This window comes from Streptosporangium sp. H13245 (genome assembly GCF_055690525.1).
The window spans coordinates 1-57,671 of sequence record NZ_JBSZKT010000015.1; the positions used below are offsets into that span (position 1 = coordinate 1).

General features: G+C 71.1%; 48 protein-coding genes (1 of these 48 running past the window's edge). 22 read left to right on the forward strand and 26 right to left on the reverse strand.

The window, feature by feature from the left end; genetic code table 11:
• Positions 1 to 112: 112 nt before the first annotated feature.
• Together rpoD and dnaG are read right to left on the reverse strand one after the other, a co-directional pair.
• A complete protein-coding gene (gene rpoD / locus ACW9TB_RS22015; RefSeq protein ID WP_472750051.1) occupies positions 113 to 1,249 on the reverse strand; it encodes an RNA polymerase sigma factor RpoD in 1,137 nt (378 codons plus the stop codon).
• Between the two features lie 152 nt (positions 1,250 to 1,401).
• Complete coding sequence (gene dnaG / locus ACW9TB_RS22020; RefSeq protein ID WP_472749923.1) at positions 1,402 to 3,252, reverse strand: DNA primase; 1,851 nt, start codon at positions 3,250 to 3,252, stop codon at positions 1,402 to 1,404.
• A gap of 235 nt (positions 3,253 to 3,487) precedes the next feature.
• Here dnaG and ACW9TB_RS22025 point away from each other — a divergent pair, with 235 nt between their 5' ends.
• Positions 3,488 to 4,345: a M23 family metallopeptidase gene (locus ACW9TB_RS22025; protein ID WP_472749924.1), complete on the forward strand. Its 858-nt coding sequence runs from the start codon at positions 3,488 to 3,490 to the stop codon at positions 4,343 to 4,345.
• A 228-nt stretch (positions 4,346 to 4,573) separates the two neighbouring features.
• On the opposite strand, the gene ACW9TB_RS22030 is transcribed toward ACW9TB_RS22025, so the two are convergent.
• The 6 genes from ACW9TB_RS22030 to ACW9TB_RS22055 all read right to left on the reverse strand — a co-directional run bounded on the left by ACW9TB_RS22030 (position 4,574) and on the right by ACW9TB_RS22055 (position 12,836).
• Positions 4,574 to 5,806, reverse strand: a complete 1,233-nt coding sequence (locus ACW9TB_RS22030) for a deoxyguanosinetriphosphate triphosphohydrolase (protein ID WP_472749925.1) — start codon at positions 5,804 to 5,806, stop codon at positions 4,574 to 4,576.
• A 377-nt stretch (positions 5,807 to 6,183) separates the two neighbouring features.
• Entirely contained in the window at positions 6,184 to 8,826 is a 2,643-nt protein-coding gene (gene ppdK / locus ACW9TB_RS22035) for a pyruvate, phosphate dikinase (RefSeq protein ID WP_472749926.1), read from the reverse strand.
• A 417-nt stretch (positions 8,827 to 9,243) separates the two neighbouring features.
• Positions 9,244 to 9,912 (reverse strand): response regulator transcription factor, encoded by a 669-nt coding sequence (locus ACW9TB_RS22040; RefSeq protein WP_472749927.1) that lies wholly within the window; start codon positions 9,910 to 9,912, stop codon positions 9,244 to 9,246.
• A gap of 142 nt (positions 9,913 to 10,054) precedes the next feature.
• Positions 10,055 to 10,843 carry an ArsR/SmtB family transcription factor gene (locus tag ACW9TB_RS22045; protein ID WP_472749928.1) on the reverse strand — a complete coding sequence of 263 codons (789 nt, stop codon included), beginning with the start codon at positions 10,841 to 10,843 and terminating at the stop codon, positions 10,055 to 10,057.
• 185 nt (positions 10,844 to 11,028) lie between these two features.
• Complete coding sequence (locus ACW9TB_RS22050; RefSeq protein WP_472749929.1) at positions 11,029 to 12,414, reverse strand: glycine--tRNA ligase; 1,386 nt, start codon at positions 12,412 to 12,414, stop codon at positions 11,029 to 11,031.
• 143 nt (positions 12,415 to 12,557) lie between these two features.
• Complete coding sequence (locus tag ACW9TB_RS22055; RefSeq protein WP_350977776.1) at positions 12,558 to 12,836, reverse strand: antibiotic biosynthesis monooxygenase family protein; 279 nt, start codon at positions 12,834 to 12,836, stop codon at positions 12,558 to 12,560.
• A 112-nt stretch (positions 12,837 to 12,948) separates the two neighbouring features.
• On the opposite strand from ACW9TB_RS22055, the gene ACW9TB_RS22060 reads away from it, so the two are divergent.
• Positions 12,949 to 13,338, forward strand: a complete 390-nt coding sequence (locus ACW9TB_RS22060) for a DUF6703 family protein (protein WP_472749930.1) — start codon at positions 12,949 to 12,951, stop codon at positions 13,336 to 13,338.
• 15 nt (positions 13,339 to 13,353) lie between these two features.
• Here the strand turns inward: ACW9TB_RS22060 and ACW9TB_RS22065 are convergent, their stop codons facing one another.
• The 6 genes from ACW9TB_RS22065 to sucC form a co-directional block, all read right to left on the reverse strand.
• A complete protein-coding gene (locus ACW9TB_RS22065; protein ID WP_472749931.1) occupies positions 13,354 to 14,898 on the reverse strand; it encodes an aldehyde dehydrogenase family protein in 1,545 nt (514 codons plus the stop codon).
• A gap of 11 nt (positions 14,899 to 14,909) precedes the next feature.
• Positions 14,910 to 16,640, reverse strand: a complete 1,731-nt coding sequence (gene gcl / locus ACW9TB_RS22070) for a glyoxylate carboligase (RefSeq protein ID WP_472749932.1) — start codon at positions 16,638 to 16,640, stop codon at positions 14,910 to 14,912.
• Entirely contained in the window at positions 16,637 to 17,506 is an 870-nt protein-coding gene (locus ACW9TB_RS22075; protein WP_472749933.1) for a 2-hydroxy-3-oxopropionate reductase, read from the reverse strand. Before ACW9TB_RS22075 ends, gcl begins: the two co-directional genes overlap by 4 nt.
• A 141-nt stretch (positions 17,507 to 17,647) precedes the next feature.
• The gene (locus ACW9TB_RS22080) at positions 17,648 to 18,433 is read right to left on the reverse strand and encodes a hydroxypyruvate isomerase family protein (protein ID WP_472749934.1); all 786 of its coding nucleotides are present in this window, start codon (positions 18,431 to 18,433) and stop codon (positions 17,648 to 17,650) included.
• Complete coding sequence (gene sucD, locus ACW9TB_RS22085) at positions 18,430 to 19,371, reverse strand: succinate--CoA ligase subunit alpha (protein WP_472749935.1); 942 nt, start codon at positions 19,369 to 19,371, stop codon at positions 18,430 to 18,432. Before sucD ends, ACW9TB_RS22080 begins: the two co-directional genes overlap by 4 nt.
• Before the next feature lie 79 nt (positions 19,372 to 19,450).
• On the reverse strand, positions 19,451 to 20,614 hold the full coding sequence (gene sucC, locus ACW9TB_RS22090) for an ADP-forming succinate--CoA ligase subunit beta (RefSeq protein WP_472749936.1): 1,164 nt from the start codon (positions 20,612 to 20,614) through the stop codon (positions 19,451 to 19,453).
• Between the two features lie 99 nt (positions 20,615 to 20,713).
• Here sucC and ACW9TB_RS22095 point away from each other — a divergent pair, with 99 nt between their 5' ends.
• Positions 20,714 to 22,009: an MFS transporter gene (locus tag ACW9TB_RS22095; protein WP_472749937.1), complete on the forward strand. Its 1,296-nt coding sequence runs from the start codon at positions 20,714 to 20,716 to the stop codon at positions 22,007 to 22,009.
• Between the two features lie 127 nt (positions 22,010 to 22,136).
• Positions 22,137 to 22,886 (forward strand): GntR family transcriptional regulator, encoded by a 750-nt coding sequence (locus tag ACW9TB_RS22100; RefSeq protein WP_472749938.1) that lies wholly within the window; start codon positions 22,137 to 22,139, stop codon positions 22,884 to 22,886.
• A gap of 804 nt (positions 22,887 to 23,690) precedes the next feature.
• Here the strand turns inward: ACW9TB_RS22100 and ACW9TB_RS22105 are convergent.
• From ACW9TB_RS22105 to ACW9TB_RS22135, 7 genes are all read right to left on the reverse strand, one after another.
• Positions 23,691 to 24,776 carry a TerC family protein gene (locus tag ACW9TB_RS22105; protein ID WP_472749939.1) on the reverse strand — a complete coding sequence of 362 codons (1,086 nt, stop codon included), beginning with the start codon at positions 24,774 to 24,776 and terminating at the stop codon, positions 23,691 to 23,693.
• Positions 24,773 to 25,288: a hypothetical protein gene (locus tag ACW9TB_RS22110; protein ID WP_472749940.1), complete on the reverse strand. Its 516-nt coding sequence runs from the start codon at positions 25,286 to 25,288 to the stop codon at positions 24,773 to 24,775. Before ACW9TB_RS22110 ends, ACW9TB_RS22105 begins: the two co-directional genes overlap by 4 nt.
• 10 nt (positions 25,289 to 25,298) lie before the next feature.
• Positions 25,299 to 26,705: an Nramp family divalent metal transporter gene (locus tag ACW9TB_RS22115; protein WP_472749941.1), complete on the reverse strand. Its 1,407-nt coding sequence runs from the start codon at positions 26,703 to 26,705 to the stop codon at positions 25,299 to 25,301.
• 170 nt (positions 26,706 to 26,875) lie between these two features.
• Positions 26,876 to 29,011, reverse strand: coding sequence for an acetate--CoA ligase family protein (locus ACW9TB_RS22120; protein WP_472749942.1), 2,136 nt, complete (start codon positions 29,009 to 29,011; stop codon positions 26,876 to 26,878).
• On the reverse strand, positions 29,011 to 30,234 hold the full coding sequence (gene frc / locus ACW9TB_RS22125; protein WP_472749943.1) for a formyl-CoA transferase: 1,224 nt from the start codon (positions 30,232 to 30,234) through the stop codon (positions 29,011 to 29,013). Before frc ends, ACW9TB_RS22120 begins: the two co-directional genes overlap by 1 nt.
• 10 nt (positions 30,235 to 30,244) lie before the next feature.
• Positions 30,245 to 31,936, reverse strand: a complete 1,692-nt coding sequence (locus ACW9TB_RS22130; protein ID WP_472749944.1) for a thiamine pyrophosphate-binding protein — start codon at positions 31,934 to 31,936, stop codon at positions 30,245 to 30,247.
• 78 nt (positions 31,937 to 32,014) lie between these two features.
• Positions 32,015 to 33,418, reverse strand: a complete 1,404-nt coding sequence (locus ACW9TB_RS22135; RefSeq protein WP_472749945.1) for a molybdopterin-binding protein — start codon at positions 33,416 to 33,418, stop codon at positions 32,015 to 32,017.
• A gap of 72 nt (positions 33,419 to 33,490) precedes the next feature.
• Here ACW9TB_RS22135 and ACW9TB_RS22140 point away from each other — a divergent pair, with 72 nt between their 5' ends.
• From ACW9TB_RS22140 to ACW9TB_RS22190, 11 genes are all read left to right on the forward strand, one after another.
• Positions 33,491 to 34,480, forward strand: coding sequence for a 2-dehydropantoate 2-reductase (locus ACW9TB_RS22140; protein ID WP_472749946.1), 990 nt, complete (start codon positions 33,491 to 33,493; stop codon positions 34,478 to 34,480).
• A 46-nt stretch (positions 34,481 to 34,526) separates the two neighbouring features.
• On the forward strand, positions 34,527 to 36,461 hold the full coding sequence (locus ACW9TB_RS22145) for a molybdopterin oxidoreductase family protein (protein WP_472749947.1): 1,935 nt from the start codon (positions 34,527 to 34,529) through the stop codon (positions 36,459 to 36,461).
• A gap of 7 nt (positions 36,462 to 36,468) precedes the next feature.
• Positions 36,469 to 38,388: an NAD(P)H-dependent oxidoreductase subunit E gene (locus ACW9TB_RS22150; protein WP_472749948.1), complete on the forward strand. Its 1,920-nt coding sequence runs from the start codon at positions 36,469 to 36,471 to the stop codon at positions 38,386 to 38,388.
• Positions 38,385 to 39,308, forward strand: a complete 924-nt coding sequence (locus ACW9TB_RS22155) for a 2Fe-2S iron-sulfur cluster-binding protein (RefSeq protein ID WP_472749949.1) — start codon at positions 38,385 to 38,387, stop codon at positions 39,306 to 39,308. Before ACW9TB_RS22150 ends, ACW9TB_RS22155 begins: the two co-directional genes overlap by 4 nt.
• Positions 39,301 to 40,134 carry a formate dehydrogenase accessory sulfurtransferase FdhD gene (gene fdhD / locus ACW9TB_RS22160; protein ID WP_472749950.1) on the forward strand — a complete coding sequence of 278 codons (834 nt, stop codon included), beginning with the start codon at positions 39,301 to 39,303 and terminating at the stop codon, positions 40,132 to 40,134. The genes ACW9TB_RS22155 and fdhD overlap by 8 nt, the downstream gene beginning before the upstream one ends.
• 735 nt (positions 40,135 to 40,869) lie before the next feature.
• Positions 40,870 to 41,850: a metal ABC transporter substrate-binding protein gene (locus ACW9TB_RS22165; RefSeq protein WP_472749951.1), complete on the forward strand. Its 981-nt coding sequence runs from the start codon at positions 40,870 to 40,872 to the stop codon at positions 41,848 to 41,850.
• 36 nt (positions 41,851 to 41,886) lie between these two features.
• Positions 41,887 to 42,639, forward strand: a complete 753-nt coding sequence (locus ACW9TB_RS22170; protein ID WP_472750052.1) for a metal ABC transporter ATP-binding protein — start codon at positions 41,887 to 41,889, stop codon at positions 42,637 to 42,639.
• Positions 42,636 to 43,469: a metal ABC transporter permease gene (locus ACW9TB_RS22175; protein WP_472749952.1), complete on the forward strand. Its 834-nt coding sequence runs from the start codon at positions 42,636 to 42,638 to the stop codon at positions 43,467 to 43,469. The genes ACW9TB_RS22170 and ACW9TB_RS22175 overlap by 4 nt, the downstream gene beginning before the upstream one ends.
• Positions 43,466 to 43,873: a Fur family transcriptional regulator gene (locus ACW9TB_RS22180; RefSeq protein ID WP_472749953.1), complete on the forward strand. Its 408-nt coding sequence runs from the start codon at positions 43,466 to 43,468 to the stop codon at positions 43,871 to 43,873. Before ACW9TB_RS22175 ends, ACW9TB_RS22180 begins: the two co-directional genes overlap by 4 nt.
• Positions 43,874 to 44,088: 215 nt before the next feature.
• A complete protein-coding gene (locus ACW9TB_RS22185) occupies positions 44,089 to 44,637 on the forward strand; it encodes a CGNR zinc finger domain-containing protein (protein WP_472749954.1) in 549 nt (182 codons plus the stop codon).
• Between the two features lie 84 nt (positions 44,638 to 44,721).
• Positions 44,722 to 45,216, forward strand: a complete 495-nt coding sequence (locus tag ACW9TB_RS22190) for a beta-class carbonic anhydrase (protein ID WP_472749955.1) — start codon at positions 44,722 to 44,724, stop codon at positions 45,214 to 45,216.
• Between the two features lie 244 nt (positions 45,217 to 45,460).
• Here ACW9TB_RS22190 and ACW9TB_RS22195 read toward each other — a convergent pair whose 3' ends face one another.
• Genes ACW9TB_RS22195 through recO form a run of 3 tightly spaced genes read right to left on the reverse strand, consistent with a single transcriptional unit; the run spans position 45,461 to position 47,802 of the window.
• Entirely contained in the window at positions 45,461 to 46,216 is a 756-nt protein-coding gene (locus tag ACW9TB_RS22195; protein WP_472749956.1) for a crotonase/enoyl-CoA hydratase family protein, read from the reverse strand.
• A 43-nt stretch (positions 46,217 to 46,259) separates the two neighbouring features.
• A complete protein-coding gene (locus ACW9TB_RS22200) occupies positions 46,260 to 47,069 on the reverse strand; it encodes an isoprenyl transferase (RefSeq protein WP_472749957.1) in 810 nt (269 codons plus the stop codon).
• Complete coding sequence (gene recO, locus ACW9TB_RS22205; RefSeq protein ID WP_472749958.1) at positions 47,008 to 47,802, reverse strand: DNA repair protein RecO; 795 nt, start codon at positions 47,800 to 47,802, stop codon at positions 47,008 to 47,010. The genes ACW9TB_RS22200 and recO overlap by 62 nt, the downstream gene beginning before the upstream one ends.
• Before the next feature lie 172 nt (positions 47,803 to 47,974).
• On the opposite strand from recO, the gene ACW9TB_RS22210 reads away from it, so the two are divergent.
• The 5 genes from ACW9TB_RS22210 (at position 47,975) to rocD (ending at position 53,089) form a co-directional block, all read left to right on the forward strand.
• Positions 47,975 to 49,549 carry a CDP-alcohol phosphatidyltransferase family protein gene (locus tag ACW9TB_RS22210; RefSeq protein ID WP_472749959.1) on the forward strand — a complete coding sequence of 525 codons (1,575 nt, stop codon included), beginning with the start codon at positions 47,975 to 47,977 and terminating at the stop codon, positions 49,547 to 49,549.
• On the forward strand, positions 49,546 to 50,256 hold the full coding sequence (locus ACW9TB_RS22215; RefSeq protein ID WP_472749960.1) for a DUF5941 domain-containing protein: 711 nt from the start codon (positions 49,546 to 49,548) through the stop codon (positions 50,254 to 50,256). The genes ACW9TB_RS22210 and ACW9TB_RS22215 overlap by 4 nt, the downstream gene beginning before the upstream one ends.
• A 147-nt stretch (positions 50,257 to 50,403) precedes the next feature.
• Complete coding sequence (locus ACW9TB_RS22220; RefSeq protein WP_472749961.1) at positions 50,404 to 50,901, forward strand: Lrp/AsnC family transcriptional regulator; 498 nt, start codon at positions 50,404 to 50,406, stop codon at positions 50,899 to 50,901.
• 135 nt (positions 50,902 to 51,036) lie between these two features.
• The gene (ddaH, locus tag ACW9TB_RS22225) at positions 51,037 to 51,837 is read left to right on the forward strand and encodes a dimethylargininase (RefSeq protein ID WP_472749962.1); all 801 of its coding nucleotides are present in this window, start codon (positions 51,037 to 51,039) and stop codon (positions 51,835 to 51,837) included.
• Between the two features lie 40 nt (positions 51,838 to 51,877).
• Positions 51,878 to 53,089, forward strand: a complete 1,212-nt coding sequence (gene rocD, locus ACW9TB_RS22230; protein ID WP_472749963.1) for an ornithine--oxo-acid transaminase — start codon at positions 51,878 to 51,880, stop codon at positions 53,087 to 53,089.
• Positions 53,090 to 53,230: 141 nt separating this feature from the next.
• Here rocD and ACW9TB_RS22235 read toward each other — a convergent pair whose 3' ends face one another.
• Complete coding sequence (locus ACW9TB_RS22235; RefSeq protein WP_472749964.1) at positions 53,231 to 54,808, reverse strand: alkaline phosphatase D family protein; 1,578 nt, start codon at positions 54,806 to 54,808, stop codon at positions 53,231 to 53,233.
• Positions 54,809 to 55,061: 253 nt separating this feature from the next.
• On the opposite strand from ACW9TB_RS22235, the gene ACW9TB_RS22240 reads away from it, so the two are divergent.
• Positions 55,062 to 56,351, forward strand: coding sequence for a Glu/Leu/Phe/Val family dehydrogenase (locus ACW9TB_RS22240; protein WP_472749965.1), 1,290 nt, complete (start codon positions 55,062 to 55,064; stop codon positions 56,349 to 56,351).
• 94 nt (positions 56,352 to 56,445) lie between these two features.
• Here the strand turns inward: ACW9TB_RS22240 and ACW9TB_RS22245 are convergent, their stop codons facing one another.
• Positions 56,446 to 56,922 (reverse strand): MarR family winged helix-turn-helix transcriptional regulator, encoded by a 477-nt coding sequence (locus tag ACW9TB_RS22245; protein WP_472749966.1) that lies wholly within the window; start codon positions 56,920 to 56,922, stop codon positions 56,446 to 56,448.
• A gap of 86 nt (positions 56,923 to 57,008) precedes the next feature.
• Here ACW9TB_RS22245 and ACW9TB_RS22250 point away from each other — a divergent pair, with 86 nt between their 5' ends.
• Positions 57,009 to 57,671, forward strand: the 5' portion of a protein-coding gene (locus ACW9TB_RS22250; RefSeq protein WP_472749967.1) for a substrate-binding domain-containing protein. Its footprint extends 426 nt past the window's final position; 663 of the gene's 1,089 nt are visible here — the first part of the coding sequence; the start codon lies at positions 57,009 to 57,011; its stop codon lies off the right edge, out of view.

The following is a 57,671-nucleotide window of genomic DNA, read 5'->3' on the forward strand; positions in this document are numbered from 1 at the left end:
GCCCGGCTGGACGCCGCCAGAGCCCATGTTCGGCTGGGCGATACCCGAGAGGCGACAAGCATTTTGATGTCGCTGCACAGCCAAGTTCCCGGGGCCCGCGCCGTGTGGCTCCTCAGTCGAGGTAGTCGCGAAGCATCTGCGCCCTCGTCGGGTGCCGGAGCTTGGCGAGGGTCTTTGACTCGATCTGCCGGATGCGCTCGCGCGTCACGCCGAACTCCCTGCCGACCTCCTCCAGGGTCCGGGGATGCCCGTCCGCGAGCCCGAAGCGCAGCTGGATGATGCGCTGCTCACGATCGGAGAGGGTGGCGAGGATGTCGTCGAGCTGGTCCTGCAGCATGATGAAGGCCGCCGCCTCCATCGGCACGACCGCGTCGGCGTCCTCGATGAAGTCTCCGAGGTCGGAGTCCTCCTCGCCGATCGGCGACTGGAGTGAGACCGGCTCCTGGGCGATCCGCTGGATCTCGATCACCCGGTCGATCGGCAGGTCCATCTCCATCGCGATCTCCTCGGGCGCGGGCTCGCGGCCGAGGTCCTGGTGAAGCTGGCGCTGGACCCGCACCAGCTTGTTGATCGTCTCGACCATGTGCACCGGAATCCGAATGGTGCGCGCCTGGTCCGCGATGGCCCTGGTGATCGCCTGGCGAATCCACCAGGTGGCATATGTGGAGAACTTGTAGCCCTTGGTGTAGTCGAATTTCTCGACCGCCCGGATGAGCCCGAGGTTGCCCTCCTGGATGAGATCCAGGAACAGCATCCCGCGTCCCACATATCTTTTGGCGATTGACACGACCAGCCGCAGATTGGCCTCGATCAGCCGCTGCTTGGCCCGTGTGCCCTGCCAGGCGAGCTCCTTGAACTCCGGGAAGACCATGCGCGAGACGACGCTGGCCAGTTTGTCCTCGGCGAACAGGCCCGCCTCGATGGACTTGGCGAGCTCCACCTCCTCCTCGGCCGTGAGCAGGGGCACGCGACCGATCTCCCGCAGGTATATGCGGACAAGATCGCTGGTCGGGGCCCTCTTCCCGACATCCTCCTCATCGGGCCGGGCGGGCTCCTCGTCGCCCTGCGGCTCAAGGACCTCCACTCCGTGCTCGGCGAGCATGCGGACGACGCGTTCGAGCGCGTCGGACGGCAGCTCGGACTTGTCGAGAGCGGCGGCCACGTCATCGACTGTGACGCTTCCGCGCTCTCTTCCCTTCGTAACGAGGTCGGCCACCTGGTCTACCGATGGCGGCCCACTTGGCAGCACCGATGCACCCACGGGAGACAGTCTGCTGTATTGGGTCCCCTAAATGGCAGACCTATTTTTGTCACCGGAGGTAAGGCCCCGATCATTATCGGATCGAGACCTTATTCGGGTTTGGTGTAATCAGCCCGCGGATATTAATGCCATTTACGCCGTCAGCTCCCGGCCGCGCGATCCCTGAGAACGCGCCGCTGGTGTTCCAGCGCGACCAGCTCCCCGAACAGCCGGTTGTACTCCTGCTGCTCGTCGACCGGGTTCGTCCGCTCCATCCTCGACTTGAGCCGTTCGATGGCCCGCGCCACCGAGACGAGCTCCAGGGCCGCCAGCATCGCCGAGGCGTAGCGCTCCTCGCTCGCCAGGTCGGCCCGGAGCTCCTCGACGGCGAACCGGGTGACGACCCCGCGCAGGGAGTCCTCGGCCCCGCGGAGCAGCAGGTCGACCCACTCGCGCCCGCCCTGCCCCGCCGTGGCGGTGCCGCCGGAGTCGACGATCAGCCGGTAGAGGGCCGTGTGCTCGGCGAGCGTGAACGCCTCCGCCCCCAGCGCCTCGAAGCCCGGGCCGAGCAGCGCGGGACGCTGCACGGCGAGCCGCAGCACCTCCGCCTCGGTCCGGACGCCGGGGTCGGTGAGGTCGGCGACCTTGCGGGGCCCCGCGGGACGCTGGGCGCGCGGCTGGGCCGCCGCGGAGACCTCGGTGATCCGGTCGAGGACGAACTGCTCGTTGTTGAAGCCCAGCCACCGGTCGAGGTCGACGGCGTACAGGCGGCGCAGGGAGGTGTCCTTGATTCCGGCCACGATCGGGGCGGCGGCGTCGAGGGCGGAGAGGCGTCCCTCGTTCGTGCTCGCGTCGTAACGGGAGATCACGCTGCGGATGGCGAACGCGAACAGCGGCTCCCGCCCGGCGATCAGGTCGCGCACGGCCGCCTCGCCGTTCTTGATGCGCAGGTCGCACGGGTCGAGGCCGTCGGCCTGCACCGCGACGAAGGTCTGGGTGACGAACTTCTGCTCGTCGGCGAACGCGCGCAGCGCCGCCTTCTGGCCCGCCGCGTCGCCGTCGAAGGTGAAGATCACCTCGCCGCGCGACCCCGACTGGTCGAGCAGCAGCCGCCGGAGCACCCTGATGTGCTCCTCGCCGAACGCGGTGCCGCAGGTGGCCACCGCCGTCGGCACGCCCGACAGGTGACAGGCCATCACGTCGGTGTACCCCTCGACGATCACGGCCTGGGAGCGCTTGGAGATCTCGCGCTTGGCCAGGTCGACGCCGTAGAGGACCTCGCTTTTCTTGTAGAGGGGGCTTTCCGGGGTGTTCAGGTATTTCGGCCCGTCCTCGGCGTCGTTCAATTTCCGTGCGCCGAAACCGATGACGTCGCCGGTTATGTCGCGGATGGGCCAGACCAGCCGTCCCCTGAAGCGGTCGATCGGGCCGCGCCGCCCCTCCTTGGCCAGCCCGCCCTTGATCAGCTCCGCGGTGGTGAAGCCCCGGGCCATCAGGTGGCGCGAGAGGGCCTCCCACTCGGCGGGGGCGTACCCCACTCCGAAGCGCTCGGCGTCGACCCGCTCGAACCCGCGCTCCGACAGGAACCTGCGCCCGATCGCGGCGTCGGGGGCGGACAGCTTCGAGACGTAGAACTCCGCCGCCGCCCGGTGCGCCTCGATCAGGCGGATGCGCTCGCCCTGCTCGCGGCCGGGAACGTAACCGCCCTGCTCGTAGCGGAGCTGGATGCCCGCCCGGTTGGCCAGCCGCTCGACCGCCTCGCCGAACGACAGATGCTCCAGGCGCCGGACGAAGGTGATGACGTCACCGCCCTCGGCGCAGCCGAAGCAGTACCAGTACCCCCGGGTGGGGGTCACGTTGAAGGACGGGCTCTTCTCCTCGTGGAAGGGGCAGAGCCCCTTCATGTTGCCGCCGCCGGCGTTGCGGAGCTGGATGTGCTCGCCCACGATGTCGGCTATCGGTGAGCGCTCCCGTACGAGCGCGATGTCCTCATCACTGATCCGGCCTGCCACGCCGCGAGTCTAGTCCGGCCCTCCGACAGGTCGGGGCGACGAGTCCGACCGCCCCCGTCCCGATCTTCCGGCAGGCCCGGGTGCTACCACCGGGACGGGAGGGACAGGAGGAACGATGACTTTCCCGAAGTGGTCGTGACCAACCAGGACGTCGGTTACAAAGGTAAAGGCGGATTCTCGATAATGTACGCGGGTGGAAATCATGCGATCGGGGCACATAGCACGATTGGCCGCCGTGACCGGCACGGTACTCGTCACCGGAGCCTGCGCGTCGCCGGGCGGGGTGGCGGGCATCGGCACGGCGGCCCCGACCCCCGGAGCGGAGTCCGCGGCCGGGTCTCCGGCCTCGTCGGTGACCGCGACCATGCCGGAGGCGACCCCGACCCCCGCCCCCCGGACGGCGGTCGACCGCCCCAAGGCCGACCCCCCGGTGCAGATCCCACCGCCGAAGGTCTCCGAGCACACCTACGTCTTCCCGGTGAAGGGCTGCTCGGTCAGCTACGAGAGCAGGCTCCTGGTACTGCCCAAGACCACGATCTGGGCGGGCAAGGGCTGCTCGTTCGTCTCGCCGGTGAACGGCGTGGTCGACGAGGTCAACACCAAGAACCGGTGGAAGCCCTCCACCGACCGCGGCGCCGACCGTGAGGGCCGGTTCGTCACGGTCATCGGCGACGACGGCGTCCGCTACCTCGGCGGCCACCTGGACAAGATCACTCTGGGGATCAGGCCGGGACTGCGCGTGAGCGCCGGTCAGGTGCTGGGCCAGATCGGCAACTCGGGCAACGCCCGCTCGACCGCGAGCAACCTCTACTTCGCGATCTCCTGGAAGACCTCCCCCTCGATGTGGTGGGTACGCCGGGGCATGGTCAAGCCCTGGAACTACCTGGACGCCTGGCTGAAGGGCAACCCCACACTCTCCCCCAGGCAGGAGATGCAGGCCGTGATGAACCAGACCGGGGCGGCTCCCCGGTGCTTCACCCTGTGCGCGTCGAAACCGCAGCCGACGCCGACGAGGAAGCCCACCAGGAAGCCGGAGCCGCCGCAGGAGCCGGTGCAGGTCCCGCTGAACGGCGGCCTGCCCCCGGGAACGTGACACGACGCCCTCGTCCACGTCAGCGGCCGGAGAAGGCACCGGCTGGAGACGGCAGTGGGTGGAGACGGCAGTGGGTGGAACGGCACCGGCTGGAGACGGCAGCGGAGGCGGCACCTGACACGGCGCCGCCTCGTCCGCGCCCTCGTCCGCGTCGCGCCCGCCGGGAACGGCACCGGGCCCGTGACACGGCCCGGTCAGTGACCTAGTCGAGACAACCAGGTGGCTCGGTCAGCGGCCCGCCAGGGTGCGGTGCCAGGCGACCGCCGAGGTGTCGGTGAGCGAGGCGATCTGGTCGACGACCACGCGGAGCCGTCCGGCGTCACCGGCGGCCCTGGTGAAGGCGGGCCTGAACGCGGGCTCCAGGGTCCCCGGGGCGCCCAGCATGATGTGGTGGGCCAGGTCGTGGATCAGCTCGCGCTGTTTGACCTGGTTGGCGTTGTGCGCGTCGCTGGTCATCACGTAGTGGGCCGTGACCCCCTTGAGCAGCGCGCACTCCAGCCGGGTGGCCCTGGGCACGATCAGGTCGGCGCTGTAGCGCCCGGCCGCGGGGCCGTACACCTCGCGGGTGGCGACCTCGGCGGACTTGCAGAAGTGGCCGATGAGCGAGCTGGTCAGCCCCTTGATCGCGGCGAGGTCGGCGAGTGAGCGGTCGAAGTGGCGGGGCCAGAGCGGCTGGGTGATCAGGCGGCAGAAGAGGTCCTCCAGCTCGCCGGGCTCGGCGTCGGGGGCGTACCACTCGCGGGTGGTCTCGCAGACCTCGCGGCGCTCCGCCGGGTCGCGCATCGCCTCCAGCACCACGCTGCCGGAGTGGAGGGCGTCCTCCAGGTCGTGCACGGAGTAGGCGACGTCGTCGGCCCAGTCCATGATCTGGGCCTCGAAGCTGACCTGCCCCTCCGGCGCGCCCTCCCTGATCCACTCGAAGACCTGCCTGTCGTCGTCGTAGACGCAGTACTTGGCACTTCTCTCGCGGGTCCACGGGTATTTGACCGCGGCGTCCAGGGAGGCGCGGGTGAGGTTGAGCCCGGCGCTGCGGCCGTCCTCGGTGACGACCTTGGCCTCCAGCCGGGTCAGCAGGCGCAGGCTCTGCGCGTTGCCCTCGAAGCCGCCGCACCCGGCGGCGAGCTCGTTGAGCGCCGTCTCCCCGTTGTGGCCGAACGGCGGGTGGCCGAGGTCGTGGGCCAGGCAGGCGGTCTCCACCAGGTCGGGGTTGCGGCCGAGGGTCTCCCCCATCTCGCGGCCGATCTGCGCGCACTCCAGGGAGTGGGTCAGCCGGGTGCGGGGGATGTGCTGGCCGCTGCCGAAGGTCTCTCCCGGGCCGACGACCTGGGTCTTGGCGGCGAGCCGCCGGAGCCCGGCGCTGTGCAGCACCCGCGCCCGGTCGCGCTCGAACGGGCTTCTGCCCGGGTTACCGGGTGGTTCCGGCACCCACCTGACCTGATCGTGCTCGTCATAGCCATGCATAAGTGCCCTGATTTTATCCGCGAAAGGACCCTGCCATGCCGAACAGCGAGAAAACACCTGGTTATCGGGCATGTGCCGCCGTTCCTCACCCGTTCGCGCGAGCACGGCGCGCACGCGGGACCGCGGACACGGCACGCACGCGGAGCTGCGGTCACGGCACGCACGCGGGGCCGCGGACACCGTCCGCGCGGCCTGTCGGAAGCGCGGGCGCGGCGCGTACGCGAGTCGGGTCCCGTCCGCGCGGCCCGTCGAGGGCACGAGCGTGTACCGGGCCCGCGGTCGCCCCGGTGAGGGTGGGGCGGGCCGCGGGACCGGCTCCGCGGGGCGTCGCCCTCCGGTGGTGCCGGAGGACGACGCGCCCGCGAAGTCAGCGAGGGTCAGCGGGTGTCGGAGCCGCCGCACACCAGGGTGGCGCGGGCGGCCTCCAGGCGGGCGACCGGGATGCGGAACGGCGAGCAGGACACGTAGTCGAGACCGGCCTGGTGGCAGAAGTGGATCGAGTCCGGGTCGCCGCCGTGCTCGCCGCAGATGCCCAGCTTCAGGTCGGGACGGGTCGCGCGGCCCCGCTCGACGGCGATCTCGACGAGCCTGCCGACGCCGTCGCGGTCCAGGGTCTCGAACGGGGAGACACCGAACACGCCCAGCTCCAGATACTTGGAGAAGAAGGCGGCCTCGACGTCGTCCCGGGAGAAGCCCCAGGTCATCTGGGTGAGGTCGTTGGTGCCGAAGGAGAAGAACTGGGCGGCCTCGGCGATCTGCCCGGCGGTCAGCGCCGCGCGGGGCACCTCGATCATCGTGCCGATCAGCGCGTCGACGCCGGTCTCCCGGAGGATCCGCCGCGCCTCGTCCTTGACGTGCTCCAGCTCCTGTACGGCGGCCACGAGCGGGATCATGATCTCCGGCTGGCTGCCGGGCACGGCCTTGGCCGCCGCCGCGATCGCGCGGACCTGCATGGCGAACACGCCGGGGATGACCAGGCCGAGCCGCACGCCGCGCAGGCCCAGCATCGGGTTCTCCTCGTGCAGCCGCTTGAGCGCGACCAGGAGCTTGCGGTCCTTCTCCTCCACCGCGTCACCGGCGAGGGCGACCCGTACCGACAGTTCGGTGTAGTCGGGCAGGAACTCGTGCAGCGGCGGGTCGATCAGGCGGATCGTGACGGGCATACCCTCCATCGCCTGGAAGATCTTCGTGAAGTCCGCCCGCTGCAGCGGCTCCAGCGCGGCCAGCGCCCGCTCGCGCTCCTCCTCGGAGGTGGCCAGCACCAGGTCCTCGACCAGGGCGCGGCGGTCGCCGAGGAACATGTGTTCGGTACGGCACAGCCCGATGCCCTGGGCGCCGAACCTGCGCGCCCTGGCGGAGTCCTCGCCGGTGTCGGCGTTGGCGCGCACGGCCATCCGGCGTACCTCGTCGGCGTGGGACATGATCCGGTGCACGGCGCGGACGAGCTCGTCGTCGCGGTCGCCCGCGCCCTCGAAGTACTCCACGACCGGGGAGGGGACCACGGGCACCTCACCGAGGTAGACGGCCCCGCTGGTGCCGTCGATGGAGATGACCTCGCCCTCGGAGACCACGAGGCCGGAGGCCGTGGTGAACGCGCGGTCCCTGGCGGAGACCTCCAGCTCCTCGGCGCCGCAGACACAGGTCTTGCCCATGCCCCTGGCGACCACGGCGGCGTGCGAGGTCTTGCCGCCGCGGCTCGTCAGCACGCCCTGGGCGGCGATCATCCCGGCCAGGTCGTCGGGGTTGGTCTCGCGGCGGACCAGGATGACGGCCTCTCCGCTCTCGGCGAGCTCGACGGCCCTGGCCGTGGAGAAGACGGCCTTGCCGACGGCCGCGCCCGGCGAGGCGTTCATCCCCTTGGCGATCACCTTGCTGCCGGAGTCGTCGGCGAAGCGGGGGAACATGAGCTGGGCGAGCTGGTCGCCGGTCACCCGGGTCACGGCCTCGTCCAGGTCGATCACGCCCTGGTCGACGAGCTGCACGGCGATGCGGAACGCGGCGCCCGGGGTCCGCTTGCCCACGCGGGTCTGGAGCATCCACAGCTTGCCGCGTTCGACGGTGAACTCGATGTCGCACAGGTCGCGGTAGTGGTCCTCCAGCGTCTTCATCGTCCGCATGAGCTCGTCGTAGACGGGCTTGTCGATGCCCTCCAGCTCCTGCAGCCGCATGGTGTTGCGGATGCCCGCGACCACGTCCTCGCCCTGGGCGTTCTGCAGGTAGTCGCCGTACACGCCCTGCTGGCCGCTGCCGGGGTCGCGGGTGAAGGCCACCCCGGTGCCGGAGTCCATGCCGCAGTTGCCGAAGACCATCGAGCAGACGCTGACCGCGGTGCCCAGGTCGGCCGGGATGCGCTCCTGGCGGCGGTACAGGACCGCGCGCGGGGCGTTCCACGACGCGAACACCGCCTCCACCGCCATGCGCATCTGCTGGTGGGGGTCGGCGGGGAAGTCCTCGCCGGTCTTGGCGTGCACGATCTCCTTGTACGTCGCGACGAGGCGTTTGAAGTCGGCCGCCTCCAGCTCCAGGTCGTCGCGGCCGTCCTTGAGCTCCTCCAGGGCCTCGTCGAAGAGCTCGCCGTCGATGTCCTGGACGGTCTTGCCGAACATCTGGATGAGGCGCCGGTAGGAGTCCCAGGCGAAGCGCTCGTTGCCGCCCGCCTGCTTGGCCAGCCCGTGGACCGAGTCGTCGTTGAGCCCGATGTTGAGAACGGTCTCCATCATGCCGGGCATGGAGAACGCGGCCCCGGAGCGCACGCTCACCAGGAGCGGGTCGTCGGCCTGCCCCAGCCTGCGGCCCATCGCGCCCTCCAGCGCGGCCAGGTGCTCGGCGACCTCCTCCTGCATCCCCTCGGGAAGGGTCCCGTCGGCGAGGAAGCTCCGGCACGCCTCGGTGGTGATGGTGAAGCCGGGGGGCACCGGCAGCCCGAGGTTGGTCATCTCGGCGAGGTTCGCCCCCTTACCGCCGAGCAACTCCCTGAGATCTTTGTTGCCCTCGGTGAAGTCGTAAACGTACTTCGGCACGGTTGCTCCTTCTGCGACTTCAAAACGACGTCTGGTCCCGCCTCTCTCCGGACTCTACCGACGAACAAGGCAACGAAACGGCACCCATCAGGTGACACAGCATTGTTGCAGGTCAGAGCATGTAAACCGGTCTAATCCAATTCAAATCCAGCCCAAATACGCGAGGATATAGATCACTACGGGAATTGGTTTACACCAATTGGTATAAACCAATTTTCCCCGCATTCAAACCCGTTCACTGCCGGTTCAGCGGCCCGCCGGGCCCGCTTCGGCGAGGGAGTTCGGGGCCGGGAACCTCCCCGTCCGCGGGGCCCTTTCCGGACGGCGCGGGGCCACTCCTCCGCGCTCCTGGCCATGACGACGTACGGCGGACCGGAAGCGGATCGTCCGGACGGATCGTCTGGGCGGAGGAGACCCCTACGCGTCCTCTCGCAGCCGGTAGCCCTTGCTGACCACGGTCTCGATCACGGTGTCGGCGCCGAGCTTGCGCCGCAGGTTTCCCACCGTCACCCGCACGGTGTTGGTGAACGGGTCGGTGTGCTCGTCCCAGACGTGTTCCAGAAGCTCCTCGGCGGAGACGACGTGCCCGGGGCGGGTCATCAGGTAGTGCAGGACACCGAACTCCTTGGGGGTGAGTCCCAGCTCGCGCCCGTCCGAGTGCGCCTCCACCCGGGAGGTGTCCAGCCGCAGCGACCCCACCCGCAGGATCGCCGTGCCACCCGGCTCCCTGCTCAGCAGCGCGCGGACGCGGGCCAGGAGCTCGGGGAAGGCGAACGGTTTCACCAGGTAGTCGTCGGCGCCCTCGTCCAGCCCCCCGGCCCGGTCGCCCAGCCGGTCCCGTGCGGTCACCATGATGATCCGTACGGCCCGGCCCCGGTCGGTGCCGCGCAGCGCCCGGCACACCTCGAAGCCGTCCCCTCCGGGCGGGGTGAGGTCGAGAAGGACCAGGTCGTACGAGTTGACCTGGAGCTTCTCGCGCGCCTGGGCCACGTCGGAGGCGACGTCGACCGCGTACCCGGCCCGGACGAGCCCCACGCGCAGGGCGTCGACCAGATCTTCCTCATCTTCGACAACGAGCAGTCGCATGGTACGAACCTAGGTCGTGCGCGGCCGGAAACACGGACGCCACCGCCATGCCGCGCCCCGGTTCCCTGTCACTCCCGCACGAATCCGTACGGGGCGGCAGGTGGCGGCACCTCGCGGCGTCGGCGAGTCCCGGCCGGGGAGGTCACACGTCGTTCGGCAGCGGTTCGCCGGTCTCCAGCAGCGACTTCAGGCTCGCCACCACGCTCGGCCAGCCGTGGCTCACCATCTCGGCCGCGCTCGATCCGGGCTCGAAGCCGTCGTGCACGACGGTGAGCTTCACGACCCGCGCGACCTCCTCGATCGTGAAGGTGACCTTCGAGCGGGCCTCGCCGGACAGCCGGGCGAACAGCTCCTCGTCCCAGCCGAAGCGCTTGGCGAGCTCCGGGGTGATGGCGTGCCAGGTGTAGGAGAGCCTGCTGTAGGGTTCGGCCTCCAGCACGACCTGCTCCGGGTCGCTGATCAGCACGCCGTGGTTGTCCCAGGTCATCGGCGAGCCGGCGGACCAGTCCGTGGTGAACTCCGTGGCCCAGTAGCGGCGGGTGAAGGCGGGCTCGGTCAGCGCCTGCCAGAGCTTCTGCGGGGTGGTGCGGATGTAGGTGGTGTAGACGAAGGTCGGCGCGTCCATCGGAGTCTCCAAGGCGAGTTTCAGGTCCGCCAGGGCTTGGACCCTGGCTCGGTCGTAGCGGCTGATCCACCGGTGGGCGATCTCGTGCACGGGCGCGGCGTTGAGGTAGTGCAGCTTCTCCCGGCCCCGCCGCACGGTGGCGACGAGCCCGGCCTCCTCCAGCACCGCGAGGTGCTTGCTGACGGACTGCCTGGCCATGTCGAGTCCGGCGCACAGCTCGCGCAGCGTCTGCCCGTTGCGGGCGTTGAGCGAGTCGAGCAGCGCGCGCCGGCTCGGGTCGGCCAGCGCCTTGAACACCTCGTCCATGCCCGCCCTCGTATCCGGGTTCCGCCGGTTAATATGCAGCCTTTTGGCTGCCTTTAATTTAGGCAGCCTTTCAGCTGCCTGTCAAGGCGTGGGAACCGACGCGCACGCGTTCGAACATCAACGACGACGGCCGGCGCCCCCGGAGATGGGGGTCGCCGGCCGTGGCCGTTCGGGCGGGGTATGCCTCAGTCGTTGAGGTGCTGGCGGAGGTAGGAGTCGACCTGGTCGAGGGCGACCCGCTCCTGGGCCATCGAGTCGCGCTCGCGGATGGTCACCGCCTGGTCGTCGAGGGTGTCGAAGTCGACGGTGATGCAGAACGGCGTGCCGATCTCGTCCTGGCGGCGGTAGCGGCGGCCGATCGCCCCCGCGTCGTCGAACTCCACGTTCCAGCGGCGGCGGAGCTGGGCCGCGAGGTCCTTGGCCTTGGGCGACAGGTCGGCGTTGCGCGACAGCGGAAGCACCGCGACCTTGACCGGCGCGAGCCGGTGGTCGAGGCGCATGACCGTGCGCTTCTCCATGACACCCTTGGCGTTGGGCGCCTCGTCCTCGGTGTAGGCGTCGATCAGGAAGGTGAGCGTGGCCCGGTCGACACCGGCGGCCGGCTCGATGACGTACGGGACGTAGCGCTCGCCGGTGTCCTGCTCGAAGAAGCTCAGGTCGACGCCGGAGGCCTTGCCGTGCGCGGTCAGGTCGAAGTCGGTGCGGTTGGCGACGCCCTCGAGCTCGCCCCACTCGGTGCCGGTGAAGTTGAAGCGGTACTCGATGTCGACGGTCCGCTTGGAGTAGTGGGAGAGCTTGTCCTTCGGGTGCTCGTAGATGCGCAGGTTGTCCTTGTTGATGCCCAGGTCGGTGTACCAGCGGAAGCGCTCGTCGATCCAGTACTGGTGCCACTCCTCGTCGCTGCCCGGCTTGACGAAGAACTCCATCTCCATCTGCTCGAACTCGCGGGTGCGGAAGATGAAGTTGCCCGGAGTGATCTCGTTGCGGAACGACTTGCCGATCTGGCCGATGCCGAACGGGATCTTCCTGCGCGCCGACTGCTGCACGTTGAGGTAGTTGATGAAGATGCCCTGGGCGGTCTCGGGACGCAGGTAGGCGAGACCCGACTCGTCCTCGACCGCGCCGAGGTAGGTCTTCAGCAGGCCGCTGAACTGCTTCGGCGAGGTGAAGGCGCCCTTGTTGCCGCAGTTGGGGCAGGTGATGTCGGCCAGGCCGTTGACGGGCTGCTTCCCGTGCTTCTCGGCGTACGCCTCTTCGAGGTGGTCGGCCCGGTAGCGCTTGTGGCACGACTGGCACTCGGTCAACGGGTCCGTGAAGGTCTCCACGTGGCCGCTGGCCTGCCACACCTCGCGGGCGAGGATCACCGAGGAGTCGAGGCCGACCACGTCGTCACGCCCCTGCACCACGGTCTTCCACCACTGCCGCTTCACGTTGTTCTTGAGCTCCACGCCCAGCGGACCGTAGTCCCACGACGCGCGCAGGCCGCCGTAGATCTCGCTGGAGGGATACACAAGACCGCGCCGCTTGGCGAGGCTGACGATGGTGTCCATGATGTCCGTACGGCGTGCCATAAGGGAGAATCTCCATCCGGCTGGAGGTCGGCGAGGAATTGATTGAGTCCCCAGCTTAGGGGAGACGGGCCCCCGGGACGTGCGGATAAACCACGTCGCCCGCTCCGCCCCGGCAAAGCTTCACCGGGGCGCCGGGCCGACGGTCAGGGGCGCTCGACGTCCTCGAACGCGCTCGGCTCGTTGATCATGAGTGTCATCAGCGGATACATCGCCATCCGCGCCGCGCCCAGTGCCCTGCGGTAGAACCCCGCGCCCTCCCACTCGCTGACCAGCGCCCACAGCTCCGGCTCGTCCACCGACCTCGACACCCGGCCGCGTACGTAGCCCGGTTGCCCGGCCAGGGTGTCGACGATCTCGTGGGCCCGGAGCGTGAACTCCTCGGCCTGGCCGGGTGGCACCGAGTAGCGGATGAGAGCGAGCATCCGCCCAGCATGCCAGAGCCGGGCCCCGGCTCCCGCGACACCGTGCCCCCGGCACTCCCGGTCCCGGGCTCCGGCCATGTCGCGGCGGGCGCGGTGGCGTTAGGCTCGACTCGTGGCCGACAAGCGCGAGGAACGCCCCGCACACCCGCTGGCACAGCCCCGCCCCCGGCAGGGCAAGCGCCCGCTGCCCCCGGGTGAGCAGTTCTTCACGCCGGGGGCGACCGGGCTGCGGCGGAAGGTCGAGCGGCGCAGCGCGGCCCCGCTCGTCTTCCTGTTCCAGCTTCCCCGGTGGATCGCCCCGGTGGTGCTGGTGGCCCTTCTTCTCGCCGGTTTCGCGGTGCCGTCCTTCTGGGGCGGCGTCGCCGTGCTTCCGGTGATCGGGTTCGTCGGCTGGCTCGCCTACATGTCGTGGCCGTCCCTGGGGGCCGGGGGGCGTCTCCTGCGCGTCGCGCTGCTCACCTTCCTGATCCTGCTCGCCGCCGACCGCTTCGGCGCCTTCTGACTTTCCCTCAGGTCCTCAGCGGGACGTGGGCAGGAGGGTGTAGCCGGGGAAGTTGCCCGGCAGGCGCTCGGTGCCGGACCCCTGGGTGACGGCCCGGACGAGCAGCTCGCCGCCGACGAAGGCACCCCGCCAGGAGGCGCCGAGGCCGCCGAACAGCTCCTCCCGGTCACCGCGCGAGCGGGGGGCGTTCACCCCCACCTTGAACGCCCGCACCTCCGGGGCCAGCCGCCTGACGGTCTCCTCGTCGTCGCAGGAGATCGTGGCGACCAGCGCGCCGTTGCTGGCGTTCATCGCGGCCAGCAGCTCGGCCTCGGTGTCGACCAGCACGATCGTGTCGACCGGCCCGAAGGGCTCGGCGTGGAAGAGCGGGGACGAGCGCGGCGGGGCGAGGATGGCGACGGGCGCCAGGTAGGCCGAGGTGTCCTGGCCGGGAAGGAACACCCCGTCGTCGAGGGAGCCTCGATACAGGGGGACCCCGCCCTTGGCCACCGCCTCGTCCACCTGGTCGGCGAGCTCCTTGACCTTGGCGTTGGTGATCAGCGGGCCGAAGTCGAGGTCGGGCGGCGGGTCGTCGGGCCCCTCCACGGCGAGCGGGTGGCCGAAGCGCACCGACCGGACCGCCGGGAGGTACGCGGCCAGGAACTCGTGGAACAGCGAGCGCTGCACCACGAAGCGCGGGTAGGCCGTGCAACGCTGCTTGGCGTAGTCGAAGCTCTTGCGGATCTGCCCGGTCAGCAGCTCCCAGTTGCCGTACTCCCACACCCCCCAGCAGTTGAGCCCCTCCTGTTCCAGGACGTGCCGGTGGCCGAGGTCGGCGAGAGAGGTGGCCACCTGCCCGCCCGCGTCGCGCCCGCCGACGAAGGAGACGCAGCCCAGCTCCTTGCCGCGCACCAGCGCCGGGGAGAGCTCCGCACCGCCGCCGCTCACGAGGGTGAACGGCAGTCCCTCCTGGGCGGCGAGCGCGGTCGCGAGGGTGAGGCAGGCGAGCCCGCCGTCGGTGGGCGCCTTGGCGATGACCGCGTTGCCCGCGAGGGCCTGGACGAGCATGGCGTGCATCAGCACGCTCATCGGGTAGTTCCAGCTGGCGATGTTGCTGACCGGGCCGCTCAGGGGCACGCGTCCGCCGACCATCCGGTCGATCTCGCCGACGTACCAGCGCACCCCCTCGATGCACCGGTCGACGTCGGCGGCGGCGAGCTTCCACGGCTTGCCGATCTCCCAGACCAGCAGCAGGGTGAGCAGGTCGCGGTGGGCGGTCATCGCGTCCAGCGCCGCCGTGACGCGCGCCTTGCGCTCGGCGAGCGGCACGTGGCGCCAGAGGCGGTGCTCGTCGAGCCCCGCCCGTACCGCGCGCAGGGCGGTGGCCCTGTCGAGGCGGGGCGGACCGGCGATGGCGGTGCCGTCGACCGGTGAGGCGGCGGGCTCGGGGCGGCCGTCGCGCTGCCAGAAGCCGCCCCAGTGGTTGAGCACCCGGTCGTCGTGGAAGGCCTGGGGCGCCGCCGACACGCACCGGTCGTAGGCGTCGGACCAGGCCGACCCCGGCTTGAGTATGGGTGACATGGGCTGTCTCCTCAGTCGGACCAGTCGATGGCCAGGGCGAGCTCCTGCTCGGGCAGCGGCTCGAACTCCTTGATCGCGTCGAGTGAGGGGCCCATGGCCGCGTTGGCCTCTCTCTCGACCATGACCTCGACCAGCACCGGGAGCTGCTGGCGGTCGGACTCGGCGCTCGCCCAGGCCAGCGCGTCGCCGATCTCGCCGGGCAGCTCGACGCGCCGGGCCGGGCAGCCGAACGCCTCCATGAGCTTCACGTGGTCGACACCGCCCTCGCCGTAGTGGAGGTCGACGGCGTAGTTCATGTCGTAGGGGATCTCGGCCTGGCGGATCAGCCCGAGATACTCGTTGTTGATCATCACGATGACGAACGGGATGCGGTACTGGGCGGCGACGGCGATCTCCTCCATCAGGAACTGGAAGGAGTAGTCGCCCGCCACGGCCACCACCTGCCGCTCCGGGTAGGCGCACTTGACGCCCATGGCGGCGGGCACCTCCCAGCCCAGTGGCCCGGCCTGCCCGCAGACGAGGTAGCGGCGCGGGAGGTAGGTCCTCTGGAACTGCCCCGACCAGATCTGGTAGAGGCCGATCGCGGTGACGAACGTCGTGTCGGGCCCGTAGAAGTCGTTCAGCTCCCGGAAGACCCTCGGCGGCTTGATCGGCACGTCGTCGAAGTCATCGCGCCGCAGCAGCGTGCCGCGCAGCTCGGCGACCCGCGCGGGCCACCGTCCTGGACGGCGTGCCTTGGTGCGGCTGCTCGCCTCCCCCGTCATCGCCGCCAGCGTGGGCCGGGCGTGGCCGACCACGCCCAGGTCGGGCTCGAAGACCTTGCCGATCTGGGTGGGCTCGATGTCGACGTGGATGAACTTGCGTCCCCGGCGGTAGGTGTCGAGGTCGCCGGTGTGCCGGTCGCCGAACCTGGCGCCCACCGCCAGCACCAGGTCGCTCTCCAGCAGCGCCGCGTTGCCCCAGCGCGTCTGGGTCTGGATGCCCGCCATGCCGGCGAACAGGGGGTGGTCCTCGGGGAAGGCGCCCTTGCCCATCAGCGTCACCTGGACGGGGACCTGCAGGTGCTCGGCGAGCGCGCGCAGCTCCGCGGTGGCGTCGGCGATGACGACCCCTCCACCGGCCAGGATGAGGGGCCGCTGGGCGCCCATGAGCATGTCGATCGCCGCCCGGATCGCCGGGGGCCTGGGCTGCGGGACCTCCACGGGGAGCGGGGTGTCGATCTCCCTGTCGTACAGGCAGGTGCCGCGCTGCACGTCGATCGGCAGGTCGATCAGGACGGGTCCCGGACGGCCTGACCTGGCGATCCTGAACGCCTCCCTGAACACCCACGGGGCCTGGGCGGGCTCCTTGAGCTGGACCGCCCATTTGGTGACGGGCTTGGCGATCTCCACGATGTCGACCGCCTGGAACGCCTCCTGGTGGAGCTTGTCGCGCGCCGCCTGCCCGGTGATGCAGATCATCGGGATGGAGTCGGCGAGGGCGGTGTAGAGGCCGGTGATCATGTTGGTGCCCGCCGGGCCCGAGGTGCCGATGCAGACGCCGACGTTGCCCGTGACGCGGGCCCAGCCGTCGGCGGCGTGCGTGCCTCCCTCCTCGTGACGGACGGTGATGTTGCGTATGTCGCTGTGCTGGAGCGCCGCGTAGAGCGGGAGGATCGCCGCGCCCGGGATGCCGAAGACGGTGTCGACGCCTTCGGACTCCAGGACGGCCACCACGGCCTCCATGCAGGGGATCCGCTTCACTGGTTGATCCTTTCGATCACCTTGAGCAGGGCGGAGTGGTCGAGGGAGCCGTGCCCCTGGGCACGGGCCGCGGCGACGAGCTGGGCGACCAGCCCGGTGAGCGGGAGTGAGACGCCCGCCTCCCGCGCCGCGGCGATGGCGATGCCCATGTCCTTGTGGTGCAGGTCGATCCGGAACCCCGGCGCGAACTCGCGCCTGATCATGGAGTGCCGCTTGAGGTCGAGGATGCGGGAGCCCGCCAGCCCTCCGGCCAGGACGTCGAGCCCGCTGCCGGGGTCGACCCCCGAGGCTTCGAGCAGCACGATCGCCTCGGCGACCAGGCCGTAGATGCCCCCGACGACGAGCTGGTTGGCGGCCTTCACGGTCTGCCCCGCCCCGGCGGGACCCACGTGCACGATCGTGGTGCCGACGACCGCCAGGAGCGGGCGTACGGCCGCGAAGTCGACGGCGTCCCCGCCGACCATGATCGAGAGGGTGCCGTCGACCGCGCCGCGCTCCCCGCCGCTCACCGGCGCGTCCAGCGCCCTGATGCCCTTGACGGCCGCGGCCTGCGCGACCCTGCGGGAGGTCTCGGGCCGCACGGTGCTCATGTCGATGTGGACCAGCCCCTCCTTACCCCGCTGGAGCAGCCCGTCGTCGCCGAAGGCCACCTCCTCCACCTGGGGCGAGTCGGGCAGCATGGTGATCACGACCTCCGCCTGCGCGATGGCCTCCGCCACGCTGCCCGCGGACTTGCCACCGGCCACGGCGAGGGCGTCCATCCGCTCGGCGCTCATGTCGTAGCCGACGACGGTGTGACCGGCCCTGACCAGGTTGGCCGCCATCGGGCTGCCCATGATCCCCAGGCCGATGAATCCGATGTTCATGAGCGGCTCACCGCTCCTCCCTCGCTCAGCGTTCATCGAATACCTCCAAGGTGGAGACCCTGGGCTTCGGCCCGGGGGCGGGAAGCGCGGCGGTCACCGCGCGCGGTCCGGTGGCGTGCCCCGTGGAGCCCGTGGGAGAGGTCACGCGTTCCTCCAGCCGAAGCTCTCGGCGCTGGGGCCGACGGGGCGGTATTCGAGCCCGACGTGACCTCGGTAGCCCGAGGTCTCCAGGCGCTCGAAGATCTGGTCGTACGGCATGGAGCCTGAGCCCGGCTGACCCCGGCCGGGATCGTCGGCGATCTGGACGTGGCCGAACCGCCGGACGCTCGTGCCGATGAGGGTGAGCACGTCCTCCCCCATGCGGTGCAGGTGGTAGAGGTCGGCGAGGAAGGCGACGTTGCCCGCGCCCACCTGGTCGATCACCTCGAAGGCCGCGCCCGAGGAGGTGATCGGGTAGTCGGGGCTCTCGTAGGAGTTGAGCGCCTCGACCACGACCGTGGCGCCGACCCCCGCCGCCGCCTTCGCCGCCAGGGAGAGGTTGGTCAGCGCCAGGTCGCGCTGGGCCTGAGAGGACAGCCCGGCCACCCGGTTGCCGTAGAGGGCGTTGAGCACCCGGCAGCCGAGCGATCCGGCCAGGCCCGCCGCGACGTCGACGTTGGCCTGGAACCTGGCCGAGCCGTCGGGCCGCGACAGCAGGCCCCGCTCCCCCGCCGCCATGTCCCCGGCGTCGAAGTTGAGGCCGACCAGGCGCACCCCGGCCTCCTCGATCGCCCTGCGCAGGGCGTCGACCTCGCGGTCGGCCGGGCAGGGGACGGCGAAGGGCCACCAGAGCTCGACCGCGTCGAAGCCCGCCTTGGCCGCCGCCGCGGGGCGTTCGAGCAGCGGCAGCTCGGTGAAGAGGATGGAGAGGTTGACGTCGAACTTCACGGCGCCTCCCCCGCTCCCAGGGAGACCTTCGCGGGCGGCCCGTCCAGCGTGCCCAGCGCGGCCAGCGCCGACCGCATCAGGCGGGCGGTCTCGCTCGGGGTCTTGCCGACGCGGACGCCGACCTTCTCCAGGGCGTCCTTCTTGGCCTGGGCGGTACCGGCCGAGCCGGACACGATCGCGCCCGCGTGACCCATGGTCTTGCCCTCGGGGGCGGTGAAGCCCGCCACGTAGGCGACGACCGGCTTGGTCACGTGCTGCTCGATGTAGGCGGCCGCGCGCTCCTCGGCGTCGCCGCCGATCTCACCGATCATCACGATCGCGTCGGTGCCCGGGTCGTCCTGGAAGGCCCGCAGCGCGTCGATGTGCGTGGTACCGATCACCGGGTCGCCGCCGATGCCGACCGCGGTGGAGAACCCGATGTCACGCAGCTCGTACATGAGCTGGTAGGTCAGCGTGCCCGACTTCGAGACCAGGCCGATGCGGCCCGCGCTGGTGATGTCGGCCGGGATGATCCCCGCGTTCGAGGCACCGGGGCTGATCAGCCCCGGGCAGTTGGGCCCGATGATGCGGGTCCTGCCGCCCGCGGCCTGGGCGTGGCCCCAGAAGGCCAGCGTGTCGTGGACGGGGATGCCCTCGGTGATCACCACGCAGAGGCCGATCCCCGCGTCGACGGCCTCGATGACCGCGGCCTTGGCGAACCTCGGCGGCACGAAGACCACCGAGACGTCCGCTCCCGTCGCGGTGATCGCCTCGGCGACCGTGCCGAACACCGGGACGTCCCGCTCGGCGAAGTCGACCGTGCCGCCGCCCTTGCCCGGCGTGACACCGGCGACCACGTCGGTGCCCGCCGCGAGCATCCTGGCGGTGTGCCGTCTGCCCTCCGCGCCGGTCATACCCTGCACGACCACCTTGCTGTCGCCTGTCAAGAAGATCGCCATGCTTGCCACTCCCTCTCGGTGCTCGCGTGCCCTCGGTGGGCGGGACCGGCGGGCTCGCCGGGTCCGATGGTCGGCCCGCTCATGCCGCGGCGAGCCTGGCCGCCTCTTCGGCGGCGCCGTCCATGGTCGTGACCTGGCGGACCGCGGGGTGCCCGGCCTCGGTGAGGATCCGGCGGCCCTCCTCGGCGTTGTTGCCGTCGAGTCTCACGACGATGGGGCGGCTCAGGCCCCGGTCGCCGAGCTGCCCGAGCGCGGAGACGATGCCGTCGGCCACCGCGTCGCAGGCGGTGATGCCGCCGAAGACGTTGACGAGGACCGACCTGACGTCGGGGTCGGAGAGGATGATCTCCAGGCTGTCGGCCATGACCTGCGCGGACGCTCCGCCGCCGATGTCGAGGAAGTTGGCCGGGCGGACCCCGCCGAAGCGCTCCCCTGCCTGGGCGACGACGTCGAGGGTGCTCATCACCAGCCCCGCGCCGTTGCCGACGACCCCCACGCGGCCGTCGAGCTTGACGTAGTTGAGGCCCTTGGCCCTGGCCCGTGACTCAAGGCCGCCGTCGCCGGGACCGGCGGCCAGGGCCGCGTGGTCGTGGCGGAAGGCCGCGCCCTCGTCGAGGCTGACCTTGCCGTCGAGGGCGAGGATCGCGCTCCCCGCCGTCCAGACCAGGGGGTTGACCTCGACCAGCAGGGCGTCCTCCTCCACCATGACCCGCCAGAGGCGGACCAGCACCTCGGCCACCGCGCTCTGCAGGTCGGTGGGAAAACCGGCGCGGGTCACCAGCTCGCGGGCGGCGCCCTCGTCGATCCCGGTCAGGGGGTCGATCGGCATCTTGACCAGCGCGTCGGGCCTGGTCGCGGCCACCTCCTCGATGTCCATGCCGCCGTGGACGGACGCCATGGCGAGGAAGCACCGGTTGGCCCGGTCGACGAGGTAGGCCACGTAATACTCCTCGACCGGGACCGTGGCCGTCTCCACGAGCACGGTCTCGGCGATGTGGCCCTTGATGTCCATGCCGAGAATGTGCCGCGCCTCCCGCTCGGCGGAGGCGGGCCCCGGGGCGGGCCGCACGCCCCCGGCCTTTCCTCTGCCGCCGGTCTTCACCTGAGCCTTGATGACGACCGGGACCCCGAGACCGGCCGCGATCGCGCGGGCTCCCTCGGGGGTGGCCACGACCTCCCCGGTGGGGACGGGGACCCCGTGCCGCGCGAAGAGCTTCTTCGCCTCGTATTCGAACAGGTCCACGCGACCTCCCTGGATATGGTTCTTGTAGACGGTATACCGTATGGAAATCTACCCGTCCAGACCTCGACAGGGAGTCCGGCGACGGATATTCCATACGGTATGGAGAAGACGCAGCTCGTACGAGACTGGCGGGGGCGCGATTACCTCGTCGGCGACACCCCGCAGGATCTGATCAACCGTTCCCGGTCATGGATGTTCTGGCTCCCCTGGGCCGCCATGGCCTCCATCGGCGCCATGCAGTACGGCTACGCGGCGGCGGCACCCGCCCTGGCGCAGGCGCGCGGCTGGCCGCTCGCCTCGGCCCTGGCGCCGCTGGCCGTCTGGATCGCCTGCCAGGCCGCCGTGGCCCTGCCCACCGTCCTGCTGCTGCGGCGCGGCGCGCTCGGGATCCGCGTCGCGCTGTGGGCCGGAGCGCCGCTCAGCGCCGCCGCGCTGCTCACGGTGGCCTTCGCCCGCGACCTCCCCACGGTCGTCGCGGGTTACGCCCTGCTCGGCGGCGTGGGCGCCGGGCTGGTGTACGGCTCGTGCACCGAGGCCGTCGCCCGCTGGTACCCCGAGCGCCCGGCCGCGCGGGTGGGCTTCACCACCGGCGCCTTCGCCTACGGCACGGCCCCGCTCGCGGTGGTGACCGTCCTGGACGGGGGCGCGCTCCAGCCGCTGTTCACCGTGGCGGCGGCCGTCGCGCTGGCCGCGGTGGGCCTGGCGGCGGCCTTCGTCCGCCTGCCGCCGCCGCATTGGTGGCCCGCCCACATCGACCCGCGCGCCTGGGCCGACGACCGGGTCGCGCTGCGCAGGGAGCCCCGGGCCGTACGCCAGTTCTCCCTGGGCCAGGCGCTCCGCACGGGCTCGCTCCCCACCCTGGTGTCGATCCTGGTCTGCGCGGGGGCGGTCTCCATCTTCGACGTGGTCGCGCTGGCGACCTTCGGCGGCTTCTTCCCCTGGACGGCGGTGGCCCTGCTCCTGGTGCTCAACGGCGCGGGACGCGCCTGCGCGATGCTCGCCGCCGAGGTGACCGGGCGGGGGCGCGCGCTCAGCGCCGTGCTGGCCCTGCTCTGCCTCGGGCAGCTGCTGCTGGCCTGGGGAGCGGTGACCGGGTCGGCCGTCATGATCCTGCTGGCGACGGTGCCCGCGGGCCTGGGCGGCGGCGCGTTCTACCCGCTCATCGCCAGTCTGGTCCGCGAATACTTCGGCGAGAGACACACCGCCTCGATCCACGGCGTGGTCTACAGTGCGAAGGCGGTCGCCGGGCTCGTCGGGGTCGGCCTCGCCGCCCTGGCCCTGACCTCGTCCGGGCACGCCGCGGCGTTCTTCCTCGCCGCGGGCCTGGTGCTGGCCGCCGCGGCCCTCAGCGCGACGCTGCGGCAGCCGGGTCATCCGGTCACGCTTCCCGGGTGAGCGATGATGTGATCAGGCTCACGACGGACACTCCGTACGAAACTGTATACTGTAGGCAGTCGACAACAGACAACGGGCTGGCCAGACGAGGGGCCGCCGATTTTTCTCATCCTGGAGCTGAAGAAACATGGTGCGGTCGGAACTGGCGAACACGGGAGCGGCGCCCAAGATCCCGCGCCCGACCACCCTCCGGGAAAGCGTTTTCGAGGCGATCCTGGAGCTCATCGTGAACGGGAGCCTCAGCCCCGGCCAGCACCTCGCGGAGAGCGAGCTCGCCGAGCTGCTCGGCGTGTCGCGCCAGCCGGTCCGCGAGGCGCTGCAGATGCTCAGCGGCGAGGGCTGGGTCGACCTCCGCCCCGGCCACGGGGCGTTCGTCCACGCGCCGACCGTGCAGGAGGCCGACCAGCTGCTCGCCGTACGCGCCCTGCTGGAGACCGAGTCGGCGCGGCTGGCCGCGCTCAACTCGGACGCCGCAGGCGTGGCCCGGCTGCGCGAGGTGTGCGCGCGCGGGCTCCGGGCCCTGGAGGCGGACGACATCGACGCCTCCGTGGCGGCCAACTCCGAGCTGCACGCGCTGGTCACCGAGCTGTCCGGCAACGCGGTTCTGGCGGAGCTGGCCTCCCAGGTCTCCCGCCGGGTGCGCTGGTACCACACACCGGTGGCCCGCCAGCGTGGCCGTGCCTCCTGGGAGGAGCACGACCAGCTGATCAACGCCATCGAGGCGCGCGACGAGGCCAGGGCCGCGGAGATCATGCGCGACCACACCGAGCACACCCGTTCCTCCTACCTGGAGCAGCGGGCCTCCGAGCCCGCCGAGCCGGAGGAGCCCGCGCCCGTCGCCCGCCGCCGCCGCCCGCGCTCGCTCAGCGCGAGCTGACCCTCCGTTCCCCCGGCTCCGCCTCCCCGCCTCTCCCCAGTCGGCACGAGCCATCTCTCCCCGTCCGGCGCGAGCCGATTCCGATCCCCTCCCCCGCTCGCGCCGGTCCGGTCCGGAGCGAGCCGTCCCATGCCGTGCCGGTCCGATCCGGTACGGGCTGACCCCTTGGAGACCCGCCCGTGCCGGTCCGATCCGGTACGGGACGGTCCCGCGCGTCCCAGCCCGGGAAGTCCCGCTCGGAAGGCACGTCCGGGAAGGCGCGGACGGACCCTCGTGCACCGGCAGCGGCTCATCACGCGTGGACCGACACCCCTGATCCAACGAATCGGCACCCGCCGACCCGCGCGGACCGGCATCGGTTAATCCGTACCGCCCGGCCTGGAAACGCACGGGAAAACACAGAAAAGCACGGCCATCCCGCACGGGATCCGGCCCTTCGGGGGCCGTTCCCGCCTGGTCCGAGCAGCTCACGGGCCAGTTGACACAGAATTCACGGTTGGCCCGTTTGAGTGAAACACCCAGGGCAGATACTGAGCGAAAGAAATTGGTGGTGATGATCGATGAGAGCGTTTCTCAACAGGTTCCGCTTTCTTACCTCCCGACCGGCGGGCTATTCCGCCGACGGCCGGATGATGGGTCTCGGCCTCGCGACGGCCATGCGAAAGTACGGTTCGGCGGAGAACGCCGAGCGCCATCTGCACCGCTGGGCGACCGAGCAGCGGACCGACGGGATCGACGTTCCCAAATGAGCGAGCGGGAGGTCCCCACCGGGGAGACCACCCGCTCGCGACGGCCGGCCGCGCCTCAGCCGTCCGCGTGCGCCTCGCTCCGCTTCGCGGCGGGGCCGTCGGGGTCGACGGCGCCGGGAGAGCCGGAGGGGTCGGCCGCCGGGCCCGCGGGGCCGGTCGCCGGATCCTCCGCGGAGTCGTTCTGGCCCGCCGGGGCACGGCCGCGGTCGTTCTTCGACTTGATGAGGCTGGCCACGGTGGTGACGGCGAGCGTGCCGACGATGACCCCGAGGGAGACGAGGATGGGAATCTCCGGGGCCCAGGAGACGCCGTCGTGGTGGAGCGCCTCGAAGATGAGCTTCACGCCGATGAAGGCCAGGACGATCGACAGGCCCTTGCTGAGATAGACGAGGCGGTCGAGCAACCCTCCGATCAGGAAGAACAGCTGCCGCAGCCCCATCAGCGCGAAGGCGTTGGCGGTGAACACCAGGTAGGGCTCCTTGGTCAGCCCGAAGATGGCCGGGATGGAGTCGAGGGCGAACAGCAGGTCCGTGGTCCCGATCGCCACCATCACGATCAGCATCGGGGTGACGGCACGGCGGCCGTTGACCATCACGGAGAGCGACGAGCCGTGGTAGGTCTCCGTGGTGGGGACGACCCGCCTGACCGTGCGCAGCGCGATGTTCTCGGAGAACTCCGCCTCCTCGTCCTCGTGGCCGATGAGCTTCCACGCGGTGTAGATGAGGAAGGCGCCGAAGATGTAGAAGAGCCAGTCGAAGCGGGTCACGGCCTCCGCCCCGGCGGCGATGAAGGCGCCGCGCATGACGAGTGCCAGGACGATGCCGATCAGGAGCACCTTCTGCCGGTAGCGGTCCGGCACCGAGAAGCGGCTCATGATCAGCAGGAAGACGAACAGGTTGTCGACGCTGAGGGAGTACTCGGTGATCCAACCGGCGAAGAACTCGCCGCCGTGCGACGGCCCCGTGACCACCAGCAGCCCGATGCCGAAGGCGATGGCGAGCGACACGTAGAAGATCACCCAGAACGTGCACTCACGGAACGTGGGCTTTCGCGGGTTGCGCGCCACGAGGTAGAAGTCGATGGCCAGCACGAGGCCGAAGCCGGCGATCGTGACCAGCCACACCCAGGTGGGAATGTTCAACGCGCTCCTTTCCGTGCGCGGCGGCGTTCCTTGGCGAGCCACAGCGCCTCAGCGTGCTCAACGTAGGCGGCGAGGAGTTCGCGCGCCCGCGGATTGCGCTCTCTCAGGCGCATCAACCAGTGGGGCATGAGCCTCTCGTGCAACCAGAGGAAGCCGATCGCGAAGCCGAGGCTCACCATGGCCTGGTAGGCCAGGAATCCCGCCACCCCGCCGGGCAGGCTGACGTGACCGAGGACGGCCAGGCTCGTGATCGTCTCCTGGAACAGCCGGGCCAGGGGGAAGCCGGCCAGCCAGTAGAGACCCGCGGGGGCGAACAGCCCCGGTCTGAACAGGTTCTGGCCGAGCAGGATGGAGTATCCGGTCCCGAGGAGGCCCAGGGGAAGGGCCAGCGTCACCGCGGAGATCGCGGCCCAGCCGGCGGGCTGCCCTGCGAGCAGGGTCAGCCCCCCGGCCATGGCGCCGGCGACGACTCCGATCAGCGCCCCGGGAAGGGCGAGTTCAGCTTGTCGCATCGGCACGGTCTCAGCCCACGACCACACCGAAGGCGAACAGGCTGTAGAGCAGCATCCCCAGATAGAAGACCGCCCCGAAGCCGATGATCAGGTTGGTCCAGATCTTCGGCCTGATCGGTTTGGGCAACATGCGGTTGTTCACCAGCAGGAGCGTCACGCAGTAGGCGCCCATGGCGAACGTGGACAGGAACGCCAGCGTGTCGAGGATCCCGCTCGGGCCGTCGGCCGGGCCGAACAGCAGGATCAGGATGCCGAACGCGATGACGCCCCACAGGAAGGCGGCGTACAGGCGGGACATGCCGAGCTTCTTCGCACCGCGCACGAAGTGGAAGCTCATGTCCGCCTGACCCCGGGAGAAGGAGTCGAACAGGCCGAGGGTGGCGTTCAGCCCGATCAGCGCGATGAAGCCGAGGAAGACGGCTCCCAGCACCGAGCTGCCCGCCGAGGCGAAGGAGTCGGCCATCGCGTTCAGCGCCGCCTCCCGCTCCCCGGACTCGATCACGGCGCGGACGCCGGGGGTGTTTCTCGCCGCCGCCTGCGCGATCACCGTGAAGGAGACGGTGACCAGCATCGTGATGCCCCAGAAGAGCAGGAGCGCGTCGAAGGTGACCCAGCGCCGCCACCCCTTCCACTTGCGCATCTCCTCGGGGTTGTCGGTGTCGAACATGAAGCCGCGCGAGGGCATGGCCTCTTCCTCACCGGCGTGCCGGAGACCGCGGACGGCCGGGATGTGGGCACCCATGCCGGCTCCGGAGTCACGCAGGTGCAGGGTGTACCACATCTGCTGCATTCCGGACGGTCCGGCGAAGGCGATCGAGCCCACGATGACCGGGAACCAGGCCTCGGAGAGCGCCTGCTGGGGCAGGTAGCCGAAGGCGAACATCCCGCTGATCGTGCTCGTCACGTCGCCCCAGGTGCCGACCATGGCCGCCACCACGGCGGTCCCGACGACGAGCGTGCCGATCAGGATCGACAGCACGTTCTCCAGCAGGTTGTAGATCACCTTCGCCAGGCTGAAGACGACGCCGACGAGTATCAGGCCCGCGCAGGCCGTTATCAGCCATGGGATGCCGGTGATCTGCTCGAAGGCGGCGGCCCCCGCGGACAGATGACCCGGCCAGATGTAGACGAGGATCGCGACGACGAAGAAGAACCACATCAGGGGCTTGAAGACCCGGGCGGCGCCGAAGAAGATGCTCTCCCCCGTCGCCATGGCGTAGCGGGCCATCTCCAGCATGACCACGGCCTGGAGGGTGACGCCGATGAGGAACAGCCACCGGATCTCCGGCCCGAAGAGCAGGACCAGCCGAGGCCACATGTACGACTCGCCCATGCCCACGCCGAGCGCGACGAGGAACACCGTCGGCCCGAGGATGTGGATCGACGGGGGAGCGTCGGGCAGGGTGCGTATGGGCATCGGCTCCAGCCCGCCCGCCCGCCATACTTTTTCTTCCTGGCCGGATGCGGCGGCGGCTTCGCCGGGCTCCGCTGCAGCCGGTGTTCTCGATGTGTCCACCTGCGGACCTCCTGGGGGGTTGGTTGATCCTGCGAGTGCCCCGATTCGCCCCCTCGCTTGTGAAGCGCGGCTCAGCCGCGCAGCAGCCCCGCGGCCCTCGCCCAGCGGTACTTGGCGCCGAGCACGGCCACGGGCTTCTCCGTGGTGTACGGGTAGGCGATCACTCCGTTCGCGAAGAGATGGTCACAGGCCTGCTCGACCTCCGTGTCACCGGCCAGTGAGGCGACCACGGGCTTGTCGTTGCCCTTGGCGCGCTCCTCGGCCACGACCCGCGCCACCAGCTCGGCGAAGACCATCGGCGGGGTGACGATCGTGTGCCAGTAGCCGATCACCAGCGCGTGCACGCGGGGGTCGGCCAGGCCCAGCCTGATGGTGTTCTCGTAGGTGCTGGGCGGTTCGCCACCGGTGATGTCGACGGGGTTGCCCGCCGCCCCGAAGGGCGGGATGTAGGCGCGGAAGGCCTCGTCGAGATCCGGCGGGATCTCCATGAGGGTCAGTCCGTTGTCGACGCAGGCGTCGGAGAGCAGCACGCCCGAGCCGCCCGCCCCGGTGATGATGACGACGTTCTCGCCCTTGGGCGTGGGCATCAGCGGCAGCGCCCTGGCGTACTCGAGCATGTCGTTGAGGCCCGGGGCCCGCACGACGCCCGCCTGGCGGAGGATGTCGTCGTAGACCTTGTCGTCGCCGGCCAGCGCCCCGGTGTGCGAGCCCGCGGCCCGCGCGCCCATCGCGGTGCGCCCGGCCTTGAGCACGATCACCGGCTTCTTGGCGACCATCCGCCGGGCGGCCTCGACGAACCCGCGCCCGTCCTTGAGGTCTTCCAGGTGCATGGCCACGCAGTTGGTGTTGTCGTCCTGCTCGAAGAAGGTGAGCAGGTCGTCCTCGTCGACGTCGGCCTTGTTGCCGACCCCGACGATCGCCGAGACGCCCATCCCGGTGGTACGGCTGAAGCCGAGGATGGCCATGCCGATGCCACCGCTCTGCGAGGTCAGCGCGACCCCGCCCTTCACGTCGTACGGCGTGCAGAACGTGGCGCACAGGTTTTCCGGCGTGTAGTAGTAGCCGTAGATGTTGGGGCCGAGCATGCGCACGCCGTGCTTGCGGGCGATCTCGACGATCTCCTGCTGGCCCTCGACGTTGCCCGTCTCGGCGAACCCGGACGGGATCATGATGGCTCCCGCCACCCCCTTGCGCCCGGCGTCCTCCAGCGCCGCGGCCACGAACTTGGCCGGGATGGCGAAGACCGCCACGTCGACCTCGCCCGGCACGTCGGCGATGCTCGGGTAGGCGGGCAGCCCGAGGATCTCCGGGGCCTTCGGGTTGATCGGGTAGATGTGGCCCCGGTAGCCGCCGTTGATCAGGTTGCGCATCACCGAGTTGCCGATCTTGCCGGTCTCGCCGGAGGCTCCGATCACCGCGACGGCGCGCGGCTTGAAGATCCGGTTCATCCCGGTGAGGATCTCCTCCCGCGAGAGGCGGGCGGGCGCGGCGACGGGGTCGGCGTCGAGCAGGACGCGCACGTCGGCGGCCGTCGCGCCGTCGGAGGTGGCGAAGACGGGGTTCAGGTCCACCTCCGCGATCTCGGGGAAGTCTCCGACGAGGGCGCCGACTCGCTCGATCATGTTCGCCAGCGCCCCCCTGTCGGCCGCGTCGGCACCACGGACACCGCGCAGCACCTCCGCCGCCCTGATGTCGTCCAGCATCCCGAGTGCATCATCACCCGAGAGGGGGGCCAGCCGGAAGGTCACGTCCTTGAGGACTTCGACGAGCACCCCGCCGAGCCCGAAGGCGACGACCTTGCCGAAGGTCTGGTCGGTGACCGCGCCGATGATCACCTCGTGCCCGGCGCCGACCATGGCCTGGACCTGGACGCCGTCGATCGACGCCTCCGGGTCGTACGAGCGGGCGGAGGCCACGATCCGGTCGTAGCCCGCGCGCACCGCGTCGAGGTCGGCCAGGCCGACGAGCACCCCGCCGGCCTCGGTCTTGTGCAGGATGTCGGGGGAGACGATCTTGAGCACCACGGGCAGGCCGATCTCCCCGGCGAGCGACACCGCCTCGTCGGCCGAGGTCGCCACCCCCTCTCCGGGGGTCGAGATGCCGTACGCCTGGCAGAGCTTCCTGCCCTCAGGGGCGGTCAGCGCGGTGCGGCCCTCGGCGCGGGCCTTGTCCAGCACCTCGCGTACGGCGGCCTGGTCATGCGCCATCAGATGACTCCGTTCGTCTTCAGGTCGGCCAGCTCGTCGACGGACAGGCCGAGGCCGGCGTAGATCTCGGTGTTGTGCTCGCCGAGCAGGGGCGGTGCGGTGACGTCCACCGGTGAGTCGGACAGGTGCAGCGGGCTGCCGACCGTCACGAAGGAGCCGCGCTGGGGGTGGTCGACCTCGATCAGCGCGCCCTCCTGCCGCAGGCTCTCGTCCTCCAGCAGCTCCTTGGTGGACAGGATCGGGCCGCAGGGGATGTTGGCGGCGTTGAGCCGGTCGAGGACCTCCCACTTGTCGCGGGTGATGCTCCACTCCTCGATGAGCTGGAACATCTTGTCGAGGTTGGGAAGGCGCGCCTCGGGGGTGGCCCACTCGGGGTCGTTGGCCAGCTCGGGGCGGCCGATGATCGCGGCCAGCGGCGCCCAGCCGACCGGCTGCACGATGACGTAGATGTAGTCGTTGGGACCGCCGGGGGCGCACCGCACGGCCCAGCCGGGCTGGCCGCCGCCCGAGGCGTTGCCCGAGCGCGGCACCTCGTCGCCGAAGGTCTTGTTGGGGTATTCCGACAGGGGCCCGTGGCCGAGCCGCTGCTGGTCGCGGAGCTTCACCCGGCACAGGTTGAGCACCGCGTGCTGCATGGCCACCTGGACGCGCTGGCCGCGCCCGGTCTGCTCGCGCTGGTAGAGGGCGGCCAGGATGCCGGCGACGGCGTGGATGCCGGTGCCCGAGTCGCCGATCTGGGCACCGGTGGCCAGCGGCGGGCCGTCCTCGAAGCCGGTGGTGCTCATCGAGCCGCCCATCGCCTGGGCGATCACCTCGTACGCCTTGAACTTGGCGTAGCGTCCCGGGCCGAAGCCCTTGATCGAGGCGTAGACCAGCCGCGGGTTGAGCTCCTGGATCCGGTCCCAGGAGAACCCCATCCGGTCGACCGCGCCGGGCCCGAAGTTCTCCACCAGGATGTCGGAGTCGCGCAGCAGGTCGGTGAAGATCTGCTTGCCGCGCTCGCTCTTCATGTTGAGGGTGATGCTGCGCTTGTTGCAGTTGAGCATCGTGAAGTAGAGGCTGTCGACGTCGGGAACGTCGCGCAGCTGCTTGCGGGTGATGTCGCCGGAGGGCGCCTCCAGCTTGATCACGTCGGCGCCGAGCCAGGCCAGGAGCTGCGTACATGACGGACCCGACTGCACGTGGGTCATGTCGAGGACGCGGACACCTTCCAGTGCCTTCATGGGGTCCCCCTCACTTGTACATCGTCTGGTTCATGGTTCCGGGCGCGTAGACGTCCGGATCGACCCACACGTTGATCAGGGCGGGCTTGCCCGACTCGCGGGCCCGCTCCAGCGCGGGCCTGATGTCGGCGGGGTCCCTGACCTCCTCGCCGTGGCCGCCCAGCATCCGGGCGAACTCGTCGTATCTGACGTCGCCGAGGGTGTTGCCGACCCGGCCGCGGTTCTCGCCGTACTTGGCGGCCTGGCCGTAGCGGATCTGGTTCATCGACGAGTTGTTGCCGATGACGCCGATGAACGGCAGGTTGAAGCGGACCATCGTCTCGAAGTCCCAGCCGGTGAGGCTGAAGGCCCCGTCGCCGAAGAGGCAGAGCACCTCCTTGTCGGGCTTGGCGTACTTGGCCGCCATGGCGAAGGCGACGCCGACGCCGAGGGTGCCGAGCGGCCCGGGGTCCATCCAGTGGCCGGGCGACTTGGGCTGGACGACCTGGCCGGAGAAGGTGACGATGTCGCCGCCGTCGCCGATGTAGATGGTGTCCTCGGTGAGGAACTCGTTGATCTCGTGGACCAGGCGGTAGGGGTCGATCGGCTGCGAGCCGGAGAGCTGGCGGGGCAGCCGCTTCTCGTAGGCCGCGGTCTCGACCGCGCGCAGCTCCTCCAGCCACTCCTTGCGCCGGGCCGCGCCGTTCTCGACGCGGCCGGAGGCGGCCTGGGTGGCCGCGGCCAGGATCAGCCCGGCGTCGCCGACGATGCCCAGGTCGATGTCGCGGTTCTTGCCGACGGTGCGGTAGTCGAGGTCGATCTGGACCACCGTCGCCGAGGGCGACAGGCGCTTGCCGTAACCCATCCGGAAGTCGAACGGGGTGCCGACGATGACGATCAGGTCGGCGTTGGTGAAGGCGTAGCGCCGGGAGAGCTGGAAGTGGTGCGGGTCGCCGGGGGGCAGCGTGCCGCGGGCCGAGCCGTTCATGTAGGCGGGGACGTTGAGCGCGCGGACGAAGTCGATCGCGTCGTCGGTGCCCCGGGTGGTCCAGACCTGGCTGCCCAGCAGGACGCAGGGCTTCTCCGCGTGGGCGAGCAGGTCGGCGAGGCGCTCGACGGCCTCGGGGTCTCCGGCCTGGCGTACGGAGGCGCGGTAGCGGCCGGCCTCGGGGATGCGGGCCTGGGAGAGCGGGACGCTGGCGTCGAGGACGTCGCGCGGGATCTCCAGGAAGGACGGCCCGGGAGCACCGTGGTAGCACTCTCTGAAGGCCATCGAGACGATGTCGGCCACCCGCTCGGTCGAGGGGACCGTGGCCGCGAACTTGGTGATCGGGGTCATCATGTCGACGTGGGGCAGGTCCTGCAGTGAGCCCATCTTGTGCTGGCTCAGAGCCCCCTGCCCCCCGATGAGCAGCATGGGGCTCTCCGCCCTGAAGGCGTTGGCCACGCCGGTCACCGCGTCGGTGGTGCCCGGCCCCGCCGTCACGACCGCGCAACCCGGCTTGCCGGTGATCCGGGCGTAGCCGTCGGCCGCGTGCGCCGCCACCTGCTCGTGGCGGACGTCGATGACCTCGATGCCCTCGTCGACGCAACCGTCGTAGATGTCGATGATGTGGCCGCCGCAGAGCGTGAAGATCACGTCGATCCCCTCCGCCTTGAGCGCCTTCGCCACCAGGTGGCCTCCGGAGATGGTTTCCGGCGCCGTGTCCGCTGGCTGGGTCATTCTGGTGGTCCTCTCGATTGTGTTCTCCATACTGCATACCGTATGAGGGCAATGGTTACCCCCGGGGTCCGAGGATGTCTAGACCCTTTGTGCGGGCAGTGGGACGAGCTCGACCGGCTCACCCCTCCACCCGGGCGGGACGACCGCGAGCGCTTCGGCGAGCGCGGCCCCCCACAGCGATCCCGGCCGGTCGTGCCCGACGGGCACCGCGCCGCGCCCGTCGCGCCGCACCGCGACCATGCGGGTGTCGGCGTGGTGGGGCCGTACGTGACCGGTCAGCGCGGACCGCTCGCGCGGGGCCTCCGGCCCGCCCGCGAGCGCCCGGACGGCCGGGGCGAGCAGCGTCAGCGCGGCGACCAGCGCGGCGTAGGGATTGCCCGGCAGCCCGGCCACCAGGCGCCCGTCGGGAAGCCTGGCGAGGAGCTGCGGATGGCCGGGGCGCACCGCGACGCCGTCGACGAGGATCTCCGCCCCGAGCCCGGAGAGCACCGCCCTCAGGTGGTCGGCGGGCCCCTTCGACGAGGCGCCGCAGACCACGATGACCTGCCCCGGTGGCCCGTCCGCGGCCCCCGCGAGCGCGGCGGCCAGGGCCCGCGCCCCGTCGGGCAGCCACCGCGGCGCCTCGGACCGCCCTCCCGCCCACTCGACGAGCCCCGGCAGCATGGGGCCGATCGCGTCGCGCACCCGCCCCGGGCCCGGCAGCCCCGCCGTCACCACCTCGTCGCCCGTGACCAGCACGGACACCAGGGGTTTGGGCCGCACGCGGAGCACGTCGTGCCCGAGCCCGGCCGCGAGGCCGAGCACCGCGGGCGTCACGGCCGAACCGGCCGTGAGCACGACGGCCCCCAGCGGGCAGTCCTCGCCGCGCCGGCGGATGTGCCTGCCGGGCCCGGCCGCTCCCGGCGGGGCCGACACCCATGCGCGGACCGGCTCACCCGCGGGCCGGGGATCCCCGCCCGGCGGCGCGAACCGGCCGAGCGGCGGCGCGAACCGGCCAGGTGGCGCGGACCGGCCGGGCACCCCGCCCCCCGGTGGTGGTTCGCCGGTCCGTACGGCCACCTCGTAGGGCAGCACCGCCTCGGCGCCCTCGGGCACCGGGGCGCCGGTGGCGATCTCCACGGCCGTGCCGGGCGCGAGCGCGGCCCCGAAGGCCGCGCCCCCGGCGAGCACGAGGCCGACGACCCGCCAGGGCGGATCACCGGCGACCGCGTAGCCGTCCATCGCGGCCACGTCGGCGCCGGGCACCGGAACGAGGGCGCGCAGCGGCTCGGCCAGGCGGCAGCCGTACGCCAGATGAAGGGGAAGGCCGACCGGGAGGAGCGGCCCCGCGGCGGACGCCGCGATCCGGCGGGCCGACTCCCAGGGGAGCGCCCCCGCATGGGCGTCGTGGTGCGACGACCCCGCGGGCGGCGGCCCCGTCGCGGGCGCGGTGTCCGGATCGCGGGACGGGGCTTCGTGGACGGTGGATCTGGGGACGGCCATCGGCGGCTCCTTGACCGGATTTTTTCCATACTGTATACCGAATGCACTATGGACGCGAGGACGGAGCCTCTTGTGAAAGTCGCTGTTCTTGGCGCCGGCGCCATCGGCGCCTACGTCGGCGCCGCCCTGTGCAGGGCAGGCGCCGAGGTGCATCTGATCGCCCGTGGAGAGCACCTCTCGGCGATGCGCAAATCGGGAGTGCGCGTGCTCAGCCCGCGCGGAGACTTCACCGCCCATCCCCACACCACCGACGACCCCCGCGAGATCGGCCCGGTGGACCACGTCTTCCTCGGTCTCAAGGCCAACTCCTACGCGGCGGCCGGGCCCATGATCCAGCCGCTGCTCCACGAGACCACCGGCCTCATCGCGGCCCAGAACGGCATCCCGTGGTGGTATTTCCACCGGCTGCCCGGCCCCTACCAGGGCCACGTGATCGAGAGCGTCGACCCCGGCGGGGCGGTCACCTCCGCGCTGCCGCTGGAGCGCGCCATCGGATGCGTCGTCTACGCGGCGACGGAGATCGAGGCGCCCGGCGTGATCCGCCACCTGGAGGGCACCCGCTTCTCCATCGGCGAACCCGACGGTTCCCTCTCCTCACGCTGCGTCGACTTCAGCGCCGCCATGATCCAGGGCGGGCTGAAGTGTCCCGTCGAGGCCGACCTGCGGCGCGACATCTGGATCAAGCTCATGGGCAACATCGCCTTCAACCCGATCAGCGCGCTCACCCGGGCGACCATGGCGGGCATCTGCCGCCACCGCGGGACGCGCGACCTCGTCGTCACCATGATGCGCGAGACCGTCGACGTGGCCCGCCGGGTGGGCTGCGAGCCGGACATCTCGATCGAGCGCCGGATCGCGGGCGCCGAGCGGGCGGGCGAGCACAAGACCTCCACGCTCCAGGACCTGGAGAAGGGCAAGCCCCTGGAGCTCGACGTGCTCCTCGCCGCCGTCGTGGAGCTCGCCGACCTGACCGGGGCCGAGGTGCCCACGCTGCGGGCGATCCACGCGGTCGCCGACCTCCTGGACGAGCGGGTCCGGGAAAATCTTGCCGCCGCCGGTTGATCCGACATACCGTAGACTGTATACAGGACTGTCGAAAGGATGGGGCATGAAGAGGGACCGCGGGGACCGCGCCGAACACTACGACCGGCTCACCCATCCCCTTGTCCGGGAAAACGGCGTGCTGCGCCGCGCCACCTGGGACGAGGCGCTGCGATGTGCGGCGGAGGGCTTCCGCCGCAACGTCGAGGAGCACGGGCCCGACGCCTTCGCGATGCTGTCGTGCGCCCGCTCCACCAACGAGATGAACTACGTGGGCCAGAAGTTCACCCGGGTCGTGATCGGCACCAACAACGTCGACTCCTGCAACCGCACCTGCCACGCCCCGAGCGTGGCGGGCCTGTCCGCGGCCTTCGGCAGCGGCGGCGGCACCTCCTCCTACCAGGAGGTGGAGGACGCCGACGTGATCGTGATGTGGGGCTCGGCCGCCCGCAACGCGCACCCGATCTTCTTCCACCACGTGCTCAAGGGGATAAGAAAGGGCGCCCGCATGTTCGCGGTCGACCCCCGCCGCACGGGCACCGCCGAGTGGGCCGACCTCTGGATGGGCCTCAACGTGGGCACCGACATCCCGCTCGCGAACGCGGTGGCCAGGGAGATCATCCACGCGGGGCTGCACAACACCTCGTTCATCGAGCGCGCCACCGAGGGCTTCGCGGAGTTCGCCGCCTCGGTCGAGCCGTGGACGCTCCCGGTGGCCGAGCAGGTCACCGGCGTGCCCGCGGCCGCCATCCGGGAGCTCGCGCACGCCTACGCCAGGGCCGACCGCGCCCAGCTGTGCTGGACGCTCGGCATCACCGAGCACCACAACGCCACCGACAACGTACGCGCCCTCATCAACCTGGCGCTGCTCACCGGCCACGTCGGCCGCTACGGTTCCGGCCTGTCACCGCTGCGCGGCCAGAACAACGTGCAGGGCGGCGGCGACATGGGCGCCATCCCCAACCGGCTGCCCGGCTTCCAGGACATCCTCGACCCGGAGATCCGCGCCAAGTTCGAGCAGGCGTGGGACACCCCCATCCAGCCGCGCTACGGCCTCAACCTCACCGAGATGCTGGAGGGCATGGCCGAGGGCGAGGTCACCACCTGCTACCTCATCGGGGAGAACCCGGTGCAGTCCGAGGCCGACTCGCTGAGCTGCGTCAAGCGGCTCAGCATGCTCGACCACCTGGTCGTGCAGGACATCTTCCTGACCAAGACCGCCCAGATGGCCGACGTGGTGCTCCCGGCGGGCGCGGCCTGGTGCGAGAGCGAGGGCACCTTCACCAACAGCGAGCGGCGGGTGCAGCGGGTCCGCAAGGCGCTCCAGGCGCCGGGCGAGGCCCGCGACGACATCTGGATCCTCTGCGAGCTGGCCCGCCGCCTGGGTCACGACTGGAACTACACCGGCTCCGAGGAGGTCTGGAACGAGCTCCGCGCCCTCTCCCCCGCCCACACCGGCATGACCTACGACAGGCTCGACAAACTCCAGGGCATCCAGTGGCCCTGCCCGTCGGAGGACTCCCTCGAACCACCCTTCCTGCACGGGCGGCTCTGGGAGAGCGACCCGGCCCGGCGGGGCAGGGCGGCGCCGTTCGCGGTGCTCAGGCACTCCCCGCCGGTCGACCTGCTCGACGACGAATACCCCCTGCGGCTCACCACCGGCCGCCGTCTCGACTCCTACAACACCGGCGTGCAGTCGTCAGGGTTCGCCTCGCCGCTGCGCAGGGGCGAGAACATCGAGCTCTCCCCCGAGGACGCCGTGCGGCTGGGGGTGAGTCCCGGCGAGGAGGTCAGGATCAGCTCCCGGCGCGGCTCGGTCGTCGCACCGGTGTACATCGACCCGGCCCTCCGTCCCGGCCTGGTCTTCATGACGATGCACTTCCCCGACGAGGTCGACACCAACGCCCTCACCATCGAGGCCACCTGCCCGATCGCGGGCACCGCCGAGTTCAAGGCCGCCGCCGTGCGCGTCGACAGGCTCGTGCCCGCGAAGGCCGGGTGAAGGGGGCGTGGATCTCCGGTTCGGCGACGCCGACCCTTCGGCCGAGGAGCGCGCCGCCGTCGACGCGTTCCTCGGCGCCCCCGCGACGGGCTGGGAGGGCGGCACCCGCTCGGACGGCGACCTGCGGGTCGCCGTCGGCGGGCACGAGGCCCGCGAGCGGCGCGACCTCCTGCTCCCCGCGCTGCACGCGGTCAACGACAGGATCGGCTGGATCAGCGAGGGCGCGCTCGACTACATCTGCCGCCGCCTGACCGTGCCGCCCGCCGAGGCGTACGGGGTGGCGACCTTCTACTCACTGTTCTCGACGAAGCCGCGACCGGCGCGGGTGCTGCACGTCTGCACCGACCTGGCCTGCCAGGCGCGCGGCGCCGACGCGGTGCGGCGGAGCACCGAGGAGCGGCTCGGCCCGCCCGGCATGTCCTGGCAGCCGAGCCCCTGCCTCGGCCTGTGCGAGCGGGCACCCGCCGCACTGGCCCTGCAGGCCGGTGAGTTCCCCGGCGCGACCGTGTACGGCCCGGCCGAACCGGCCCCCACCGGCGGCGCCAACGGCAACGGTGGCGTGAAAGACACGAGCGGCGCGGGCGGCGCGAGGGATCTCAGCAGGCTCGGCGGTCTCAGCGGCATGGACGCCACCGGCGGCCCCGCCCTGGCCGAGCGCGAGGAGCCCCCCGCCGAGCACGCCGTCCCGCAGGCGGGCGCCCCCTCCCTCGTGCTGCTGCGCCGGGTGGGGCTCGTCGACCCCGCGAGCCTGGACGACTACCGGGCCGCGGGTGGCTACGCCGCGCTGCGCGAGGCCGTCAGGATCGGTCCCGCCGGTGTCATCCGCGAGGTGCTCGAATCCGGTCTCGTCGGGCGGGGCGGGGCGGCGTTCCCCACCGGGCGCAAGTGGGAGGCCACGGCCCGCCAGCTCGACCATCCCCACTACCTGGTCTGCAACGCCGACGAGAGCGAGCCGGGCACCTTCAAGGACCGCGTGGTCATGGAGGGCGACCCGTACGCGCTGGTGGAGGCGATGACCATCGCCGCGTACGCCACCGGCTGCCCCAAGGGCTACCTCTACATCCGCGGGGAGTATCCCCGGGCGATCAGCCGGATGGCCCACGCCATCGACGTCGCCCGCGCTCGCGGCCTGCTCGGGGCCGACGTCATGGGGCAGGGCTTCGCCTTCGACATCGAGATCAGGCGCGGCGCGGGCGCCTACATCTGCGGCGAGGAAACCGCGATCTTCAACTCGATCGAGGGCTTCCGCGGCGAGCCGCGCAGCAAGCCGCCCTTCCCCGTGGAGAAGGGCCTGTTCGGCAAGCCCACCGTGGTCAACAACGTCGAGACCCTGGTCAACGTGCTGCCCATCCTGGCAGGCGGGGCCGCCGCCTACGCGGCGACCGGCACGGAGGGCTCGACGGGCACCAAGCTGTTCTGCGTCTCGGGCACGGTCGCCAGGCCGGGCGTCTACGAGCTGCCGTTCGGCGCCACCCTGCGCGAGCTGCTCGCGCTGTCCGGGGGCGCGACCGGGAGGCTCAGGGCGGTGCTGCTGGGCGGCGCGGCCGGTGGGTTCGTCCGCCCGGACGAGCTCGACGTCCCGCTGACCTTCGAGGGCACCCGGGCGGCCGGCACGACCCTGGGCTCGGGCGTGGTCCTGGTGCTCGACGACAGCGTCGACCTGGCCCACATCCTCCTGCGCATCGCGGAGTTCTTCCGCGACGAGTCGTGCGGGCAGTGCGTGCCCTGCCGGGTGGGCACCGTACGGCAGGAGGAGGCCCTGCACCGGCTGAGCCGCAGGCCCACGGCCGGTGACATCGCGCTGCTGCGGGAGGTCGGCCAGGCCATGCGCGACGCCTCGATCTGCGGGCTCGGCCAGACCGCCTGGAACGCCGTCGAGTCGGCCATCGACCGGCTGGGCGTCTTCTCCCCCTCGGAGGCATCATGAGTGTTCCCCTGCGGCCGCCCCGGCGGCTGATCGAGATAACCGTCGACGGCGACCCGGTCCGGGTGCCGGAGGGATCGACCGTGCTGGACGCCTGCTCGGCGGCGGGCAAGGACATCCCGACCCTCTGCTACGGCGACACCCTCACCCCGAAGAACGCCTGCCGGGTCTGCGTGGTCGAGGTCGAGGGCGCCCGCACGCTCGCCCCCGCCTGCTCGCGCAGGGCGGAGCCCGGCATGGTCGTCGGCACCGCGACCGAGCGCGCCCGGCACAGCCGCAAGATCGTCCTGGAGCTGCTCGCCTCGACGGCCGACCTGTCCACTACGCCGCGCGCGGCCGAGTGGATCGAGGAGTACGGCGCGCGGCCCGACCGCTTCGGCGAGGAGGCCGCCACGGTCGCGCAGCCCGCGAAGGTCGACAACGACCTCTACGTGCGCGACTACTCCAAGTGCATCCTCTGCTACAAGTGCGTCGACGCCTGTGGCGACCAGTGGCAGAACAGCTTCGCCATCTCGGTCGCCGGGCGGGGCTTCGACGCGATGATCTCGACCGAGCACGACGCCCCGCTCACCGACTCGGCCTGCGTTTACTGCGGCAACTGCGTGGAGGTCTGCCCCACCGGGGCGCTGTCGTTCAAGAGCGAGTTCGACATGCGCGCCGCGGGCAGCTGGGACGAGTCCCGGCAGACCGAGACGACGACGATCTGCAGTTACTGCGGGGTCGGCTGCAACCTGACCCTGCACGTGCAGGACAACCGGATCGTCAAGGTGAGCTCGCCGCACGACAACCCGGTCACCCACGGCAACCTCTGTATCAAGGGCCGCTTCGGCTTCCAGCACGTCCAGAACGTGGCCTCCCAGGAGGACGCGATCCCCGTCTCCGGCCCTGCCTCCGGTACGCGGACGGCCCAGGCCGATGGGTAGGGTCACCGTCAAACGCCGGGTCCTGCGGCTGCGGGAGGCCGCGGCCGCCCACCGGGTCGACGTGCTGGCGGCCGAGGAGCCCCTGGAGATCCGGCTCGACGGGCGGCCTCTCACGATCACCATGCGCACGCCGGGCGACGACTTCGACCTGGCGGCGGGCTTCCTGGTGAGCGAGGGAGTGGTCACCTCCGCCGAGGAGGTCACCGCGATCCGCTACTGCGCGGGCGCCACCGCCGACGGCGCCAACACCTACAACGTGCTCGACGTCAGGCTCGCCGCGGGCACCTCCCCACCGGCGACCTCGCTGGAGCGCAACTTCTACACCACCTCGTCGTGCGGGGTGTGCGGCAAGGCCTCGCTCGACGCGGTCCGCACGGTCGCCAGGTGGCGGGTGGACGGCGATCCCGCGCCGGTGACGTCCGAGGTGATCGCGGCGCTGCCCGACCGGCTCCGCGCGGCCCAGCGGGTGTTCGACCGGACCGGCGGGCTGCACGCCGCGGGCCTGTTCACGCTCGGCGGCGACGCGCTCTGTGTGCGCGAGGACGTGGGCCGGCACAACGCGGTGGACAAGCTGGTGGGCTGGGCCCTGCGTGACGGGCGCCTGCCGCTGGCCTCGACCGTGCTCATGGTGTCGGGACGCGCCTCCTTCGAGCTGGTCCAGAAGGCGGTGATGGCCGGAGTCCCGATCCTCGCCGCCGTCTCGGCCCCCTCCTCGCTGGCCGTGGAGCTGGCCGCCGAGACGGGGCTGACACTCATCGGGTTCGTCAGGGGCAGCTCGATGAACGTCTACACCGGGGAAGGACGTGTCGGCCTGGTCCCCGGCTGAGCCCGGGCCGCACCCCCCGGACCGCGCCCACACCCTCAGGCGCCGCGGTCCACCGGACGCCGGGAGGTGCGGCCCGAACTCTCCTCGCCGGACGGGACCCGCCGCGTTCGCCCCCCACCGACCGCCGAGACCGGAGAGCGGCGGCTCCCCGGCCCCGGCGAACGGGAGCCCGGCCCGCGATACTCGCCCCCTTCGCCGGCCGGGCTCTCTGACGCCCGCGCCCTGGAGGTCCCCGTTCCCGGCGCGCGGGCCCTCCAGCGCGTACCGGACGGCGGTTCCCGCCTTCTCTCGCCGGACGGCGAGCCACCCTCACGCGTCACGGCCTCCCCTCTCGTCGAACGGCGGCTTTCGCCCGCGCACTGCGGCCTCCCCTCACCCTCCGGACGCACCTTCTCCCGTACCGGAGCTCCTACCTCCCGGCAGTGACCTTCGCCCGCGCGTCACGATCTCTCTCACACCCCGGGCACCTACCGGAGCTCCTGCCGTCCGACAGCGCCCTCCACCCGCACCACGACCTCCCCTCACCCTCCGGGCCCACCTCCTCCCGTCCGGCAGCGGCCTCCGCACGCGCCACGCCCTCTCCGCGTGGCACCGGGCACCGTCCCCCACCTGGCCGGACGCCGTCCGCCCCGGATGTCGTACGGTGGCATCCCGCGGGTGGAGCGGCGTCTCCGGCGGGCCTCGCGCGGGGCCCGATTTTGACAACCGTTTTCATTTACGCGCATACTAGTCGACATGATGTCCGAGTCCTCCCGACGTATCCGCATACGTAATGCCAGCCTGGCTGCGTCCGCCGTCCTTCTCGCCGCCACCACCGCCTGCGGCACCGAGACCGGCTCGACCAGCGGCGGCTCGCCCGGGGGGGCGTCGAGCGTCGCCGCGGACGGGAAGACCCGCGTCACCGCGGCCATGTATCCCCTGCAGTGGCTCGCCGAGCGGGTGGGCGGCCCCGACGCGGCCGTCACCGGCCTGACCAAGCCCGGCGTCGAGCCGCACGACCTGGAGCTGTCCCCGATCCAGGTGGGCGGGCTGGAGGAGACGGGGCTCGTCGTCTACATCAGGGGCGTCCAGCCCGCGGTGGACGAGGCCGTCGAGCAGCACGCCGCCGACCGGGCCTTCGACGCGGCCACCGTGGTCACGCCCCTTCCCGCGGTCGCCGAGGAGGAACACCACGGCGAGGAGGGACACGACCACGAGGAGGTCGGCTACGACCCCCACCTCTGGCTCGACCCGGCCCGCTTCGCGACGGTCGCCACCAAGCTCGGCGAGAGGCTGGCCACCGCCGACCCCGCGCACGCGCGGGGCTACCGGGACCGCGCCGCCGCCACCGCCGCCGACCTCACCGCCCTGGACCGGGAGCTGGCCAAGGGCCTGGCCACCTGTTCCTCGGACGCGATCGTCACCAGTCACGCCGCGTTCGGCTATCTCGCCGACCGCTACAAGCTGCACCAGATCGGCATCAGCGGTCTCGACCCCGATGCCGAGCCCTCTCCCGCCCGCCTCGCCGAAGTGGCAAAAGTGGCCAAGCAGGAGAAAGTAACTACGATTTTCACCGAAACCCTCGTCAGCCCGAAGGTCGCCGAGATTCTCGCCCAGGAGGTCGGTGCGAAGATCGCGGTCCTCGACCCGGTGGAAAGCCGGCCGTCGAACGGCGACTACCTGTCCGCCATGCGCCAGAACCTCTCCACACTCCAGGCAGCGCTCAGCTGCTCGTAAAGGTCACACGTGACGTCCAGCAAAACGGTTTTCACCATGAACGGCGGCCAGGTCGACCTGGACCGCCGTCCGGTGCTTCGCGGCATCGACCTGTCCGTCGAACCCGGTGAGGCGGTGGCGGTGCTCGGCGCGAACGGGTCGGGGAAGTCCACCCTCATCCGCGCCCTGCTCGGCCTCATCCCGCTGTCCGGCGGCGAGACCCTCCTGTACGACAGGCCCCCCGCCCGGTTCCGCGAATGGTGGCGGATCGGCTACGTCCCCCAGCGGCTCTCGGTGGGCGGGGGCGTGCCGACCACGATCCGCGAGGTCGTCGCCTCCGGCAGGATCGCGCGGCAGCGGCGCCTGCGCCCGACCGGCGCGGCCGACCGCGAGGCGACCGGCAGGGCCCTGGCGGCCGTCGGCCTGGCCCACCGCGCCTCCGACCCGGTGCAGGCGCTGTCCGGCGGGCAGCAGCAGCGGGTGCTGATCGCCCGCGCCCTCGCCGGGGAGCCCGACACCTTCGTCATGGACGAGCCCACCGCCGGTGTCGACTCCGAGAGCCAGCTGCTCCTCGCGGAGACGCTGTCCGCGCTCGTCGAGCAGGGCAAGACGGTCCTGCTGGTCGCGCACGAGCTGGGCCCGCTGGAGCCCCTGATCACCCGCGCGGTGGTCCTCAGGGACGGGTACGTGTGCCACGACGGCCCGCCGCCCCGGGCGGTCGGCACGCACGCGCTGCCCGGCCACGACCACGTGCACCCGCACGGCGAGGAGGAGCCCGTGAGCCCGCTCGACTGGAGGCCGGCGTCGTGATCGAGCTTCTGCGGTTCGACTTCATGCAGCGGGCGCTGATCGCCGCCCTCCTGGTCGGCCTGGCCGCCCCCGCCATCGGGACGTTCATGGTGCAGCGCCGCCTGGCCCTGCTGGGCGACGGCATCGGGCACGTCGCGCTGACCGGCGTGGCCCTGGGCTTCCTGACCGGGACCGCCCCGGTGCTGACGGCCGTGGTGGTCTCGATCCTGGGCGCCGTGGCCATCGAGCTGGTCCGCGCGCGCGGCAGGACCAGCGGGGACGTGGCGCTCGCACTGCTGTTCTACGGCGGTATCGCCGGGGGCGTGCTGCTCATCTCGCTGGCTCCCGGTGGCAGCAACGCCACGCTGATGTCCTACCTGTTCGGCTCGATCAGCAGCGTCTCCGTCCAGGACGTGTGGGTGATCGGCCTGCTGGCGGTGGCGGTGCTCGGCGTGGTGACCGTCTTCGGGCGGGAGCTCTACGTGCTGTGCCAGGACGAGGAGGTCGCCAAGGCCAGCGGCCTGCCGGTCCGCTTCCTCAGCCTGCTGATCGCCGTGACCGCCGCGCTGACCGTGGTCATCGCCATGCGCGTCGTAGGATTGCTTCTGGTGAGCGCGCTGATGGTGGTGCCGGTGGCGACCAGCCAGCAGCTCACCCGGGGGTTCGTGAGCACGATGTTCCTTTCCATGCTGTTTGGGATGATCTCCACGGTCGGTGGCCTGACCTCCTCCTTCTACGTCGAGGTCCCGCCGGGCGCGATCATCGTCATCGTCGCTCTCGCGGGGTTCGTCCTCGCCCTCGGGCTCGGTAGATTCGTACGTCGAAGCCGACCTCAGGAGTCCAGCCCATGAGCAACAGGCGTGACGCCGTCCACGCGATCCTCCGCCAGAGCGAGGGTTTCCGCAGCGCGCAGGACGTCTACGCGGAGATGCGCGCGGAAGGCGCCAAGATCGGACTGACCACCGTGTACCGGGCGCTCCAGGCGCTCGCCGACACCGGCCACGTCGACGTGCTGAGGACCGACGACGGTGAGTCGGTCTACCGGGCGTGCGCCAGCGGCGACCACCATCACCACCTGGTCTGCCGCACGTGCGGCCGTACGGTGGAGGTGGCCGGGCCGGCGGTGGAGCGCTGGGCCGAGGCCATCGGCTCCGAACACGGCTTCACCGAGATCACCCACACGCTGGAGGTCTTCGGGACCTGCGCCTCCTGCTCCACCGCCGCCAAACCGCTCCGCACGCCGAGCCGCGCCTGAGCGGACGCCCCGGCGAGACGCGCGTACGGGAAGACCGGTTCAGGACGTAGCGGACACACCAGGACACGGTGGTACGGAAGGCCTCGCGGCACGGAACATGCCGCGGCGCCGGGCGTACGCGAGGGGGCGCCGAAGGTCCACGGGAGAGATACGCTTCCGACACGGCGAGACGCCGTACGTGCCTCCACGTTGTAATCGCTCATACAGGAGTCAACATGCCATTCGGACATGACATGGTGCACTCACTCGCCACCGCGGTCGACCTGGTCAACACCTCCCCTTCCACCGGAGGCGAAGACGCCCTGACCGACCTGCGGAAACTCGGCGACTTCGTGGCGCGCTGGGAGGTCAGCGGGATCGGCGAGCTGGACGCCGCCGACCTGGCCCAGGTGCGCGCGCTGCGCGAGGCCTTCCACAAGGTCTTCACCGCCCCGGACCAGCCCACCGCGGTCATCCGGCTGAACACCCTGCTGAGCGGGACCCGCATCACCCCGCGCCTGGCGGAGCACGACGGCCACCCGCTGCACGTCCACTACTTCGCGCCGGACGCCTCACTCCACGAGCACCTCGCGGCCGACATCGGGGTCGCCCTGGCCCACCTGCTCGTCGAGGGCGAGTGGGAGCGCCTGCGCACCTGCTCGGCGCCCGACTGCGACCACGTCTTCGTGGACGAGTCACGCAACCGCTCGCGGGTCTACTGCGACAGCCGCACCTGCGGGAACCGGATGCATGTCGCCGCCTACCGCGCACGACGCCGGGCCTGACGTCACTCTCCGTTAATACCTATTGACTGAGTAGGTAATTCGGGTAGGTTGTGACGTGATGTCGCCAACCCCCGAGGAGAGCCCATGAGCGCCACCGACGAGCTGCTCGCCAACGCCGAGCGTTACGCGGAGACCTTCGACAAGGGCCACCTGCCCCTGCCGCCCGCGCGCGGACTGGCCGTGCTGGCTTGCATGGACGCCCGCCTCAACCCGTACGCCCTGCTCGGGCTCTCGGAGGGCGACGCGCACATCATCCGCAACGCGGGCGGCGTGGTGACCGCCGACGAGCGCCGCAGCCTGGCCATCAGCCAGCGCCTGCTCGGCACCAGGGAGATCATCCTCATCCACCACACCGACTGCGGCATGCTCACCTTCACCGACGACGACTTCAAGCGGCAGCTCCAGGCCGAGGTCGGGATCAAGCCCGACTGGGCGGCCGAGACCTTCACCGACCTCGACGAGGACCTCCTCCAGTCCCTCAACCGGATCAGGAACGACCCCTTCATCCCGCACACCGACTCGGTGCGTGGTTTCGTCTACGAGGTGGAGACCGGCCGCCTGCGCGAGGTCAAGGCCTGACGGCCGAGGCACCGTCCTCCGCGAGGTCCGGGACACCGGTCCTCGCGGGGCCGGAGCACCATGACCGCCGGGCTCCCGCGACGCGGAAAACCCCGGCTCTCGCAGCTCAGAAAACACCCGCAGCTCAGAAAACACCCGCAGCTCAGAAAACACCCGCAGCTCAGAAAACACCCGCAGCTCAGAAAACACCCACGGCAACCGGATCCCGCGGCTCGGAAAGCACCGAAGCGACCGCTCACACGGCTCAGAAGACCCCGTGGCGCCCGGCTCCCGCGGCGAAGCGGGACGCGCCGGCCGCCGCACCGGGCAGGACGTTCAGGCCGTGGCGCAGCTCCCCCGCCATGGCCTCCCGCTCGGGCAGCCCCTCCTGTTCCAGCACCGACATGCGGTCGCCGCGTACGCACTCCTGAGGGAAGCGCGCGATGGAGACCGCCAGGTTCTCGGCGGCGGCGCGCGCGGTGCCGGTCGGCACCACCCGGTTGACCAGCCCCATGCCGAGGGCCTCCACGGCGTCCACCGGACGGCCGGTGAGGATCATGTCCATCGCCCGGCCCGTCCCGACCAGCCTCGGCAGCCGGACGGTGCCCCCGTCGATCAGCGGGACGCCCCAGCGGCGGCAGAAGACCCCGAACACCGCGTCCTCCTCGGCCACCCGCAGGTCGCACCAGAGGGCCAGCTCCAGGCCCCCGGCGACCGCGTGCCCGGCGACGGCCGCGATCACGGGCTTGCCGAGCCGCATCCGGGTGGGCCCCATCGGCCCGTCGCCCTCGGCCTCCACCCGGTTGGCGCGGCCCTCGGCGACGGCCTTGAGATCGGCTCCCGCGCAGAACGTGCCCCCCTCGCCCCACAGCACGGCCACCGCCGCGCCGGGGTCGGCGTCGAAGTCGCGAAAGGCGTCGGCGAGCGCCCGGGCCGTGGGGCCGTCGACGGCGTTGCGGACCTCGGGCCTGGAGAGCACGACGGTGGTGACGGGCCCGTCGCGTTCGATCCTGACAGTCATCCGGGGCACCTCTCAGTGAGTCGGCGTCACCCGGAAAATAACATCATTCCGCGGCCGCACCCGAGGCGTCCCGCGCCGTCGGGACCGCGTTCGGCACCGCTCCCCCGTACCTCCTGTCGCGCTTGGCGTACGTCTCGCAGGCCTCCCACAGGTCGCGGCGGTCGAAGTCGGGCCAGAGGCGGTTGAGGAAGACCATCTCGGCGTACGCCGTCTGCCAGATCAGGAAGTTGGAGATGCGCTGCTCGCCCGAGGATCGGACGAACAGGTCGACGTCGGGGATCTGCGGCTCGTCCAGGTAGCGGGCGAAGGTCTCCTCCTTCACCCGGCCCGGCTTGACCCGCCCGTCGGCGATGTCCTGCGCCAGGCGCAGGGCGGCGTCCACGATCTCGGCGCGGCCGCCGTAGTTGACGCAGAACTGCAGGGTCAGCGTGGAGTTGCCCTCGGTCATCTCCTCGGCGTCGCGCAGCTCCTGGATGACGCTCCTCCACAGCCGTCCGGGACGGCCCGCCCAGCGGACCCGTACGCCCATCGCGTGGAGCTGGTCCCTGCGGCGGCGGATGACGTCGCGGTTGAAACCCATCAGGAAGCGGACCTCGTCGGGGGAGCGCTTCCAGTTCTCCGTGGAGAAGGCGTAGGCCGACAGGTAGGGGACGCCGAGCTCGATCGCGCCCTCGATCACGTCGAAGAGCGACGCCTCGCCCGCCTTGTGGCCCTCGGTGCGGGGCAGGCCGCGCTGCTTGGCCCACCGCCCGTTGCCGTCCATCACGATCGCCACGTGCCGTGGCACGAGGTCACGCGGGATCGGGGGCGGTGTGGCGCCTGAGGGATGCGGGACGGGCGGGCGGACGTTCACTTGGCTGCTCCCTTTCTACGTGTCGAAGAGAGCGTATGCCGTGTTCGAGGTGCCACTGGAGGTATGCCGCGACCAGGCCGCTGCACTCGGCGCGGTGCCGGGCGACGGAGGCGTCCGCGGTGGTCCAGTCGCCCTTGAGCAGCGCCACCATCAGGGAGAGGGTCTCCCCCTCGGGCACCGCCGCGCCCGCGGGACGGCAGGACCCGCACACCACGCCACCGGCCACGATGGCGAAGGCCCGCACCGAGACGGCCTTGCACCGGGCGCAGGCCTCCAGGGCGGGGGCGTAACCGGCGACCGCGAGGGAGCGCAGGAAGTAGGCGTCCAGGACGAGCCTGGCCTCGTGGTCACCCGAGCCGAGCGTGCGCAGGCCGCCGACGAGCAGCAGGAACTGGCGCAGCGCCGGTTCCTTCTCCCCCATGACCAGGCGGTCGGCGGTCTCCAGCATCGCGGTGCCCGCCGTGTAGCGCGGGTAGTCGGAGACGAGCGGCCCGCCGTAGGACCGGATGGTCTCGGCCTGGGTGATCATGTCGAGCGTGCGGCCGGTGTGGAGCTGAAGGTCGACGTGGGTAAAAGGTTCGAGCCGACCCCCAAATCGTGATGTTGTCCGCCGGACCCCCTTGGCGACCCCCCGGATCTTGCCCAGCCGCCGGGTCAGGACGGTGACGATACGGTCGGCCTCGCCCAGCTTGTGGGTGCGCAGCACGATGCCGTCGTCACGGTACAGACTCACCCGCACAGTGTAGTGGGACCGTCCACTTGGCAGAGGTGGAACCATGATCAAACGACACGGATAGATCACCGGTGCGTGTTGTTCACCTAAAACTCACTAAACTTTGGCCTCTGGCGAAATGCCGCCCCCGGATTACAACCGCCCCACACCCGTCTCCGCACGAAAGGGAGCCATGCCCCGCGTGGTCCTGCTGGGCTCGTCGCCCGGCCCCGATGCCGCTCCCGGCCAGGCGACGCCCGCCGCGTTGACCCTGCCCGCGCTTCCCGGCTGCCCCACGGTGATCGGCAAGCTGCACGGCCAGCTCGCCTCACTCGACTCCGAGCCGGTGACGATCGTCCGCTCCGGCGACGCCGCCGCCCACCGGGGCTTCCCCGGCAGCCTCGTCGAGACCTCCGACCTGGCCGGCGACCTGCGCGCCGTGGCCGACGCGGTCGAGGGCGCCACCGAGAACCTGCTCTTCCTGCCGGCCAACTCGCTGATCCACGACGAGCTGATCTACCAGATCACCAAGTCGAAGCGCGGAGCCCTCGCGCTGATCACCAAGGAGCCGCGCGAGGAGGACGAGAACGGCGACGTCATCGTCTTGGACGTCCCGATCGACGAGGCGCTGCCGGAGATCGGCGACCGGAGGCTGGAGGGCCTGCCCGTCCGGGTACGCGCCCGCAAGTCCCGGGTCATCTCGGTGGGCTCGGCCTACCACGCGGTGACCAGGCCCAACTCGGTCCTGCTCGGCCCGCTGCACCTGCACCACAAGCACGCGCCCGTCCTCGCCGAGGCCGCCCGCGAGCTGGCCGACATGGCCCACCTGCTGGGTCCCGACGACGACCTGGTCCAGCTGCTGGTCCTGGGCCTGGTGCGCAAGGGCGTCTCCGTCGGCATCCGTGGCCGCCGCGACCTGTTCTTCCGCCGGGTGTCCACCCCCGAGGAGGCCGCCGAGGCGCTGGCCGAGATGTCCACGTTCAACGAGGACAAGGCCCGGCTGAACAACGCGGTGAAGGGCGCCGACGGCTTCTTCACCACGTATTTCGTCAGCACCTACTCCCGGTTCATCGCCCGCTGGGCGGCCAGGCGGGGGCTCACCCCCAACCAGGTCACGCTGATCTCGATCGCGCTGGGGGTGGCGGCGGCGCTGTGCTTCGCCACCGGCGAGCGGGCCGGGATGGTCGCGGGTGGCGTGCTGATCTACTTCGCGTTCGTGTTCGACTGCGTGGACGGCCAGGTCGCGCGGTACGCCCGCAAGTTCGGCGTGCTCGGGGCGTGGCTGGACGCCACGTTCGACCGGTTCAAGGAGTACGTGGTGTTCGCGGGCCTGGCGGTCGGCGCGGCGGTCTCCGGCGTGGGCGACGTCTGGACGCTGGCGCTGATCGCGCTCGGCGTGCAGTCCATCAAGCACCTCCTCGACTTCTCCTACGGCGCGGCGAACCGGCGCAAGCCCCCGTCGCCGCTGCCCTCGGTGGCGCTGTCGGTCAGCGCCGACACCGGCCTGCGCCAGGCGCTGGAGGAGCGCAAGAACGCCAGGACCGGCGGGATCCGCAACCTGCTGAAAATCTGGGGCAGGGCCGGTAGATACCGTACGGTGCACTGGGCCCGCAAGATGATCGTGTTCCCCATCGGTGAGCGCTTCGCCGCCATCGCGATCGTCAGCGCCCTGTTCGACGCCAGGATCACCTTCCTGACCCTGATCATCTGGGGCGGCATCGGGGCCGCCTACTCGCTCACCGGACGCCTGATGAGGTCTCTCGCATGATCACCCAGCCGCAGACCACCCCCGTTCCGGATCCGTACGAGGAACGGCTGCGCGTGCAGACCGCCCGGCTGCTCGCCTACCGCGACGACGGCCCGCTGGTGACGCTGCTCCGCGACAAGGTGGGACCGGGGCTGCCCCCGGTGCCCGCCGCCCTCGCCGCGCTGCTCGCGATCATCGCGATGGCCGTGACCGGGATGCTGGTGAACGGGCCGATCCTGCTCGTCCCGGTGCTGGTCATGCTCGTCCTGGTGCTGCCCACCGCGGCCCGCGACCACCTCGGCAAGCTCGACTGGCTGACGCCGCCGCTGATCCGGGGGACCGAGTTCCTCACGATCATCCTGATCGGCCTGGCGGCCGACGCGCCCAAGTGGCTGCTGTACGTGCTGATCTACGTGATCGGCTACCACACCTACGACACGGTGTACCGGACGCGGCAGAGCATCTGGCCGGCCCCCTGGGTGTTCCAGGCCGGGCTGGGCTGGGAGCTCCGGCTGCTGCTGATCGGCGCCGGTGCCGCGCTGGGCGTGCTGACGTGGGTGCTGGCCGCTCTCACGCTCTACCTCGGCGTGCTGTTCGCGGTCGAGAGCGTGACGAGCTGGGTCGGCCTGGACAAGCAGACGGCGAACGCCGCCCAGGCGAGCGACGACCTGGAGACCTCCCCGGAGGAGGCCCAGGAGCAGGCCACCGGCGAGGCCGACCAGACCTGACCTTCCCGGCTTTAAGCTCACGAGCACACGGACGCCGCCGGACGGATCATCCGTCCGGCGGCGTTCGTATGTCCGGGACACCGGCCGCCGCGGCTCACCGCGGCCCGCCGCGAACCCGCGCCGATCCGAAGCGGTATACAGGTCTGCGTGGAACTGGACAGGCTGGATCGCGACATCATCGGGGCACTCGTCGAGGACGCCCGCGCCACGTACGCGGAGATCGGGCAGCAGGTGGGCCTGTCGGCGTCGGCGGTGAAACGCCGGGTGGACCGGCTGCGCGAGACCGGTGCCATCACCGGGTTCACCGCCCGGGTGGAGCCCGCGGCGCTCGGCTGGACCACCGAGGCCTACGTGGAGCTGTTCTGCGCGGGCAAGACCTCGCCGTCGGAGATCGGGGTGGCCATCGGCCGCCATCCCGAGGTGGTCTCGGCGTGCACCATCACCGGCGAGGCGGACGCGCTGCTGCACATCAGGGCCACCGACGTACGGCACGTGGAGCGGGTGATCGAGCGCATCGCCGCGGAGCCGTTCGTGGTGCGGACCAAGAGCTCCATCGTGCTCTCCCGCCTGATCGAGGCCCCCCTCGTGACCTCGCGCAGCGAGCCGTTCATCGCCCCGCACAACGAATCGACGTTCCTGACCTGAACCACGCAAGAAACCCGCGTCAGCGCGCAAGGGCAGGCTCTTGGCCTGCGAGAACGCTGTTCTTAGGCTGATGACGCCCCCATCGAGACCGTGATGGGCGGCTGTCATCACGATCTTTCATATGCGGGGTTATCCATGACGAGGCACTACCTCATGTGTCGGCCCGACCACTTCGCGGTCGAGTACGCGATCAACCCGTGGATGCACCCCGAGGCCGGAGCCGACCGCGAGGTGGCGATCAGGCAGTGGGAGACCCTCAGGAGCGCCTACGAGGGGCTCGGGCACCGCGTCAGCCTCATCGACCCGGTTGAGGGCCTGCCGGACATGGTCTTCGCCGCCAACGGCGCGCTGGTCGTGGGCGGCCGCGTGTACGGCGCGCGGTTCACCCACCCGCAGCGCGCGGCCGAGGGGCCCGCGTACCTGCGGTGGTTCGTCGACAACGGCTACGAGCGGGTCCGCGAGGCGGCCTTCACCAACGAGGGCGAGGGTGACTTCCTCACGCTCGACCACCTGGTGCTGGCCGGGACCGGGTTCCGTACCGACATCACCGCGCACAAGGAGGCCCAGGAGTTCCTGGGCCGCCCGGTGGTGACGCTGCAGCTGGTGGACCCCCGATTCTACCACCTGGACACCGCACTCTTCCCGCTAAACGGACATAACGTGGCATACTTCCCAGGGGCCTTCTCTCCGGGGAGCCAGGAGGTGCTCCGTAACCTCTTCCCCGACGCCGTCGTCGCGAGCGAGGACGACGCGGCCGTACTGGGCCTCAACGCCGTCAGCGACGGCGTCAACGTGGTGATCAACGCCGAGGCCGCCGACCTGCAGCTCGAACTCAAGCGCCGGGGCTTCGAGGTCATCCCGGTGGACCTGTCGGAGCTTCGCAAGGCGGGCGGCGGTCCCAAATGCTGCACGCTGGAGATCCGGGGTAGTGCCTGACATGACGTCCACAGACCAGGTAGACCGGGGAGGGGTACGAATGACCGGCACCGACGACCTCATCGAACTGAGCGAGCGCCGCAGCGCGCACAACTACCACCCCCTGCCCGTCGTGATCCACGAGGCGCGGGGCGCCTGGGTCGTCGACGTGGAGGGCAGGCGGTTCCTCGACTGCCTGTCCGGCTACTCCTCCCTGAACTTCGGGCACGGCAACCCGAAGATCATCGCAGCGGCGCAGGAGCAGCTGTCGCGGCTCACCCTGACCAGCCGCGCCTTCTTCCACGACCAGTTCGCCACCTTCGCCGCCGGGCTGGGCGACCTCACCGGCAAGGACTTGGTCCTGCCGATGAACACCGGCGCCGAGGCCGTGGAGACCGCGATCAAGGTGGCCCGCAAGTGGGGCTACGAGGTCAAGGGCGTGGCCGCCGAGCAGGCCAACATCATCGTGATGGAGGACAACTTCCACGGCCGGACCACCACGATCGTCGGCTTCTCCACCGACCCCGACGCCCGGGGCGGCTTCGGCCCGTACACCCCCGGTTTCAGGATCGTGAAGTACGGCTCCGTCGAGGCGATCCGCGAGGCCGTCGACGCCAACACGGTCGCGGTGCTGCTGGAGCCCATCCAGGGCGAGGCCGGGGTGCTGGTGCCGCCGGACGGCTACCTCACCCAGGTCCGCGAGCTGTGCACCGCCGAGAACATCCTGATGATCGCCGACGAGATCCAGTCGGGTCTCGGCCGCACCGGCGAGACCTTCGCCTGCGACCACGAGGGCGTCGTCCCCGACGTCTACGTGCTGGGCAAGGCCCTGGGCGGCGGCGTCGTCCCGGTCTCGGCGATCACCGCGAACGAGGACGTGCTCGGCGTGATCAGGCCGGGGCAGCACGGTTCGACCTTCGGCGGCAACCCGCTCGCCTGCGCGGTCGCCAACGCGGTCATCGAGCTGCTCGGCACCGGCGAGTACCAGGAGCGGGCCAGGAAGCTCGGCGAGGTCATGCACGAGAGGCTGCGCGGGCTGATCGGCCACGGTGTGGTCACCGTGCGCGGACGTGGCCTGTGGGCGGGGGTCGACATCGACCCGTCGCTGGCGAGCGGGCGGGAGGTCTCCAAGGCGCTCATGGCCCACGGCGTCCTGGCCAAGGACACCCACGGCTCGACCATCCGCCTCGCCCCGCCGATCGTCGTCTCCGAGGAGGACCTCCTGTGGGCGGTCGACCAGCTCGGCGCGGTCCTGGAGGAACTCGCGAGGTAACCCCTCGGGCGCGGGGGCCGAGACTGTGCGCGGCCCCCGCGGGAGTTCACAGCGTGACCTCCCTTGAACGACGCCCGGAACCGCCGCTTCCCTGAGCGACGCCCGGGACCATCGCGCTCCCCCGGGCGGCGCCCGGGGGAGCTAGCGGACGGCGGAGTCCTCGCCCAGCTCCACGACCGTGATCTCCGAGACCTCGGTGCCCGCGGCGGTGTCCCAGCGGACCGACGTGGGAAAGGTGTCCAGGGAGAGGATGGCCACCGCGTTGGAGAACCACGGGCCGTTGGTGATCCGCCACTTGAAGGGCGGCTTGGGGATCTTCGCCGTACGGGAGAGCGAGCGGCCGATCAGGCTGGCGACGCCGAACTGGGCGATGATGTTGGCCAGGCGGAGGGTGCGGCTCAGCGGGTTGCGGATCGGGGAACAGACCAGCTGGTAGATGGGGAGCCCGTGCGCCTTGGCCACGTAGGAGTAGTGCACGTCGCCGGAGAGCATGATCACCGGCTTTCCCAGCCCGGCCAGCAGCTTGGACAGGTCCTCGAACGAGCGGCGGAAGGCCGCCCAGTGCTCCAGGTCGACGGCCTGGCGCAGCGCCTCCGACCAGCGGGCCACGGTCTTGCCCCAGGCGCCCTGGGCCAGGGCCTCGTTCCAGTTCTGGATGTGGTGGATCCCCGCCGGGAGCAGGAACGGCACCGAGGAGCCGATCACGAAGCGCTTCGCGCCCCCCTTGTGGAGCTGCTCGGTGAGCCACTCCCACTCCACCGGGTCGATCATGCGCCGGTCGGCCGGGTCGAGCTGGCGGGAGCAGCGGGAGTCGAGCATGATCAGGCGGGTGTCACCGAGGTCGCGGGCGTAACTCCACCGGCTGTCGGCGGGAACGTCGTAGGCGTGCTCGGCGAAGACGTCGAGGACCTCGGCGCCGTCGCCCTCGGCCGCGTACACCTTGCTGAGCACCTCGTCCGAGGCGCGTTCCGCCGGTGACATGTTGCCCAGGTGCTGGTAGACCCAGTAGGCGCCGATCCCGGAGACCACCCGGTGCCGCCACCACGGGACGTCCTCCATCGCCGTACGCCAGGAGATGGAGGTGTTGAAGTCGTCGCGCAGGTCGTGGTCATCGAAGATCATCGCGGTGGGCACTGTGGAGAGGAGCCAGCGGATCTCCGGGTCGGTCCACGCCAGGCGGTACAGCTCGGCGTACTCCTCGAAGTCGGCGATCTCCTTCTTCGGCTCGGTGTCCCTGCGGCCCGCGATGAACTCCAGCATCTCGGCGGACGGCTCGTCGGCGTAGACCTGGTCGCCGAGGAGCAGCAGCAGGTCGGGCCAGCGCTCGTCGGGCGCGTCCGGCAGGGTGCCGCCGTACGCGCGCAGCACGTCCACCCCGTGGGAGATCGTGTACACGAGGTCGTGCGGCACGCTGGTCCGGCAGGAGCCGAACATCACCCGGTTCGGGCCGTCCGGGCCGAGCAGCCGGATGCGGCTCGGCGGCCGGTCGGGCAGGGGCCACACGGTCTCCCCGCCCAGGCGCACCTCGTAGGTGCCTCCGCCCTCCACGTCCACGATCGCGTAGTGGTGGCCGTGGACGGTGAACGTCCTGGCCGCCGAGCGCACGCCGCCGACCTCGACCGTCACCTCGCACGGCTCGCTCGTCTCCACCCACACCGACGCGCTCGTCTCGTCCACGTAACGCAGCATCGGTCCGACCACAAGTTCCGGCACGTTCATCCCCTCAACCACTGCACAACGTCAGGAATCCCTGACCGGATCCTGGCAAATCTGCGCGTTACCTCCAGATTGCCCAGGGGGGCCGGTGGATAACAACGCATCTCCTGGCCGCGGGCTCGCGACCGGGTCCGGGGATCAGTCATGAGAACGAAACACGGTCCGTCCCTGCGGGCAAAAAACCGCACCTAGTCTGATCGTGACCATGTGCCCCGAGCGGAGCAAAGGCGCTCCACTCACCGTACGGAGGTTTCCCTTGAGAACGCTCACGGTGCCGTCGACGACGCCGGCCGCCACCGCTCCCGCCAGCCGGGGCCGGCAGGCACTCGACTCCGCATTGTTCCGGCTCGACCAGGCGGCGGACCGGCTGGACCTGGACGACAGCCTGCGCACCATGCTCGCCACTCCCCGCCGCTCACTCGCCGTCTCGGTTCCGGTCCGCCGCGAGGACGGCCGGATGGACGTCGTGCAGGGTTTCCGGGTGCAGCACAACACTACCCGCGGCCCGGCGAAGGGCGGCATCCGCTTCCACCCCCGCACCGACGTCCACGAGGTCACCGCCCTGGCCATGGGCATGACGTGGAAGTGCGCGCTGGCCGGCATCCCCTACGGGGGCGCCAAGGGCGGCGTCTCCCTGGACCCCGCCTCGCTGAGCACCCGCGAGCTGGAACGGGTCACCCGGCGCTACGTCAACGAGGTCCTGCCGATCATCGGCCCCGAGATGGACATCCCGGCCACCGACGTCGGCACCGACGAGCGGACCATGGCCTGGATCATGGACACCTACTCGGTGAACGCGGGCTACCCGGTGCCCGGCGTGACGATCGGCGGTCCCGTGACCCCCGGCCGCGCGCCCGACCGGGCCGGGGCCACCTCCCGCGGCGTGCGGATCGCCGCGCTCAGGGCCCTGGGCGGCTCCCCCGAGGGCCGTACCGTCGCGGTGCAGGGCTTCGGCAAGGTCGGCGCCCCCGCCGCGCGCTACCTCGCCGACGCGGGCTGCCTGGTGGTCGCGGTCTCCGACCGCACCGGGGCCGTGATCGACCGCTCCGGCCTGGACGTCGACGACCTGCGGGCGTGGTCGGAGGAGACCGGCGGCGTACGCGGCTACCGCCGGGCGGACGCGCTGTCGCGGGAGGAGCTGCTGGAGCTCGACGTGGACGTGCTCGTCCCCGCCGCCATGGAAGGGGCGATCACCGAGGAGAACGCCCCCCGGATCAGGGCCGGCCTGGTCGTGGAGGGCGCCAGCTCCCCCACCACCCCCGAGGCGGACCGCGTCCTCGCCGACGCGGGCGTCACCGTGGTCCCCGACATCCTGGCCAACGCGGGCGGCGTGATCGTCTCCTACCTGGAGTGGCTGCAGGACATGCAGGCGCGCCGCTGGAGCGCGCGCGAGGTCGACGCGAGGCTCCGCGGCATCGTGGAGGACGCGTTCGACACGACCGCGACGGTCGCCGCCGAGTGCGGGATCACCCTGCGCCAGGCGGCTCACGTGATCGGCGTCGGCCGCGTCGCCGAGGCCCACCGGGCGCGCGGGCCGCACTCCTGAAGCCGTGAAGGGACACACCATCGATCAGGAGGTCACGGTTCCGGAGGCCGTGAGGAAACGCGCCGCGGACCCCGAAACCGCGAGCCGGGGCGCGTCACGAGCGGCTCAGGCCGCCCGGGGCGCGCTCCGGGACCGCCGGAGACTCGTCCAGGGCGGTGACCAGCCCCTCCAGGTCCCGCATGAGCCGCTCGGTGCGCTCGGTGCCGTAGACCGCCTCGATCAGCCGGTGATGCTCGGCCACCCCGCCCTCGACCCGGTCGAGCAGCTCGGACCCTCGGTCGGCGAGGAAGACGGCGACCTTGCGGCGGTCGCCCGGATCGTGGCCCCGATAGACGAGGGAGCGGTCGATGAGCCGGTCGATGGCCTTGGTCAGCGTCGGATGCGGCATCAGCACGGCCTCGGCCAGCTCCCCCATCGAGTGCCCCCGGCCGTCGGCGAGGGCGCGCAGGATGCGCCACTGCTCGACGGAGACGTCCTCGGCGGTCACCGCGGCGGCGAGTGCCCGGTTGACGCTGCGCTCGGCCCTGCTGAGGAGGTAGGCGAGCGAGGATCCCAGCCCGGTCGTCACCACATGGAGCTCCCGTCTGCGTCACGATCCGTGTCCTGTCCAGGTAACGGGACTGCCGTACCCATCCATTCGGGAGGATACTCGTCCCTGTGGCAGAAGCCATCACACCCGTCATAGAACCCCTGGAAGCCCAGCTGCTCCCGGGTGACGCGCTGCGCGTCGGGCTGGTCGTGCCGATCTCCGGCGTGCTCGGCCTGGTGGGTCCGTGCGCGATCAACTGCGCGATCCTCGCCGCCGACGAGGTGAACCTCGCGGGCGGGATGCTCGGCAGGCCGGTGGAGCTGGTCCTGGTCGACGGCGGCCGTCCGGCGGCCCAGGTGGCCGCCGAGGTGGCGGGGCTCGCCCGCTGGGGCGCGATCGACGCCGTGGTCGGCACCCACGGCAGCGACGTCAGGATCGAGGTGGTGCGGGCGCTGGCCGGGAGGGTGCCGTTCGTCTACGCGCCGCCGTACGAGGGGGGCGGCCACGCGCCCGGGGTCTACTTCCTGGGTGAGACCCCCGCCCGCCAGCTGCGGCCCGGCCTCGACTGGCTGATCGACCGGCGCCGGGCGCGCAGGTGGTTCCTGCTCGGCAACGACTACGTCTGGCCGCGCCTGGTCCACGGCGCGGCCCGCCGCCACCTCGCCGCGCGGGGCGCCGGGGTCGTCGGCGAGCTCCTGGTGCCGTACGGCATGCGTGACATCCCCTCGATCCTGGAGAGGCTGGTCGCGGGCAGGCCCGACGCGGTGCTGATCAGCCTGATCGGCAGTGAC

What these genes read in the sequence shown, in the direction of transcription:
- ACW9TB_RS22155 (WP_472749949.1), top strand. Translation starts at nt 38,385, where the DNA reads ATGAGTGTTCCCCTGCGGCCGCCCCGGCGGCTGATCGAGATAACCGTC.
- ACW9TB_RS22075 (WP_472749933.1), bottom strand. Translation starts at nt 17,506, where the DNA reads ATGAACATCGGATTCATCGGCCTGGGGATCATGGGCAGCCCGATGGCG.
- fdhD (WP_472749950.1), top strand. Translation starts at nt 39,301, where the DNA reads ATGGGTAGGGTCACCGTCAAACGCCGGGTCCTGCGGCTGCGGGAGGCC.
- ACW9TB_RS22235 (WP_472749964.1), bottom strand. Translation starts at nt 54,808, where the DNA reads ATGAACGTGCCGGAACTTGTGGTCGGACCGATGCTGCGTTACGTGGAC.
- ddaH (WP_472749962.1), top strand. Translation starts at nt 51,037, where the DNA reads ATGACGAGGCACTACCTCATGTGTCGGCCCGACCACTTCGCGGTCGAG.
- ACW9TB_RS22045 (WP_472749928.1), bottom strand. Translation starts at nt 10,843, where the DNA reads ATGGACGAGGTGTTCAAGGCGCTGGCCGACCCGAGCCGGCGCGCGCTG.
- ACW9TB_RS22050 (WP_472749929.1), bottom strand. Translation starts at nt 12,414, where the DNA reads ATGGCACGCCGTACGGACATCATGGACACCATCGTCAGCCTCGCCAAG.
- ACW9TB_RS22130 (WP_472749944.1), bottom strand. Translation starts at nt 31,936, where the DNA reads ATGACCCAGCCAGCGGACACGGCGCCGGAAACCATCTCCGGAGGCCAC.
- ACW9TB_RS22100 (WP_472749938.1), top strand. Translation starts at nt 22,137, where the DNA reads ATGGTGCGGTCGGAACTGGCGAACACGGGAGCGGCGCCCAAGATCCCG.
- ACW9TB_RS22145 (WP_472749947.1), top strand. Translation starts at nt 34,527, where the DNA reads ATGAAGAGGGACCGCGGGGACCGCGCCGAACACTACGACCGGCTCACC.
- frc (WP_472749943.1), bottom strand. Translation starts at nt 30,234, where the DNA reads ATGAAGGCACTGGAAGGTGTCCGCGTCCTCGACATGACCCACGTGCAG.
- ACW9TB_RS22135 (WP_472749945.1), bottom strand. Translation starts at nt 33,418, where the DNA reads ATGGCCGTCCCCAGATCCACCGTCCACGAAGCCCCGTCCCGCGATCCG.
- rocD (WP_472749963.1), top strand. Translation starts at nt 51,878, where the DNA reads ATGACCGGCACCGACGACCTCATCGAACTGAGCGAGCGCCGCAGCGCG.
- ACW9TB_RS22165 (WP_472749951.1), top strand. Translation starts at nt 40,870, where the DNA reads ATGATGTCCGAGTCCTCCCGACGTATCCGCATACGTAATGCCAGCCTG.
- ACW9TB_RS22030 (WP_472749925.1), bottom strand. Translation starts at nt 5,806, where the DNA reads ATGCATGGCTATGACGAGCACGATCAGGTCAGGTGGGTGCCGGAACCA.
- ACW9TB_RS22110 (WP_472749940.1), bottom strand. Translation starts at nt 25,288, where the DNA reads ATGCGACAAGCTGAACTCGCCCTTCCCGGGGCGCTGATCGGAGTCGTC.
- ACW9TB_RS22115 (WP_472749941.1), bottom strand. Translation starts at nt 26,705, where the DNA reads ATGCCCATACGCACCCTGCCCGACGCTCCCCCGTCGATCCACATCCTC.
- ACW9TB_RS22210 (WP_472749959.1), top strand. Translation starts at nt 47,975, where the DNA reads ATGCCCCGCGTGGTCCTGCTGGGCTCGTCGCCCGGCCCCGATGCCGCT.
- ACW9TB_RS22190 (WP_472749955.1), top strand. Translation starts at nt 44,722, where the DNA reads ATGAGCGCCACCGACGAGCTGCTCGCCAACGCCGAGCGTTACGCGGAG.
- ACW9TB_RS22170 (WP_472750052.1), top strand. Translation starts at nt 41,887, where the DNA reads ATGAACGGCGGCCAGGTCGACCTGGACCGCCGTCCGGTGCTTCGCGGC.
- ACW9TB_RS22180 (WP_472749953.1), top strand. Translation starts at nt 43,466, where the DNA reads ATGAGCAACAGGCGTGACGCCGTCCACGCGATCCTCCGCCAGAGCGAG.
- ACW9TB_RS22195 (WP_472749956.1), bottom strand. Translation starts at nt 46,216, where the DNA reads ATGACTGTCAGGATCGAACGCGACGGGCCCGTCACCACCGTCGTGCTC.
- ACW9TB_RS22065 (WP_472749931.1), bottom strand. Translation starts at nt 14,898, where the DNA reads ATGTCACCCATACTCAAGCCGGGGTCGGCCTGGTCCGACGCCTACGAC.
- ACW9TB_RS22095 (WP_472749937.1), top strand. Translation starts at nt 20,714, where the DNA reads ATGGAGAAGACGCAGCTCGTACGAGACTGGCGGGGGCGCGATTACCTC.
- ACW9TB_RS22055 (WP_350977776.1), bottom strand. Translation starts at nt 12,836, where the DNA reads ATGCTCGCTCTCATCCGCTACTCGGTGCCACCCGGCCAGGCCGAGGAG.
- ACW9TB_RS22040 (WP_472749927.1), bottom strand. Translation starts at nt 9,912, where the DNA reads ATGCGACTGCTCGTTGTCGAAGATGAGGAAGATCTGGTCGACGCCCTG.
- sucD (WP_472749935.1), bottom strand. Translation starts at nt 19,371, where the DNA reads ATGGCGATCTTCTTGACAGGCGACAGCAAGGTGGTCGTGCAGGGTATG.
- ACW9TB_RS22215 (WP_472749960.1), top strand. Translation starts at nt 49,546, where the DNA reads ATGATCACCCAGCCGCAGACCACCCCCGTTCCGGATCCGTACGAGGAA.
- ACW9TB_RS22120 (WP_472749942.1), bottom strand. Translation starts at nt 29,011, where the DNA reads ATGGCGCATGACCAGGCCGCCGTACGCGAGGTGCTGGACAAGGCCCGC.
- ACW9TB_RS22185 (WP_472749954.1), top strand. Translation starts at nt 44,089, where the DNA reads ATGCCATTCGGACATGACATGGTGCACTCACTCGCCACCGCGGTCGAC.